Here is a 55,244-nt window from a genome sequence, read left to right as displayed (position 1 = left end):
GGCGAGGCTCTTACGGTCCCGGATCCGGTCCAGGTCCTGGTTCCCGTCCTGGTCAGCAGTTGTTGAGCACGCCCTGGAGCGCGCTCTTCTCTGCGGAGTCCACGGTCAGGTTCCAGTGGTGCTTCACGTGCACCCACATCCGGGCGTACATGCAGCGGTAGGCGGTGCGCGGCGGAAGCCATTCCGCCGGGTCCAGGTCGCTCTTGGCCTGGTTGACGTTGTCGGTGACGGCGATGAGCTGCGGGCGCGTCAGGTCGTTGGCGAAGGACTGCCGCTGGGCGGTCGTCCAGCTGCTCGCGCCGGAGCGCCAGGCCTCGGCGAGCGCCACGACGTGGTCGATGTCGACGTCGGACGCGGCCGACCAGGTGGCGCCGTCGTACTCCGAGTACCAACTGCCGCTGACCGCCGCGCAGCTGGAGTCCTGCTGGACGTTCGTACCGTCGCGCTTGAGGACGACCTCGCGGGTGTTGCAGGCGCCCGACTGGGTGCTCCAGTGCGGGAACAGGTCGCGGCTGTATCCGGTGGACGAGCCCTCGGCGCGTTCGGTCAGCTGGCCGAGGTATGTGCGGGCGGTGGCAGCGCTCACGGGGGTGGGCGGCGACGCCTGGGCGGTGGGGGCCGTGAGCAGGATGCTCGTGCCGGCGAGGGCGGCGGAGGCGGTGAGGACGGCTATTCGCCGGGCGGTTGGGCGGGCGGCTCGAAGGGCGGCTCGACGCGCGTAGACACCTGACATGCGAACTCCTCTGATGTGGGGGGCCTGACCGGACGCCCGTCGCCATCCCGGGCTCGGTCATCGTGGCGGCGCCAGATTGCCGGGGGATGGGCGCCAGGTAACAGCGTGACGACATGAGCACGTCACATCAAGGGTTCTGACATCCCGACACCGTTCCTCCACGGCCCTAGAGTTGAGCGGTGCCCGCCCCGCCAGCGAGACCTCTCGCCGCCGACGCCCAGGTCCTGCTGCCCGCCAACCTCACGCTCGGAGCGGTTCTCGCCGTACTGCTCGCGGTCGCGGTGACCGTCGTCGCCTGCGCCCGCCTCTCCGACGACGGATCACGCGGCCGGGGCCGCGCCGTCGCCGTCGCGGGCCTGCGGGCGGCCGTACAGCTCGCCGCCGTGTCGCTCCTGATCGGCTGGGTCGTACGCTCCGGATGGCTGCTGCTCGCGTTCCTCGCCCTGATGTACGCCGTCGCCGTACGCACCGCAGGACGGCGCATCACCCCCAACGCCACCTGGTGGTGGGCCGCTCTGCCCATCGGCGCGGGCGTCTTCCCCGTCGTCGCCGCCCTCCTGCTCACCGGGCTCGTACCGGCCGACGGCATCGCGCTCGTCCCCGTCACCGGAATCCTCATCGGCGGCGCGCTCACCGCGACGGTGCTGGGCGGGCGGCGGGCGCTCGACGAGCTCGAGACGCGGCACGGGGAGGTGGAGGCGGGCATGGCGCTCGGCCTCCTCGACCGCGACGCCAGGCTGGAGATCGCCCGCCCCGCCGCCTCCGACGCGCTGCTGCCCGGCCTCGACCAGACCAGGACGGTGGGCCTGGTCACACTGCCGGGCGCCTTCGTCGGCATGCTGCTGGGCGGCGCCTCGCCGCTGCTCGCCGGGGTGGTGCAGCTGTTCGTACTGGTCGCGCTGCTCGCGGTGCAGGCGGTCGCGGTCGCGGCGGTGCTGGAACTGGTGGCGCGGGGGCGGGTGCACCGGGAGGAGGGGGACAAGGAGGGGGACAAAGGGGAGGCTTCCCGGGACCAAGGACCCTGACCGGGGCCCGGACCCGGTCGCGTACCCTGTTCGGAGCAGAAGGGGAGTAGCTCTTCGCCGGACCGTCGACATACTGCTGAGCACGCCTCAGCCGGCGCCCGGAGGCGGAATCTGGTACGTCCGCCAGCGAGACCTTCGGCCGCAGTGTTGTTGTCTTTTACGACGCTGCCGTGCCGAAGCGACCCCTGATTCACGCAGGTTTCTCTCGGTGCGGGCAGCCCGACCGATTGAGGAACCCAACCCCCCATGATCAGTTTCACCATCATGGCGATCACCTTCGGCACCGTCTTCCTCGCCGAACTCCCCGACAAGACCGCCCTGGCCGGCCTCATGCTCGGCACCCGCTACCGCGCGTCGTACGTCTTCGCGGGCGTCGCCGCCGCCTTCGCCGTGCACGTGGCCCTCGCCATCGCGGCGGGCAGCGTGCTGACCCTGCTGCCGCACCGGCTGGTGCAGGCGGTCGTCGGTGTGCTCTTCCTCGCGGGCGCGCTGGTGCTGCTCTTCAAGAAGGACGAGGGCGAGGAGGAGATCAAGGCCCCCGCCGACCAGTCCTTCTGGAAGGTCTCGGGCGCGGGTTTCATGCTGATCCTGGTCGCGGAATTCGGCGACCTCACGCAGATCATGACGGCCACCCTCGCGGCCCGCTACGACAATCCGGTGTCCGTGGGCATCGGCGCGGTGCTCGCCCTGTGGGCGGTCGCGGGAATCGGCATTGTGGGCGGCCGGACGCTGATGAAGTACGTGCCCCTGAGCCTGATCACGAAGGTGGCGGCGGCGCTGATGCTGGCGCTGGCGGCGTTCAGCTTGTATGAGGCGGTTGCCGGCTGACGCCGGACGGGGCCTTACCTGGTCAGGCGGTGATGTGCAGCCGCACCGTGCCGTCGGCCAGGGCCTCGATCCGTACCTGCGTGAGGTCGTCCTCACGTGCATTGTCGGGGCGTGAACGGCCGCGCGCGGCCACACGCCCACGACGCGCATCCCGGTCCGGGAGCAGCACGGCCATGGTGGCGTACCGTTCCTGAGCAGTGAGCAGGAGTGAGTCCGCCCACTGGCGCGCTCCGAACGGTCTTGGGCGCACTGGTCGCCCGCTTTCGCATCCGGGTGGCGACACGGATCGTGTCCGTGGTCCTCTCCCGAATGGGCGGGGTCCCTCACGATCTGGCCAGGTGAACCCGGCCAGAGGCGACGGGGAGGCCCTGAACCATCTCTCTGGTGGAGCAGGGGCCCCGCACGCTGGCACCGTGTTCGGCGTCCCAGATCGCACTCGCGACGCTACCGCACCGTGCGCCAGGTCTTACAAGCTGTTGGCCCGTTAACCACTCAATCGAGCTAACGCACACTCATTCACCCACCCTCGCAAAGTAGTTCCCAACCCTGGCGGCCATCTATGACCGGGCCGCTTCCGGGGCCAGGCCGTGCGCGGCGGCCCAGCGACGCCAGACCCGCTCCACGACCGCGTCGGAATTGACGAGCGTGCCGTCCATGTCCAGCAGGAGCGCGTTGGCGTTCAGAACGGTGGTGGCTGCCGGCATCGGCGTACTCCAGAGCGCGGAAGAAAGAAACAAGCGGCCCCGCCCGCCGGTCAGGGAAAACGAGCGGAGGCCACTTTGTTTCCCCACGATACAAAACGAAACGGGAGAACGCCAGCCCGCCCCCTTCACGGCATCGGCAAAGCCTCCGCGACGGCCGGCGGAGAGGGCTTGGGCCTGCGCGGTTCGCGTACGCCGGAGGGCGGCGGTCCGCCGTCGGGACCGTTCCAGGTGCCGGCGGTACGGCGGCGGAGCAGCCGAAAGATCAGGAGTAAGGGAAGGAGCGGAAGAAGCGGCAGGGCCAGCAGCAGCCAGTTCTTGTTCATCCTTCGACATTCCGCCTCGGGCGGCGCGAACGCCATAGCCCGTCAGGACCCGTCAGGACCCGTCAGGACCGGTCAGGCCCCGTCTGACGGCCCGTCTCAGGGCTCCTGCGTCTCCGCCTCCAGCGCACGGCGGGTGTTGGGGCCGTAGGTGCCCTCGGGGTCGCCCTGGATGTTGTGCGACGACTGGTAGGCACGCAGAGCCTGCTCCACACGGTCGTTGAACCGGCCGTTGTCGGGGCCGTTGTAGAACTGGGCCTGCGCCAGCCTGTCCTGCAGTTCCACCACCTCGGGCCCCCGGTCGCCCCTGCTCAGCACAGGGCCGCCGGTGGCGGGCTGCTCGGGTGCCTGCTCCACCGTGTCCGCGGTGGCCTCCGCCGTGGGGGCTGCCGCCGACGAGGCCGCCGTGGTCGGCGCCGACGAGCCGGGCAGGGCGGCCGGGGGCGCGTCACCCGACCGCGACGCCGAGGCCGACGCCGCGGATCCCGACGTGGAGGCGGATGCCGAGGGGGCCGGCGCGAAGGACGCGGTGCCGGACTCGGTCGCGGACGCCGTCGATGCGGTCGCCTCGGGGGCGCCGCTCGGTGCCGGCGGGCTGGTCGCCAGGTCCGGCAGCGCGAATTCCTGCTCGTCGCTCCCCGAGAACAGGCCGCCGGCGAACGCCGCGGTGCCCACCACCGCGACGACGGCCGCACCCACAGCGAGCCACACAGCCGGGCCCTTGCGCTGCTCCCGGCGGCGTGCGGCACGCCCCTGACCGGAGCCCAATGCGTACACGGCGTCGGTGTTGCCCGCGTCGTCCGCGTCGTCCGCGTCGTCCGCGTCGTCAGGGTCTGCGTACTGCGAGTACTGCGAGCCCTCCTGCCAACTGCCCGGCTCCGGCCGATCGTGCTCCGGGTAGGGAGGGAGCGCGCCCCCCTGCGCCTCCGGCGGCCCGTGCAGCGTCACGTACGGACGTATCCGGAGCGGACTGAAATCCTCCGCCGTCGGCGCGCCGCACCCGCACCCGGGTCTGCCGTCGTCGGACGCGACACCCCGGTCCGTACCGCACTCGGGACATGTGTGTCCGTTCACCGTGGGTCCCCTCCCTCGAACTGCCAGCGATTATGCAGACCGGCCGACCCGATGCCCAGCGGGGTCCCCCGCCCGGCAGGCCATTCGGCAGGCCATATCGCCCCACAACGATCAGGATGGAAGAGGTGTACGACTCCCAGGGGACCCGAGGAGTAGTTCATGGCCCAGCAACCGAGCGGCGCCCCCGCCGCGGCCCCGGCCGCCGGCCCCGGCCCAGACACCGGAGACAGCCGGCGGACCGTTCTCGTAGCCATCGGAGCGCTGCTGCTCGGCATGCTGCTCGCCGCGCTCGACCAGACCATCGTCTCGACCGCCCTGCCGACGATCGTCAGCGAACTCGGCGGCATGGAACACCTGTCCTGGGTCGTCACGGCATACATGCTCGCCGCGACCGCCGCCACGCCCCTGTGGGGCAAGCTCGGTGACCAGTACGGCCGCAAAAAGCTGTTCCAGGCCGCGATCGTCATCTTCCTGATCGGCTCCGCGCTGTGCGGCGTAGCGCAGGACATGTCCCAGCTCATTGCCTTCCGCGGTGTCCAGGGACTGGGCGGCGGCGGCCTGATGGTGCTGTCCATGGCGATCGTCGGTGACCTCGTGCCGCCGCGCGAACGCGGAAAGTACCAGGGGCTGTTCGGGGCGGTCTTCGGCACGACGAGCGTCCTCGGGCCCCTCCTCGGCGGGCTCTTCACCGAACACCTCAGCTGGCGCTGGGTCTTCTACATCAACCTCCCCATCGGCGTCGTCGCACTCCTCGTGATCGCCGCCGTGCTGCACATCCCGGTCGGCTCCTCCCGCCACACCATCGACTACCTCGGCACCGCCCTGATCGCCTCGGTCGCCGTCTGCCTGGTCCTCGTCGCCTCCCTCGGCGGCATCACCTGGGCCTGGGGTTCGCCGCAGATCATCGGGCTCGCGGTTCTCAGCGCCGTACTGCTCCTCTGGTTCATCCGCGTGGAACGCAAAGCCGTCGAGCCGGTCCTGCCCCTGAAGCTCTTCAAGCTCAGGACGTTCACGCTCGTCGCGGTCATCAGCTTCATCGTCGGCTTCGCGATGTTCGGCGCGATGGTCTACCTCCCGACGTTCCTCCAGGTCGTCCAGGGCGTCACCCCCACCATGTCCGGCGTGCACATGCTGCCGATGGTGCTCGGCATGCTGCTCACCTCGACCGCGTCCGGCCAGATCGTCAGCCGCACGGGCCGCTGGAAGGTCTTCCCCATCGCCGGTACGGGCATCACCGCCCTCGGCCTGCTCCTCCTGCACCAGTTGACCGAGACCACCGGCGCCTGGGAAATGAGCGCCTTCTTCTTCGTCTTCGGCGCCGGACTCGGCCTGGTCATGCAGGTGCTGGTGCTCGTCGCGCAGAACGCCGTGAGGTACGAAGACCTCGGCGTTGCCACCTCCGGCGCGACCTTCTTCCGCTCCATCGGCGCGTCCTTCGGTGTCGCGGTCTTCGGCACCATCTTCACCAACCGGCTGATCGACAAGCTCGACAACGCCCTCACCGGCCAGCCGCTGCCACCCGGCGTTGGCCCCGATGGGATCGCCGCCGACCCCCGCGACATAGCCCTGCTGCCGCCGGGGCTGCGCCCCTCGGTGCTGCACGCGTACTCGACGTCCATCACCGACGTCTTCCTGTACGCCGCGCCGGTCGTCCTCGTCGGCTTCGTGGTCGCCTGGTTCCTGCGGGAGGACAAGCTGCGCCGGTCGGTGACGGCGCCCGACGCGGGCCAGACGCTGGCGTCCAACCCCGTCGAGCGTTCGTCGTACGACGAATGTGTCCGCGCCCTCTCGGTCCTCGCCACGCGGGAAGGGCGCCGCAGGATCTACGAACAGATCACCGCCAGGGCGGGCTACGACCTGCTGCCCGCGGCGAGCTGGCTGCTGCTGCGCATCAAACGCGCGGGCGCCGTCGAACCCGCCCGGCTCGCCGACGTCACTCCCGTTCCGCTGCGGGTCATCACGGACGCGTCCCGGCAGGTGGAGGAGCGCGGGTTCGCCCGGCGCGAGGGCCTGCAACTGGTGCTGACGGAGAAGGGAACGGCGGTCGCGGCGAAGCTCGCCCAGGCGCGCGAGGAGTCCCTGGCGGAACTGCTCGGCGACTGGTGGGGGCCGGACCGGCCGACCGATCTGATCCAGCTGGTCCAGGAGTTGAGCGCCGAGGTCAGCGGCTCCGACCAGGACCGCCCGTACAGTCCGGGGCCCACGCCCGACCACCATCTGTGAAGGCCGTGCGAAGGGCCGTGCGGCTCACAGCGACTTGGCGAACCAGTGCTCGGCGTACGGGCCCTGGTTGAACGCCGGGACCTCGACGTACCCGTGCCTGGCGTACAACGCGCGTGCCTCTACCAGGTCGTTGCGGGTGTCCAGCCGGATGCGCTTGATCCCGAGTTCGCGGGCCGCCGTCTCGATCGCGGCCAGCAGCAGCCCGCCGCCACCGCTGCCGCGAAAGGCGGGGCGTACGTACACCCGCGTCAGCTCGGCGGTGTCAGCGGTGTTGGGGTCCACCACGCGCAGCCCGGCGCAGGCGGCGGCCTTGGCGTCGTACCGGCCTACGACGAACTCGCCTGTGGGGGCAACGAGCCGCTCAACGCCGTCGTCGGTGAGCCCCTCGTCGATCTCCCGCGTCGTCGCCGGGCGACCCCAATAACGGCTGGCCACCTCGTCGTAGTAGTCGCGGCGCAGGGCCGTCGACTCGGGGGTGTCGTAGCGCTCGGGGGTCACGTTCCAGGCCATGGTCATGTCTGTACCGGTACGCCGGACCGTTTGGCCAGCGAATTACTGGCTACCCGCAGCGGGACAAGCCGTTGCAGGACCAACTACCGAGAAGCGAGTACCGACAACCGAGAACCGGGAAGGCAGTCATGTCCACAGTCTGGATCATCGTTCTGACAGCGGTGGTCGTCATTCTCCTGGCCGCCGTGTTCCTCGTCGCCGGACCGGGCAGGCGAGGTGGCGGGCGCGGACTGAAGAAGCGGTTCGGTCCCGAGTACGACAGGGTCGTCGCCCACCACGACGGCGACACGAAGGCGGCCGAGCGCGAGCTCGACGAGCGCGTCAAGCGGCACGGGTCACTCGAACTGCGGCCGCTGACCCCCGAGACGCGCACGCGGTACGTCGACCGCTGGGCGGCGATCCAGGAGCAGTTCGTCGACTCCCCGCAGCACGCCGTCGTCGAGGCGGACCGGTTGCTGGCACGGCTCGCGGCCGACCGGGGCTTCCCGGCCGACCAGCAGTACGACGAGCAGGTCTCCGCGCTCTCCGTGCACCACGCGGACAAGGTGCAGGGCTATCGCCGGGTGCATCGCGCGGCGAACACCGACAGCAGTACGGAGCAGATGCGCGAGGCCATGCTGGAAGCGCGTGAGCTCTTCGAGACGCTGGTCAGCGCCAAGCCGGCGGACAGCGGCAGGCACCGTCCGCAGCGCGCCGACGACCGCCACGGCCGTACGCACGCCCCGTGGTCGCTGGGCAGGGGCCACCACCCGAAGGGGAGTGGCGCGTAATGACGTACGACGCCAATCCGGGCACCGGGGCGACCACCTCCGCGAGCCCTTCCGAGGCCCCGCTGATCCCCCAGGGCGAGCGCGACAAGCTGGCCCTGCGCCTCCAGCAGGCCGTCAACACCTTCGTGGACGGCCCCCTGCGCGCGGTCGAGGAGGCCGACAGTGTCTTCGAGGAGGCCGCCCGCTGCCTGACCGACGCCGTGGCCGAACGGCGCGGCTTGCTCCGCTCGGCCTGGGCGGGCAAGGACCGGGAGACCGAGGCCGAGACGGAGGAACTGCGGGTCGCCCTGCGTACGTACCGCGAGGCGACGGAGCGCCTGTTGCGGATGTGACGCAGGCCGGAGGGAAGCTGATCAGCCGTTCTTCGGAGCGGCCTGCTGGACCACCTCGAACGACCACAGTGTGGAGCCGGAGGCGGCGGGCTTGGGACGCTCGCCGCCTTCACCCGCGCCCGGACCCTGGTGAGCGGCCTTCATCGACCCCTCCATCCACGCCTGGAACGACGCCTCGTCGGCCCACCGTGTGTAGACGAGGTACTGCTCGGTCCCCTCGACGGGCCGCAGCAGCTCGAACCACTCGAAGCCGTCGGAGTTCTCCACGGACCCGGCCCGCGCCGAGAACCGCTTCTCCAGCACCTCACGCTGCTCGGCCGGCACAGTCAGCACGTTGATCTTCACGATACTCATGCGCCCATCCTGCCGTACGCCACCCGCACTTCCCGGACTCGCACTTCCCGGACTCGCGCCCCAATGGCGGAACGGGGATCGTGGAAAGCAAGGCCCTTTGGGCAAAACCGGATGGCAGTCAGGCGAATCGGGGGTTGCCTGCGTCTTCTGTACGGTCAGTGCGAGGCTCTACGCACCGGGCACGTGGGTGCGGGGACAGGCGGGGAGGGTCGGGCGCGACGTGGCGAATGTGGAGCGGGGCGGACCGGGCGGCGCGATCGGAGCGATCGGCGCCGGAAACAGGGTCGCGGCGGCGCGGATAGCCCTCTGGGCCGTTGTGGCGGCCCTGGCCGGGCGGCAGGTCACGATGCTGCTGCGTACGCCGCCGGGCGAGCGCCTCACCGACCTGGAGACCTGGATCGGCGACCAGGGCGTACTGCACGTCGCCGGCTCCCTCTACGACGGCGGCCGCTTCACCGGCACCCCCTTCGCCGGCCTGGTCCTGAAGCCGCTGGCCCGCTCGGCCGAGGAGAGCCTCGGCGTGGCCTGGACCTTCGGGACGCTGCTGCTCGTCGCCGTACTGGGCATGGTCGTCGCCCGCGCACTGCCGGGGCCCGTCTCCCGGCGAACCGCGCTGCTCGCCGCGCCCGTAGCCATCAGCCTGCTGATGGTGTCGCTGCCCGTGCGCAATACGTTCCACCTCGGCCAGACCAGCATCATCCCCGTCCTCTTCGTTCTCCTCGGCTGCTTCCAGGCGCGCGGTGAACGCAGCTCCGGCGTCCTCATCGGCATCGCCGCGGCCCTTCAGCCCACCGTGCTGCTGTTCGCGCCGCTGCTGTGGCTGACGGGGCGCAGACACGCCGCGCTCACCACGGGCGCGACGTTCGCCGGCGGGTCGGCCCTGGCGTGGGCGGCGCTGCCGCAGGACTCATGGACGTACTGGGTGCACCATGTGGCCGGCGCAGGGCTCGGCGCGCGGCCCGACAGCCTCGCCAACCAGTCCATGCACGGCGCCCTGCTCCGGCTCGGCCTCGAAGGTCCGCTGGAGATCGTCCTTTTCCTGCTGCTGGGCGCGGCCGTCGTCGTACTCGGACTGCGGCGCGCCGTCCGCTACGCCAAGGACGGCCAGCTGCTCCTCGCCGTCGCCCTGACCGGCTGCGTCGCGGTCGCCGTGTCGCCGACGGCCTGGCAGCACCAGCTGCTGTGGGTGCTGCTCGCGGTGGTCGGCCGGGTCGGAAAGCGGTCGTCGGACCGCAGGGTGTGGCCCGCGGCCGTCGTCCTGGTGATGACGCTGCCCGGCACGATGCTGCTGCCCAACGTCGCGCCGCTCATTCCGGTCCGCGACAACGCCCTTCTGGTGGCGGCGCTCGCGGCGGCCTGCGCGGTGCCCTTCGTGTCGCGCACCTCGCCGTACTGGCTCCGGCCCCTTCCCACCGACTACGCGAAGCCGGCAGCGGGCCGCTGGAGACGGGTGCCGCTGCTGCCGTTCTGGCGCCGGGTCCTCACCCGCCCCAACCTGCTCCTCGAACTCCTGCTGATCCGCGCCGGCTACTCCGCCTACTCCGAGGTGCGCACCGCCGCGGCGGGCGGGCGCACCGCCGCCGAGGAAAACGCGCGGCAGATCGTCTCGGCGGAGGAGTTCCTGTACATCGACATCGAGCGCTGGATCAACCACGCGGTGGCGGAACTCGACCCGCTGGAAGCCTTCTTCAACTTCTACTACTCCTCGTTCCACTTCTTCGTACCGCTGACGATCCTCGCTCTGCTGTACGTCCGCCGCCCCGCCGACTACCGCTGGGCCCGCAGCTCGCTCGGCTTCGCGACCGTGCTCGCGCTGGCCGGCTTCTGGCTCTATCCGCTGGCCCCGCCGCGCCTGATGCCGGGCCTCGGCTACATCGACACGGTCCACGGCCCGCAGGACCTCGCGAGCCCCGAGTACGGCGCGCTGACGGCCCTCACGAACCAGTACGCGGCGATGCCCTCACTCCACTTCGGCTGGTCGCTGTGGTGCGGCCTGGTGGTCGTCCTGATCGCGCCGAAGCTGTGGATGAAGCTGGTCGGCATGCTCCACCCCTTCTTCACCGTCTGCGCGATCGTCGCCACCGCCAACCACTGGGTGCTGGACGCGGTCGGCGGGGCGGCGGTGGTCGCCGCGGGCTTCGGTCTGACGTACGTCCTGGCCGGCCCGCGCAAGCTCCTTCAGCCCGCGTCGGCCGCCGAACGCGAACCGTCGCTCCCCAGCGCCGATATGTGCGACGGCAGGGAAATCCCGGCGGGCAGCGCCGGATCGGGCTCCGGTACGCCGAAGTAGGTGCCCATCGGCACGACCCCTGCCCACAGCCCCAGCTCCCCGTCGGGCCCGTCGCCGTCCTCGGGAGGCCCGGACGCCACCTTTACCGACGCCTCGTCCAGCGGCAGCGCGAGCCCTGCTGGAGCGCCTGCCCGACGTCATGCTCGCGGTCGACCCGCAGGAGCTGGCCTGGCGCCCCTCCATCTGGATGCGCGGCCTGACCACCCTGCCGGTGTCCTTCACCCCGGCGTCCCACTGAGCGTCCGCGAGGTGCTGCCGGCGTCGAGCGGGTGCAGGGCGTCCTGCCGCGCTCGTCCCAGGTCCGGCGCTGTCGCGCCAGTGGAGCATGCCGGTGGTGAAGGCGTCGCCAGCCCCGACGGCGTCCGCGACGGTCATGGCCGGGGCGGCCCGGCGCACTGTATTGGCGGGATCCGCCGTCGACGCGGCGGAACACCTCGCCCCACCTCTGTGACTCAGCAGGCGATGCCCTGAGAGCGCAGCCACTCACACTGGGTCTCACCGGAAGTCTTGCCACCGTCGTACGCGCGCGGGTCCTTGTAACCGGGGCCGACGGGCTCGTGCGGCTCAAAGACGCCGTCGCCGTCCAAGTCACCGCCGTTGGGATCGATCTTCCCACTGGGGTTACGGCAAGCTGATCGGTCGGCCGGATCCGTCGTGCACACCTTCCGGCTGTCCGTGGAGGAGTCGGCGGCCTTGCGTTCGGCGGCCTTCTTGGCCTCCGCGTCCTGTGCCGTGACCTGCGCTTCCAGCGCGTCAGTGAGCGAGGAGCTGAACTGCACGGACACGACGGCCGGTTGCCCCGCCGGGGGCTCGGCGGAGCCGCACGCCGACAGCGTGAACGGCAGGCCCGTGGCCAGGAGGACTGAGCCGGCGAGGACAGCAGCCCGGCGGCGGATGCGGAACGTTACAGCCATATTGAGCCCAATGAGCGATTGGCGCTGTTGGTCCGCTTAACACTACGGCGACGTCCGAGAGCAGGTCAACGCATTGTCAGCGGATCCCCCGATGGTTGACACGCGAGTAACATGCGCGCAAAATCGCCGCACCGCACGACATTGTCGAACGGTGTTCAGGCCGAGACCCGTATCGTGCCCGCTCTCGTCTCCACCGCAGCCACCCTCTGTGGTTCCGCTTCCCTTTCGCCTCAGAAGGACACTCCCGTGTCGAGACTGCGCTCGATCCTGACCGCCGCCGCTCTCGCGGTCACCGCAACCGTTGCCTGCCCCCTTCCGTCCGCCGTCGGCGACACCACCGATGTCTCTCCGCCCGGCGCCAATGACTGGTCCTGCAAGCCCGGCGCCGAGCACCCGGAGCCGGTCGTTCTCGTGCACGGCACGTTCGAGACGATGGCCAAGAACTGGCCGACGCTCAGCCCCAGGCTGAAGAGCGAGGGGTACTGCGTCTTCGCGCTGAACTACGGCGGCAACGCCATGCGACCCATCGCCGAGTCGGCAAAGGAACTGGATTCCTTCGTCGGCGCGGTGCTCGGGGCGACCGGCGCACGCAAGGTCGACCTTGTCGGCCACAGTCAGGGCGGAATGATGCCCCGCTACTACACCAAGAACCTCGGCGGCGCGACGAAGGTCGACGACCTGGTCGGGATAGTTCCGTCCAACCACGGGACAGAGACCGTGCTCGTACGGCCTGCCGGTCTCGAGAACACGGCGTGCCCGGCATGCGACGAACAACAGGCGGGCTCGGAGTTCCTGACCGGCCTGAACGCCAAGGACGAGACGCCGGCGGGCCCTCACTACACCGTCGTCACCACCAGGTACGACGAGGTCGTCACGCCCTACACCAGCGCCTTCCTGGACGGATCGGCCCGCGAGGTCACCAACGTCACTCTCCAGGACGCGTGCCCGCTGAACGCCATCGAGCACGATCAGGCGCCCAACGACCCGGTGGTCCACCAGTGGGTTTTGCACGCGCTGGAGCGCACAGGACCGGCCGACCCGGCCTTCAAGCCCTCCTGCGTCGCCTGACGTCTCCCCGGCGCCCCCAAGGCAGCGCCCCTGACCACGCCGGAGACCCCCTTGACCACCATCGGGTCCACCGGCGCGGGGAAGGGCGGCCCATCAGCCGACGGGCGTAAAGGCCACCGGCACAGCCTGCGGCCCCCGGGTGAACACGCCCTGCTCGACGATCTCGGCGCCGTCCGCCAGCCGGATGTCGGGCATCGCGTCGAGCAGCTGGTTCACGCCGGTCTGCACCTCGGCCCGCGCCAGCAGAGCGCCGACGCAGAAGTGCCGTCCCAGGGCGAAGGCCAGGTGATCGGCGGCGGCTGAGAAGGCGTTCGTCGCAGTGAGGTCCCGCCGGCAGATATCGAATGAATCCGCATCGGCGTACCGGCTCTCGTCACGGTTGGCGGAGCCAATCAGGCACGTGACCGTGGCGCCGGCCGGGATCGTGCCGCCGCTGAGCGTCACGTCCGCCGCCGTCTGACGCGTGATCATCTGTACGGGCGGAGTGAAGCGCAGCGTCTCGGCGAAGGCCCGGTCGATGAGCGTGCGGTCCTTCTGTACGGCGGCCAACTGCTCAGGGTGCGCCAGCAGATTCGCGAACAGCGCGGCAATCGCCTTGTCGGTGGTCTCGCCCCCGGCGGCGAGCAGCAGGCTGCAGAACGCCTTGATGTCCTCGTCACTCATCCGTACGCCGTCGACCTCGGCCGCGCACAGGGTGGACAGCAGGTCGGTGCCCGGCGCCTTCCGGCACTCCTGGATGACAGGGATCATGTACTCGGCGAATTCCACGCGCGTACGCTCGCCCGCCGCCGCCACTTCGGGGTCACCGGCCAGATTGCCGAGGAAGGCGATCACGGTGGTGTACCAGTGGTGGAACTTCGCGTGATCACCCTTGTCGAGACCGAGCATGTCGGCGATGACGTTCACGGGGAAGCGGGTCGCGAACGCCTCGACGAGGTCGACGGTGCCCCGGCCCCGGAAGGTGTCAATGAGCTCGCGGGCATTGCGCTCGATGACCGGCAGGAACATCTCCTGGAGGTCCTTGCCCCGAAACGCGGGAGCCACCAGCGCACGGCGCACGGCGTGTTCGCGCCCGCTGAGCTGAAGGATGGTCTTCCCGTGCACGGGCTCGATCTGCCAGTCGTAGTTGTCGGTGGTGAACACCGACTCCTTGTCCTTGAAGGCCCGTTCGACGTCCTCGTACCGGGATATGACGTAACTCTGCATCGCCTCGTGCCAGAACAGCGGCGCGGATCCCGCATCACCTTGTAGGCGGCGTACGGATTCGCGGCGAACTCGGGCGAAAGCAGGTCGGGGACGTGCTGGGCCGTCGGCATTGGGCGGATGCTCCCTCGATCGGTAACGGGCAGACCACCCAACGTCATTGATCATTCACCAGTACGGACAGCCCAGGCCCACGTCGGCGACCGTACGCCGGATGAACGGGCGGCGGGGTCCATGGCGGGGGGAGAGACGGTCCCCCGCCGCCCGAAGGTGCGGGTCAGTCGCGGCTGACCTGGAGTTCCTTGATGCCGTTCAGCCACGCGGACCGCAGCCGGCGGGGGGCGCCGGCGAGCTTGAGATCAGGCAAGGCGTCCGCGATCGCGTTGAAGATCAGGTTGATCTCCAGCACAGCCAGCGACTTACCGAGGCAGAAGTGCGGGCCCCCGCCGCCGAATCCGAGGTGCGGGTTCGGATCCCGCGTGATGTCGAACTGCTGCGGGGCGTCGAAGACTTCGGGATCGTTGTTGGCGGAGGAGTAGAAGAGCCCCACCCGGTCGCCCTTCTTGATCTGCTGCCCGCCCAGTTCGACATCTGCCGTCGCCGTCCGCTGGAACGAGACCACCGGCGTAGCCCAACGCACAATCTCCTCGGCGGCCGTCTCGGGACGGTCCCTCTTGTAGAGCTCCCACTGCTCGGGATGCGTAAGAAAGGCATGCATACCGTGGCTGATCGCGTTGCGGGTCGTCTCATTCCCCGCGACCGCCAGAAGGATCACGAAGAAGCCGAACTCGTCCGAGCCCAGATTCCCTTCGCCCTCCGCCGCGACGAGCTGCGACACGATGTCCTTGGCCGGACATTCCTTGCGGGCGGCGGCGAGGTTCATCGCGTACGTGACGATCTCCATGGCCGCCTCGGTGCCGACTTCCTCGGTGATGGCGTACTCGGGATCGTCGTACGCCGCCATCTTGTTTGACCAGTCGAAAATCTTCGTCCGGTCCTCCTGCGGTACGCCGATGAGCTCGGCGATGGCCTGGAGAGGAAGCTCGACGGCGATGTTGGTGACGAAGTCGAAGGTGTTGTCGTCGGCAGCGCCGGCAATCGCGGTCTCGACAATAGAGCGGGCGCGGTTGCGCAACGCCTCCTCAAGGGAGCGGATCGCACGAGGAGTGAAGCCGCGCTGGACGATCTGGCGGACGCGGGTGTGCTCGGGCGGGTCCATGTTGAGCATGATCAGCTTCTGGACCTCGATCTGGTCGCGGCTGATCGACTCGTTGAAGCGGATGACGGCGGTGTTGGTGTTCGAGGAGAAGAGCTCCGGGTGCGTGGAGACGTACTTGACGTCGGCGTGGCGTGTGACGGCCCAATAGCCCTCGTCGTCGAAACCGGAGATGCCGGGGGGTTGCGCGCACCACCACACCGGGGCGGTCTGCCGCATCTGCGCGAACTCCGGATGCGGTACGCGGGCTTGGAGCAGGTCGGGGTCGGTGAAGTCGAACCCTTCGGGCAGCGCGGGGCAGTGCATCGGCAGCTCCAATGTCTGACGACCCATCAGAAGTTGAGTTGCCGGGAATGTAGTAACGAGTTCTATAAGAGGCAAGGCTCCCGGCGCCATCTGTTGCGTGTGGAGTGCGTGCACAACGCGTGCAAGACCCTTGCGCTGCCGGGGCGGCACTCATAAGACTACTCAGATAACTAGAACGCGTACTAGTTGCGCAGCTGCCGTGGGGGCGCCGGGGGGACGTCCTGCGGACAAGGAGAGGACGAGCTCATGGCCGCGGAACCCGTCATCGTCGAAGCTGTACGCACCCCCATCGGCAAGCGCGGAGGCGCGCTCGCCAACCTCCACCCCGCCTATCTCCTGGGCGAGACCTACCGCGAACTTCTCGGCCGTACCGCCATCCATGCCGACTGCGTCGAGCAGATCGTCGGCGGTACGGTCACCCACGCCGGCGAGCAGTCCATGAACCCGGCGCGCAACGCGTGGCTGGCGGTCGGTCTGCCGTACGAGACGGCTGCGACGACGGTCGACTGCCAGTGCGGCTCGTCCCAGCAGGCCAGCCACATGGTCGCCAACATGATCGCCGCTGGGGTCATCGATGTGGGCATCAGCTGCGGAGTCGAAGCCATGTCGCGGGTGCCGCTCGGCTCCGGGTCCAAGTACGGGCCGGGAAAGCCGTGGCCGGACGAGTGGAACGTAGACCTGCCCAATCAGTTCGAGGCGGCCGAGCGGATAGCGCGCAAGCGCGGCCTGACGCGTGAACGGGTCGACTCGCTGGGCCTGCTGTCCCAGGAGCGGGCGGCCACCGCCTGGGCCGAGGAGCGTTTCAAGCGGGAGACCTTCGCCGTGCAGGTGCCGACGACCGAGGAGGAGCAGGCGGCCGGGCAGGGCATGTGGCGGCTCGTCGACCGGGACGAGGGGCTGCGGGATACGTCGATGGAGGCGCTGGCCCGGCTCAAGCCGGTCATGCCGACCGCCGTGCACACGGCCGGGAACTCCTCGCAGATATCCGACGGCGCGAGCGCGATCATGTGGGCGTCCAAGCGGATGGCGCGCGCACTCAAGCTCAAGCCGCGCGCGCGGATTGTCGCCCAGGCGCTGGTCGGATCGGACCCGCACTTCCACCTCGACGGACCGATCGACGCGACGCGGGCGGTGCTCGGCAAGGCGGGGATGTCGCTCAAGGACATCGACCTCGTCGAGATCAACGAGGCCTTCGGCTCAGTGGTGCTGAGCTGGGCTCAGGTCTTCGAGCAGGACCTGGAGAAGGTGAACGTAAACGGCGGGGCGATCGCGCTCGGCCACCCGGTGGGCGCGACGGGCGCCCGGCTGATCGCCACGGCGCTGCACGAACTGGAGCGCCGGGACAAGGAGTTCGCGCTCATCACGATGTGCGCGGGCGGCGCGCTGGCGACCGGGACCATCATCCAGCGGCTGTAGCCTCGACGGGCGTACAGCGCCAAGCAGGTGCGGACTGAGGGCCGGGTGGATCAGTGGATCAGTACCAGCCGTTGGACTGCCAGAAGCTCCAGGCGTCGCACGGGCTGCCGTAGCGCTCGTTCATGTAGTCCAGGCCCCACTCGATCTGGGTGGCCGGGTTGGTCTTCCAGTCCGCGCCCGCGGAGGACATCTTGGAGGCGGGCAGGGCCTGGACCAGGCCGTACGCGCCGGACGAGGCGTTGCTGGCCTGCGGGTTCCAGCCGCTCTCGTGCTCGACGATCTTGTCGAAGCACGCGTACTGGGCGGCGTCCGGGATCATCTGCTTGGCCACGGTCTGCGGGCTCGCGGCAGCGGCCTCGGCCTCGGAGACGCCGCCACCCATGACCACCACACCCATTGAGCCGAGCAGCACGGCAGCGCCGGCGGCGACGGACTTGGGGCGAGCGATGAGGCGGTTGATGATCGAGAACGACACGCGGATGCCTAACGTCGGGTACGGGGGATGTCGCGGGTGGGCCGGTGGCGACCGGCGTGCTGCGCCCGGCGACTGCTCCAATGAAGCAGCCCCGCAGCCGTGCCGCAATCGCCCCTCTTACTAGCAGAACTGGTAAATCGGGCATGACGACCTGGTGTGCGCTAGTGGCGATCTGTGCAGGTCAGCGCATTGGAGGAGCGGTCTGCGGCGGATCTGGAGGGCTACTATCCCGCCTAGTCGAGGACCAAGGTCCTGTGGGCCCTCTCACCGCTCGGTCAGCGTTGCGGGCCCTCGAATGTGACGTGGGCCTCGAAGGCCGCGCGGCGCGTGGCCCGGCGCAGTGCCTTGAGGAGGGTGCCGCCGATGGTGAGGGTCAGTACGACGGTGAGCGTGGCCCGGCCCAGGTCCCAGCCGAGCGATGTGGTGAGGCAGAACACGACGAAGCGGGCCAGGTTCTCGTGGAGAGGCTCGCCGCCCTGGAAGGAGACGCTGGATGTGCCTTCGCTGTAGTAAGGCCAGCCCTGCAGGTTCATGACGACGCCGTAGAGGACGGCGGCGACACAGGCGTACGCCGCCAGCATCGCCAGTTCCATACGGCCGCGCAGGCGCTCCGCGCCCGGCAGCAGGCCCGCGCCCATCGTGAACCAGCCCAGGGATAGCATCTGGAACGGCATCCACGGCCCGACGCCACCCGTGAGCAGCGCGGACGCGAACATCGTCACCGAGCCGAGTACGAAGCCGAAGCCGGGACCCAGGACGCGCCCGCTCAGCATCATCAGAAAGAACATCGGCTCCAGGCCGGCCGTCCCCGCTCCCAGCGGGCGAAGCGCCGCGCCGACGGCGGCCAGTACGCCCAGCATCGCGACGGCCTTCGCGTCGAGCCCGGAGTCGGCGATCGTCGCGACGACGACGGCGACGAGGAGGGGGAGGAGAGCGGCGAGGAGCCAGGGGGCGTCCTGGGAGTGGTCGCGGGCGAGCCCGGAGGTGGGGGCGGCGAGCAGTGGCCAGCCGAAGGCGATTACCCCGATCGCGCTGATGAGGAGGAGTGCGGCGACGGAGCGGGGCCCGAGACGTACGGGCCGGGTGGCCTTTGGGGGCTTCGTGGTGGTCATGCCGTGGTCCCGTTCCCGGCCAGCGCGTCGCGTACCTGCGTGACGGTCAGCCACTGCTGCGGCGCGAGGATCTTCGCGACCTGCGGGGCGAAGGCGGGGGAGGAGACGACGGCCTCGGCCGTCGGGCCGTCCGCGACCACCTCGCCGTCGGCGAGGATCACGACACGGTGGGCCAGTTCCGCGGCGAGCTCGACGTCGTGGGTTGCGAGGATGATCGCGTGCCCTTGGGTGGCCAGGTCGCGCAGCAGACCTACCAGGCGGGCCTTCGCCGCGTAGTCCAGGCCGCGGGTCGGCTCGTCGAGGAGGAGGAGTGGGGGGCGTCCGGTGAGTACGAGGGCCAGGGCGAGGGCGAGGCGCTGGCCCTCGGACAGGTCGCGGGGGTGCGTGTCGTCCTGGATGCCGGGCAGTAGCTCGGCGACCAGGGACCGGCAGGTGCCGGGGTCGGCGCCGGCGTCGCTGTCGGCCGCCGCGCACTCGGCGGCGACGGTATCGGCGTAGAGCAGATCCCGCGGCTCCTGCGGGACGAGGCCGACCTCGCGGACCATGTCGCGGGGGCGGGTGAGGTGGGGGGTGCGGCCGCCGACGGTGATGGTGCCGGTGGTGGGCTCGATCATGCCGACGAGGGCGGAGAGGAGGGTGGACTTGCCGGCGCCGTTGCGGCCCATGAGGGCGATGGTTTCGCCGCGGGACACGGTGAGCGTGACGCGGCGCAGGGCCTCGATGCGGGCGCGGCGGATGCCGAGGTTGGTGACGGTGGCTACGGTGCGGGCGCCGGTGCCGGTGGCTTCGGCGGAGGGCGGCTCGGGGCGGCGGCGCACCAGGCGAGCGAGCTTTTCCCCTACCCGCCCCTTCCCGAAACTGGGGGCTCCGCCCCCAGACCCCCGGTCCTCAAACGCCGGACGGGCTGGATGGTGCCGGGCAGCGGGCTTGCTCGGCTCGTGGTCCCCAGGACGCCCTTCGGCCGTGTCCTCAAACGCCGGACCGGTTGGATGCGCGCGCCCAGCGGCACGGTCCCGCTCAGCGGGCATATCCAGCCCCTCCGGCGTTTGAGGAGCGGGGTCTGGGGCGGAGCCCTCCACGCGGCGGAGCCGCAAAGTGTCACAGCGGGAAGGGGCGGGGTAGGGGAGAGAACCCGGCTCCGCCTCCGCCAGCCGCGCCCGCAGGGTCGTGGCGCGGCGGCGGGCGTCCCGTACCGAGAGGGGGAGCGGGGTCCAGCCCGCCAGGCGGCCCAGCGCCACCACCGGCGGGTGAACCGGGGACACCGCCATGACGGCGCCGGGTTCACCCATCACCGGCGCCTCGCCCGGCCCCGCCAGCAAGATCACCTGGTCCGCGTACTGCACCACCCGCTCCAGGCGGTGCTCGGCCAGCAGCACGGTCGTACCCAGGTCGTGGACCAGGCGTTGCAGCACCGCCAGCACCTCCTCCGCCGCCGCAGGGTCCAGCGCCGACGTCGGCTCGTCCAGGACCAGCACCTTCGGATGCGGCGTCAGCACCGAGCCGATCGCGACCCGCTGCTGCTGCCCGCCGGAGAGCGTGGCGATCGGGCGGTCGCGGAGCTCCGCGAGGCCGAGCAGGTCCAGCGTCTCCTCCACCCGGCGGCGCATCACGTCCGGCGCGAGGCCGAGCGATTCCATGCCGTACGCCAGCTCGTCCTCGACCGTGTCGGTGACGAAGTGGGCCAGCGGGTCCTGGCCCACCGTCCCCACCACGTCGGCGAGTTCGCGCGGCTTGTGGGTCCTGGTGTCGCGGCCGTCGACCGTCACGCGGCCGCGCAGCGTGCCGCCCGTGAAGTGCGGGACCAGGCCGGAGACCGTGCCGAGCAGCGTCGACTTGCCGACCCCCGACGGGCCGACCAGCAGCACCAGCTCGCCCTCCGGAACGGTGAGGTCGACGCCCTGGATCGCGGGCGACGCGGCATCGTCGTAGCTGACCGACACATTCTCGAACCGGATCACTGGGGAGTCGCTTTCACTGCGGGAGGAGGTACGGAAGGTGCCGGAGGTACGGAAGGGGCCGGCGGTACGGGAGCCACGAACGCCGGTAGCAAGCCGATCAGTACGGACCCCGCCGGCCACAGCGGGAACTCGGGCGCCACGAGCGGGACGACACCGGGGTGCAGAGCCACCGGGTCGTACGCCGCCGCCCAGATCATCAGCGCCGCCACGGCCGCCCCCGACCCCGCCACCAGCCACGCCCGTATGCCCCACTCATCGGGCCGGTAGCAGGTACGGACGCTGCGCCGGCCGCCGAGGCGCAGTCCCGCCAGCGCGGCGACGAGCCCCGCGGCCATGACCGGCAGACCGTACGTCGCACCTTCGGCGGCCAGCAGCCCGTACGACCCGGCGCACACCCCCAGCAGACCGCCCAGCGTCAGCGCGGTCGTCGTGTGGCGTACGGCGGGCGGGACTTGGGCGGTGCGGCCGTAGCCGCGCGCGTCCATCGACGCGGCCACCGCCACCGACCGCTCCAGCGCGCCCTCCAGAACCGGCAGCCCGATCTGGAGCACTGCTCCCACCCCACCCGTCGGCCGGCCGCGCAGGCGGCGCGCGGTGCGCAGCCGCACCACGTCGGCCACCATGTTCGGCGCGAACGTCATCGCCACGACGACGGCGACCCCCACCTCGTACAGCGCGCCCGGCAGCGACTTGAGCAGCCGGGCCGGATTGGCGAGCGCGTTCGCGGCGCCGACGCAGATGAGGAGCGTGGCCAGCTTCGCCCCGTCGTACAGGGCGAAGACGAGCTGCTCCGCCGTCACACGCCCACCGATCCGCACGCCCTGCGCCCAGTCGGGCAGGGGTACTTCGGGGAGCGTGAAGAGGGTGTGGCTGCCGGGGATCGGTGAGCCGAGGAACGTCGAGAAGACGAGGCGGATGCCGATGACGAGCAGGCCGAGCTTGACGAAGGCCCCGTACGAACGCGCCCACGGCGCATCCGTCCGCCGCGCGGCCACCACGTACCCGGCCACCCCCACCAGCATCCCGAGCAGCAGCGGATTGGTGGTCCGGGACGCGGCGGTGGCCAGGCCGAGCGCCCACAGCCACCAGGCCCCGGCATGCAGGGCGTTGCTGCGGCTGGCTTGAGGCGCACGGAGCGTCATGGAGAGGGAGGTCATCCGCGGCGGCGGCGCGCCTGCCACACGCCTGCGGCGCCGAGCGCGAGTACGGCGGCGAGGCCGACGAGCAGTCCGGCGGACGGTCCGCTGTCGTTGCCATCCCTGTCGCTGTCGCTGTCCGTGGGCTTACGTGTGGCGGGAGCGTCGTCGCGGCCTGCCACCTGGTCACCGCAGCCCGTCTTCGGGTACCCGGAGATCGCGCAGAGCAGCGCCGTGCTGTCGTAGCGCAGCGGCTTCGCCACCGAGGCGAGCGCGTCCGCCGCCGTCGCGTCCGCAGCCGTCCGCGCGCAGGCGGTGCGCAGCGCGGGCGGCTGCTCGCCGTCCGGGGCGTCGGCCGCCGTACCGGGGTCGATGACGACGGCGATCCGCTTGGCACCGTCCTTGGCGGGCGTCTCGTCGTCGCAGATGGCGTCGAAGGAGTCGGCCGCGTGGCGCGGCTTCGCGGAGTCCTGCGAGTCCTCGCTCACCGAGAACCGGAAGCCGATCACGTCACCGTCGGCGGGCCGGGCGGTGGCGGGCCCCTGGGTGGCGTACGTCCACTCACCGCCGTCGCTCTCCCAGAACGACCAGTAGCGGTAACCCGACGACGCGAACTGGGCGGATGCCACCTGGGCGGACGCGGCCTGCGCCGACCCCGCCGCCGCCCCGCCCAGCACCGCGAGCGCGGCGCCGAGCGTGAGGACGGCGGCCGTCAGCCGCCTACGCACTCCCGCAACTGTCACAGCTGCTGGTTCTTCTTCTTGCGGCCGCTGAACAGGATGCCGGCGCCGACGCTGGCGATGAAGATGACCGCCACGATCCACCACGTGCCGAAGGCACCGCCGTCGTCGCTGTCCTTCTTCTCCTCGTCGGCCGACTCGGCGGCCTCGGGCGCCGGGCCGGTCGCGTTGAGCGCCTTCACGAGGTCGGCGCCGCCGAAGCTCTTCGGGTCGGTGCCGGTCGCGTTCGCGGCGAGGACCAGCTGGGCGTACGCGGCGGGCCCGTTCTCCTTGGCCCAGGCCGCGGAGTTCTCCTCCAGCCACTCCAGCGGCTTCTTCGCCTGCTCGGCGCCGCCCTGCGCGGCCAGCGCCACGACGGCGTCCGCCGTGTTGCCGAAGTCGGGCTGCGGCTTCGCGTCCTCGGCGCCGGGCATGGGGGCCGTGTCGAGGTGCCCGGTCTTGGCGAGTACGCCGGTGAGGTACGTGGCGCCGTTCGCGGCGGCCTGCGGGGGCGCCAGCTTGCCCTTAGCGCACTTGACGGGCTTCTGGCCGGGCTTTTCGCCGCCCTTCTTGCCCTTCGCGTCCAGCCCCTGGCCGAGCCCGCCCAGTACACCCGCCGCCGTAGCGTCGGCGTTGGGCGCAAGCTTGCCGGACTTGTCCGGCTGGTAGGCGAACGCACCGCCGCCCGTCTTCGCGTCGCACGGGATCGAGAAGGTGACGAGCGCGTCGTACGGCGACTTGCCCTCCTGCGACTTCACCTCGGCCGGCTTCTCGCCCGCCGCGGCCAGTGCGCCGATCACGATCGAGGTGGAGTTGGAGTCGCTCGCGCCGCCCGGGTTGTAGCTCCAGCCGCCGTCCTGGTTCTGCACGGACTTCAGCCAGCTGACGCCCTTCTTCACCGCGGCGTCCTGCCCACCGAGCGCCTTCAGCGCCTGCACGGCGGCGGCGGTCGCGTTGCTGTCCATCATGGTCTTCGACGTGCACGGCTCGGCGGCGTCGGCGCGGAAGGACGGGAAGCCGCCGCTGTCGCACTGCTGGCCTACCAGCCAGTTCACGGCCTTCGCGGCGGGCTTGACGCCCACCGTGTCCTGGGCGAGGAGGGCCAGCGACTGCCGCCAGACACCGTCGTACGTCGGGTCCTTCTCGCCGTAGAGCCCCGAGGGGACAATGGGCGTGGGGGACGGTGCGGCGACGGCGGCGGTCGTGGTCGTGGCCACCGTCGTGGTCGCGGTCGCGCAGAGTACGGCGGAAGCTGCGAGCACGGTGGCTGCGCTGCGGCGAAGGGTCATGACGGGCGGGGGCCTCTCCTGCTGAGGAGCCGGGCCCGGGCACGCGGAAACCACGCACCAGGCTCCGGCTCCGTATACCTCGACGGTGCCGAGCCAGTAGTCATGCCGGACCGGGCGTTCCGACTCACCGCCCACGAGGGGCGGCTCACGGCTGCGGGTCAGTGCCGGATTCGCACCGGCTTCCCCCAGAACGGCATGCTGACGACTCGCACACTGTACCGGCCCGTAACAGGCCGCCCCGGGGGGGCGGTCGGTCCGCGAAACGGACCGGTCTGTACGCCGTACTTCAAACGGCGACGTACGTCACCGGGTCCCCGCCCGGCACCGCCTCCGCGTGCCCCAGCTTCACCAGGCGGCGCAGGTGGGCCTCCGCCTCCGACACCGCGATGTTCCTCGACCCGTACGGGATCTCCGCCCAGGGGCGGTTCCACTCCATGCGCTCGGCGAGCTGCCAGGGGGTGAGGGGCGTGGCGAGCAGGGCGCGCAGGCCGGTGAGGCGGTCCTCGTGGTGGTCGAGGAGTTCCTGTACGCGGGCGGGGGCGTCGGTGAACGCGTGCTGGTGGGCCGGGAGCACCTCGGCGGGGGCCAGGCGGGCGATGCGTTCGAGGGAGTCGAGGTAGTCGCCCAGGGGATCGGTGACCGTGGTGTCGTCCGGGTCCTCGTACAGGCCGATGTGCGGGGTGATGCCGGGCAGCAGGTGGTCGCCGGAGAAAAGCCGGCCGTTGCCGGGGAGGTCGGCCGGGTGGGCTTCCTCCAGGTGGAGGCAGACGTGGCCGGGGGTGTGCCCCGGCGTCCAGACCGCGCGCAGGCGGCGGCCGGTGAGCGGGAGCAGGTCGCCGGGGACGATCTCGCGGTCGGGGAGGGCGGCCCTGAGGCCGGGGAGGGTGCGCATGCGGCCCGAGTCGCGGGCGGCGCGGAGCGGGGCGAGGTGGTCGTCGGGGGCGCCGGCGGCGGTGAGCTTGGCGGTGATGTAGTCCAGCCAGGTGCCGGGCTCCGCGCCGCGGGTCCGGCGTACGACCTCCGTGTCGGCGGCGTGCATGGCGATCCACGCACCGGACGCGTCGCGCACCTGGCCGGACAGGCCGTGGTGGTCGGGGTGGTGGTGGGTGATGACCACGCCGTGGATGTCGGTGACGGACGTACCGAGCGCGGCGAGACCGGCGACCAGCCTGTCCCACGACGCCGGGTCGTCCCACCCCGTGTCGATCAGTACCGGTCCGTCGTCGGTGTCGAGCACGTGAACCAGGGTGTGGCCGAGCGGGTTGTCCGGAATGGGGACCTTGAGGGACCACACGCCACCGCCGTGGTCGGTCACCTGCGACATGGATCCCCGATTCCTCAGTCGTTCCCCGCCGGCCCCGGTGCTCGGGCGGCCAAGACTAGAACTCGTTCCAATAGTCGCCCAAGTCGACTTCTTTGCAAAGGGGTTCTGCCCGCACCGGGTCATGGACTCCCCCGACTGGAACTGGTATCAGTTCTGATGCACCGTCAGATATTCGGACGCCCACGCAGCGTCGCGGGCCCCGGGCCCTGGGAGGCAGAAGTCATGACCGAGCTTGTGGAGCACCGGAAGCTTTACATCGGTGGCGAGTTGACCGATCCGCTGGGGACCGAGTTCATCGAGGTCGTCTCGCCGCACACCGAACAGGTCATCGGCCGCGTGCCGCACGCGTCCCGCGCCGACGTCGACCGCGCGGTCGCGGCGGCGCGCACGGCGTTCGGCGAAGGGCCCTGGCCCCGGATGACGCTCGACGAGCGGATCGCCGTCGTCACGCGGATCAAGGACGCGATCGCCGTACGGCACGAGGAGATCGCCCGCAGCATCACCTCCGAGAACGGAACGCCGTACACCGCGAGCGTCATGATGCAGGCGCTGGCCGCGATGATGGTCTGGGACGCCACGATCACCGTCGCGCGCGACTTCCCGCACGAGGAGCGGCGGACCGGCGTGCTCGGGTCGATTCTCGTACGTCGCGAACCGGCCGGGGTGGTCGCGGCCGTCGTGCCGTGGAACGTCCCGCAGTTCACGGCGGCGGCCAAGCTCGCGCCCGCGCTGCTGGCGGGGTGCACGGCCGTACTCAAGGTGTCGCCCGAGACGCCGCTCGACGCGTACATCCTGGCCGAGATCGCCACCGAGGCCGGGCTGCCGGAGGGCGTCCTGTCGATCATCCCGGCCGACCGGGAGGTCAGCGAGTACCTGGTCGGGCATCCCGGCGTCGACAAGGTGTCGTTCACCGGCTCGGTCGCGGCGGGCAGGCGCGTCATGGAGGTCGCCTCGCGCAATCTCACCCGCGTGACACTGGAGCTGGGCGGCAAGTCGGCGGCCGTGATCCTCCCCGACGCGGATCTGGCCACGACCGTCGCGGGGATCGTCCCCTTCGCCTGGATGCTCAACGGGCAGGCCTGTGTGGCCCAGACCCGCATCCTCGCCCCGAGCTCGCGCTACGACGAGTTCGCCGAGGCGTTCGCCGCGGCGGCCGGTGCGCTCAAGGTCGGCGACCCGCTCGACCCGGCCACCGAGGTCGGCCCCCTCGTCGCCAGGCGTCAGCAGCAGCGCTCCCTGGACTACATCAGGATCGGGCAGGAGGAGGGCGCGAAGATCCTCACGGGCGGCGGGCGTCCGGCGGGCATGGAGCGGGGCTGGTACGTCGAGCCGACGCTCTTCGGCGGGGTCGACAACTCGATGCGGATCGCCCGCGAGGAGATCTTCGGGCCGGTCATCTGCCTGCTGCCGTACGACGACGAGCGCGAGGCGGTGCGGATCGCCAACGACTCCGAGTACGGGCTGAGCGGCAGCGTCTGGACCGCCGACACAGACCACGGCATCGACATCGCGCGCCGGGTCAGGACCGGAACGTACTCCGTGAACACCTTCAGCATCGACATGCTCGGGCCCTTCGGTGGCTACAAGAACTCCGGTCTGGGGCGGGAGTTCGGGCCCGAGGGATATGGCGAATACCTGGAGCACAAGATGATCCACCTCCCCGCCGGCCACGGGGAGGCGTGATGGGGGACCGCTGGCACGTCGAGGTCGACCGGGCGGTGTGCATCGGCTCCGGCATGTGCCTGAACCACGCGCCGGGCGCCTTCACCCTCGACGCCGCCCGCCAGTCGCACCCGGCGGCCCCGGACCTCGACGCGAACGAGAAGGTGCTGGCGGCGGCGGAGGGCTGCCCGGTCGAGGCGATCGCGATCACGCTGGTGGGCAGCGGGGAGGTGGTCTTCCCGCCGGAGGAGTGACGGGCCGGGACGGGCTGGGCTGGGCTGGGCGGGCGGACCCGCGTTCTCTCGAACGCGTGCGAACGGTTCTTTACCTATGAGTACCGCACTGTCACGACGTGACAGCTGTGACTGTTCTTCCCCCGCGGCTGCGTGGAAATCTCGATGTCACCGCAGCCGAGGGGGGACCCATGGACAACCGGTACGAGGTTTTCTGCCTCGCCGACGGACAGTTCTACGAGACTCCGGACCGGCCGTCCCCGGGCCGCGAGGGGCAGGCGTCGTCGATGCCTCTCTTCGAGGCCGCCCAGCGCGAACTCCCCCACGGATGGCGCCGGTTCGTCTCCGGTGACTGGATGCACATCAACCCGGTCGATGCCGAGGGCGCGCCGCTGCCCGGCCGGCCGGCGCAGGGCTGGAAGATCCACGTTTCGGCCTGTCTCGACAACGCGGAGAAGACGGCGGCCAAGGTGTGGGACTTCTGCGTCCCGCGCGCCGTCCCGTTCAAGTTCGTACCGGGTCCGCAGCCGCTCCACCTGCGCAATTCCAAGTACGCCGGGCGCGGCTCCAGCGGCAAGTTCGCCACGCTCTATCCCGCCGACGAGGCTGAACTGCACCTCATACTCCGGGAGCTGGGCGATCTGCTCGACGGGGAGCCCGGACCGTACATCCTCACCGATCTGCGCTGGGGCAACGGCCCGCTGTACGTCCGCTACGGCGGATTCGCGCACCGTTACTGCGTCGACGCCACCGGCGCCCTGGTCCCGGCGATCGAGAACCCGGAAGGCACTCTCGTCCCGGACCTGCGTGAGCCGGCCTTCCACGTGCCCGAGTGGGTGGAGCTTCCGGCGTTCCTGGAGCCGCACCTCGCGGCCCGCAACGCGACCACCATCAACGACCTGCCGTATCGCATCGAGAGCGCCCTGCATTTCTCCAACGGCGGCGGGGTCTACCTCGGCGAGGACCTGCGCAGCGGTGAGAAAGTGGTCCTCAAGGAGGCGCGGCCGCATGCCGGGCTCGCCGCCGACCGGGCCGACGCCGTAACGCGCCTGGAGCGGGAGCGGGCCGCGCTGGAACGGCTGTCCGGGCTCGGCGTCGCCCCCGAGGCCCGCGACTGGTTCATGCTCGGTGACCACAGCTTCCTGGTGATGGACCACCTGCCCGGGCGGACGCTCAACTCCTTCTTCGCACAGCGCCACCCGCTGCTCGAACCCGAGCCGGACCCGGCCGCCGTCGCGGACTACACCCGCTGGGCGCTGCGTATCCACCGCGCCGTCGAGGAGGCGGTCGCCGCCGTCCACAGCCGCGGGGTCGTCTTCAACGACCTGCACATGTTCAACATCATGGTCGGGCCGGACGAGGAGTCCGTACGCCTGCTGGACTTCGAGGCCGCCGCGCACGTCGACGAGAACCACCGCCAGGCCATTGCGCACCCCGGCTTCATCGCGCCCCGCGAACGCACCGGGTTCGACGTGGACCTCTACGCCCTCGCCTGTCTGCGGCTGGCCCTTTTCCTGCCGATGACGACCCTGCTGGTCGTCGACCGCGACAAGGCGCACCATCTGGCGCAGATCGTGGCGCGCCAGTTCCCGGACGTACCGCAGAAGTTCCTGGACGCGGCGACCGAGGTGATCTGCGGTACGGACCGGGCCGGCCGGGCCCCGGCCGAGCCGTACGTGCCGGCGGAGCCGGCCGACTGGCCGCGCAGCCGTGACTCGATCGCCGCGGGCATCCTGGCCTCGGCCAGCCCCGGACGCGACGACCGGATCTTCCCCGGCGACATCGCCCAGTTCGCGGACGGGGGCGGACTCGGCATCGCCCACGGCGCCGCCGGGGTGCTCCACGCGTTCGGCCAGGCCGGTCTGCCACGGTACGAGCAGGGCGAGGAATGGCTGCTGCGGCAGACCGCCCCGCCGCCGCTCGGCACACCGCTCGGCCTCTACGACGGACTGACGGGCGTCGCCCACGTCCTCGACGGCCTCGGCCACCGCGAACGCGCACTGGAACTCGTCCAGCGGGTGCTGGACGAGAAGTGGCAGCGACTGGTTCCCGGGCTGTACGGGGGGCTCGCCGGTATCGGTCTCGTACTCGCCGAGCTCTCCCGCACCTCCGGGGAAACGTCCCTCCGTGAGCAGGCGCTGACAGCGGCCCAACTGCTCGCCGACCAGCAGCAGTCAAAACCCGGCAAGCGCGCCGGGCTGCTCCACGGCGCCACCGGATCCGCCCTGCTCTTCCTGCGGCTGTACGAGGACACGGGCGCCCCGCAGCTCCTCGACCTGGCCGCCGACGCGCTGCGCGCCGACCTCGCGCGCTGTGTCCGCAACAGCGCGGGCACGCTGCTCGTCGACGAGGGGACGCGCACCATGCCCTACCTCGGGGCCGGGTCCGTCGGCATGGGCATGGTGATCGACGACTTTCTCGCGCACCGCGAGGACGAGGAGTTCGAGGCGGCGCGAGCCGGCATCGTGCGGGCCGCCCGGTCGCGCTACTACGCCCAGCCCGGGCTGTTCAACGGGCGGGCCGGCATGGTCCTCCACCTGGCGAGGACCACCGCACCGGAGGCCGCCCCCGGCCACCTTGCGGCTCAGCTCGACGGCCTCGGCTGGTACGCCCTGCCCTACGAAGGCCGACTCGCCTTCCCCGGCGACCAGATGATGCGCCTTTCCATGGACCTCGGCACCGGCGGCGCCGGCGTACTCCTCGCCCTGGCGGCGGCACACGGCACCGGCGCGCACCTGCCCTTCCTCCCGCCGCTCCGGCGGCCCTAGAACCGGTCCGGTTCCGACCCGGAGCCGTACCGCACCAAGAAACCCCGTCCCCACGGGAACGGACAACCGAAGGGAACCACCATGGCACTCCTCGACCTTCAGAGCCTGGAGACCCCCGAGACCGACGGCGGCGGCGACCAGAGCAGCCTGAGCCTGCTGGCGTGCGACAAGCACAGCTCCAACAGCTTCCTGCTGTGTCTGTGACGTCGGCACACATCTCCGAGGTGCTCTGACGAGGTGCTCTGACGGAGATACGGCCCCGGGCGGCACCGCCTGCCTCCTGGGGCCGTAAAGCTCCCCGTACGACAAGGAGGGAATCGAGCGCGCATGGACGAGAGGCGTGACCAACACCGCCTGGCCGACCGGCTGCTGCGCGACTCCCTCCGGCACAGCGCGCTCCCCGGTGCGGCGATCCTGGTCCTCAGCACAGCGGGCGCCGCGGCCGGCCTGGCACTGCCCGCCCTGCTCGGCCACACCCTCGACCTGCTGCTCTCGGGGCGTCCCGCCACCGCCTGGCTCACCGCCTGCGCGGCCCTCACCTGCCTGCTCGTGGTCCTCGACGCACTCGACGGCCTGCTGACCGGCACCACCAACGCCCGCTCCACGGCATGGTTCCGCCGGCGTCTGCTCGGACACGTGCTGGCCGCCGGGCCGCGCTGCACGGACCGGGTCCCGCCCGGCGACATCGTGGCCCGGCTGGTCGGCAACGCGGCCCACGCGGGCGGCGCCCCGGCCGCGCTCGCGGGCACGGTCGCCGCCGTCGTGACACCCGTCGGCGGGCTGGTCGCCCTCGCGATCGTCGACCTGTGGACGGCCGGGGCCTTCCTCGTCGGCATGCCGCTGCTCTTCCTCCTGCTGAAAGCCTTCGTCCGGGAGTCCGGCGACAGCGTCGCGCGCTACCAGGAGAGCCAGGGCGAGATCGCCGCACGGCTTGTGGAGGCGGTGGGCGGCGCCCGTACGATCGCGGCCGCGGGTACGGCCCGGCGCGAACAGGCCCGCATCCTGGAACCGCTGGCGGGCCTCAGCGCCCAGGGTTACCGGATGTGGCGGGTCCAGGGGCGTTCCACCGCGCAGGCCGCCGTGGTCGTGCCCCTGCTCCAGATCGCCGTACTCGCGGTGGCCGGAACTCGCCTGGCGGCGGGCGAGCTCTCGTTGGGCGGACTGCTTGCCGCGGCTCGGTACGCCGCGCTCGCGACCGGAATCGGCATGCTGGTCGGGCGGCTGAACGGCCTGGTGCGCAGCCGGGGTGCGGCACGCCGCCTCGCCGGCCTGCTCGCCGTACCGGCCACCGCGTACGGCGACGCGCGACTCCCGGCCGGGGAAGGGGCCCTGGAACTGCGCGGCATCACGGTCGTCCACGGTGACCGAACCATCCTGGACGGCCTTGACGTCACCGTCCCCGGCGGCACCTCGCTCGCCCTCGTCGGCCGCTCCGGATCCGGCAAGTCCACCCTCGCCACGGTCGCGGGCCGCCTCGCCGACCCCGACGCGGGAACGGTCACGCTCGACGGCGTCCCGCTGAGCGAGCTGCCCCACGACGTCCTGCGCCGCGCGGTCGGGTACGCCTTCGAGCGGCCCGCGCTGCTGGGCGGCACGATGGGCGGGACCATCGCCTTCGGCGGGTACGAACCGGACGCGCCGGCCGTACGGAAGGCGGCCTCGGCCGCCTGCGCCGACACCTTCGTACGCCGCCTGCCGCACGGCTACGACACCCCGTGCGCGCAGGCTCCGCTCTCGGGCGGCGAGGCCCAGCGCCTGGGCCTGGCAAGGGCGTTCGCGCACCCGGGGCGGCTGCTGATCCTCGACGACGCGACCTCCAGCCTCGACACGGTCACCGAGCTGCGGATCGGCGAGGCCCTCACCCGTGACGCGGGGGCCGGCACCCGTCTGCTCATCGCGCACCGGGCCTCGACGGCGGCCCGCGCCGACCAGGTCGCCTGGCTCCACGAGGGTCGCATCCGCGCGGTGGGCCCGCACACGCGGCTCTGGCAACTGGACGACTACCGGGCGGTCTTCGCCGACGGAACGGACGAGCCGGACGATGACGACTGACGCCCCGACCGACGACGCCACGACTGACGCCCCCCGGCTGCGCGCTGAAGGCCTGCGCTTCCTGAGCCGGCGGCGGCCCGTGCTGTTCGCGCTGGCGGGCTGGTCGCTGCTCGAAGCCGCGCAGACGTTCCTCTTCGGGTACGCCCTCGCCCGCGCCCTCGACCACGGGTTCCTCGCGGCCCGGCCGGTCACCGGGCTCGGCTGGCTGGCGGTCGCCGCGGTGGCCGTCGCGGCCGGAGCGTACGGCACCGGGCGGGTGTTCCGGGCCGTGTCCGCGCTGGTGGAGCCGCTGCGCGACGGTCTGGTACGCCGAGTCGTCGCCGGCGCGCTGCGGGACGCCGACCATGCGGCGGTGTCCCGGCTCACGCATCAGGTGGAGATCGCCAGGGACACCTTCGCCGGGCTGGTGATGGTCTCCCGGTCGTTCGTCTTCACGGCGGCCGGGGCGCTGGCGGGTCTCGCCTCACTGGCGCCGGTCCTGCTGCTCGTCGTGGTGCCGCCGCTCATCCTGGGGCTCGGCCTGTTCCTGGTGACGCTGCGGCCGATGGCCCGCCGCCAGGAGACGTTCCTCGCCGCCGACGAGGCGGTCGCGCAGAGCCTGGACGCGACGGCGGCCGGGCTGCGGGACATCACCGCGGCGGGCGCGGAGACGCGGACGGCAGCCGACGCGGACGCCCGGTTCGCCGCCGAGTTCCGCGCCGCGCACACCCTGGCCCGCTGGGGCGTGCTGCGGGTGCTGGCGGTTGCGGTCGGCGGACGGCTCCCTGTCGTCCTGCTGCTGGTCACCGCCCCCTGGCTGCTCGGCCGGGGGGTGACGCCCGGCGACCTGGTGGGGGCCCTCACGTACCTGATGTACGCCCTGCTGCCCGCCCTCCAGAGCCTGATGCAGGCCCTCGGCACAGCGGGCTCCCGCCTGACGGTAGTCCTCCGCCGCCTCACGGCCCCGGGGCACGACCCGTCTGCGCCTTCGCGCTCTTCGAACGCCGGACGCGCCCGTCCCTTCCAGCCCGTCCGGCGTATGAGGACCGGGGTCCGGGGCGGAGCCCCAGGTCGGGAAGGGGCGGGGTGGGGAGAAGGTCCGGCTCGCCCCACCACCCACGAGCGCGCCGGGGGCGAGCGGGCGCCCGGCCTGCGCCCGCCTGCGGCTTCCGTCCCGGGGACGACGCCATGCGGGGACGCCGCAGTGGAGCTGCGCGGAGTGACCTTCGCGTACGGGCCGCATGCCGAGCCGGTGTTCGACGGGCTCGACCTCACCGTCCCCGCCGGTTGCCGTCTCACCGTCGTCGGCCCCAGCGGCATCGGCAAGTCCACCCTGACCGCCCTCGTCGCGGGTCTGCTCGTCCCCGACCGTGGCGAGGTGCTGCTGTGCGGCGAACCGGTGCACCGCGGCACGCACCGCCGGGTCCTGGTGCCGCAGGAGGCGTACGTCTTCTCCGGCAGCCTGCGTGACAACCTGACCTATCTGTGCCCGGACCCGCCGCCCGATGCCGCCGTGCTCGCCTCGGTCCGCGCCGTCGGGGCGTACGAGCTGCTCCTGCGGCTCGGCGGCCCGGACGCCGCTGTGGTCCCCTCCGGACTCTCGGCGGGGGAGCGGCAGTTGATCGCCCTGGCCCGCGCGCACCTGGCACCCGTGCCTGTCGTCCTGCTCGACGAGGCGACCTGTCATCTGGATCCCGCCGCCGAGGCCCGCGCCGAGCGGGCCTTCGCCGAGCGCCCGGACACCACGCTGGTCGTCGTCGCCCACCGGATCAGCTCCGCCCGACGCGCCGACCGCGTGCTCGTGATGGACGGCACGCAGGCGGTGTGTGGCAGTCATGAGGAGCTGATCCGGCGCTCCGCGCTCTACCGCGATCTGGCAGGCGGCTGGTCAGAGCCAGCCGGCGCACTGGGAGATGCGAATGGCGTCCACCCGGTTGCGGGCCCCGGTCTTGCGGGTGATGGCGGCCATGTAGTTGCGCACAGTCCCGTTGGTCAGATGCAGGCTGTCGGCGATCTCAGTGACGCCGGCCCCCTCGGCGGCGAGTGACAGCACGCTCAGCTCACGCGTGGTGAGCGGGCTCCGGGCTGCTTCCAGGAACTCGTACGCGAGGGAGTCGTCGACGAAACGTTTCCCCGACGCCACCAGCCGTATCCCCTCAAGGAGCCGGCCCGTGGGGGCCTCCTTGCTGACGTACCCGAGAGCCCGGGCCTCGTACGCGCGGCGCAGCAGTCCCGGCTTGCCGGCGGGGACGAGGGTCAGCAGCGAGCAGCCGGGATACGTGTCACGGGCGGCCGACGCCTCAACGGCGGCGTCGAGGGCCGAGGATCCCGGCCCCTCCGCGTCGACGACGCACACACGGGGCTCCAACGACCGTGCCGCGGCCGGGGCTTCCACCGATGTGCTGGTGGATATGTCGATGTCGTGCTCCTTTTCGAGCAGTGCGGCCAGTCCCGACCGCATCAGACAGATGTCGTGCACGAGAAGAACGCGAATCATGCGGGTCACTACCTGCTCCCCTGGGTCCCGCTGTGCTGCACTGCATGGACATGGCACGTCGCCCATTAGTACCCGGGACAGCCGGTGCGAAGGGCACGGATTTGAGCCATTGGGGAGCGTGAGAGGGGCACATCGAGCGCACTGCGGGCGCACGTGCGCCTGTTACCTGGGGTAATCCGGGTCTGTCAGATCGATCAGGCGGCACACGGTCTCGATGTCGATCTTCACCTGGGCGATCGACGCCCGGCCTGAAAGCCACGTGATCAGCGCCGAGTGCCAGGTGTGCTCGATGACCCTGACCGCCGACAGCTGCTCCGGGGTCGGCGCCCCCTTCACGTCCATCGCGTCCAGGATGATCGCCGTCGTCTGTCGGGAGACCGTGTCCACCTCGGGGCTGACGCTGCGGTCCGCGAAGGTCAGGGCCCGTACCATCGCGTCCGCCAGCTGAGGCTCTCGCTGAAGGGCCCGGAAGGCGCGCATCAGGGTCTCGGCGACCCGCTCGGACGCGCTCTCGCCGGCCGGCGGCCTCTTGCGGAGCGTGGTGTGCATGTGCTGGAGCTGGTCCTGCATGGTGGCGACCAGCAGGTGGACCTTGGAAGGGAAGTAGCGGTACAGCGTGCCCAGGGCGACTCCGGCGGCCTCGGCGACTTCGCGCATCTGTACCGCGTCGAAGCCGCCCCGGCTGGCCAACTGCGCGCTGGCGTGCAGGATCCGGCGGCGGCGAGCCTCCTGGCGTTCCGTCAGAGGCGGCGACGAGAGGTTGACTGGGTTGACTTCCGCTGTCATGCGTCCCATTCCATGGCATTTGTCCGTACGCCGGGCGTGGGGGACCGGGCCCCCCGGGTGGCACAGCATGGCAGGGCACCTGCCGTGGCGCGAATCACCTGATCCGGCCGCTTACGGTTGCGCTACCTGCCGGTAGATTCAGAGCTCGTCGGATGCGTGTTGAGCGATCGATACTGAAACTTGTTCTAGGTTAACGCCAGCGGCTACGCTCCGGTGAAAGAGCAGTGATGAAGGGGGCCGGGAGTGACCGCTGAGGCCATAGAGGCGAGCCCCCACGCGGGGGACCCCGTCCAGGGCGACCGCCCGCTGCGCATCGCGCTCCTGACGTACAAGGGCAACCCGTTCTGCGGCGGCCAGGGCGTCTACATACGTCACCTCTCGCGCGAGCTCGCACGCCTCGGCCACAGCGTCGAAGTCCTCGGCTCCCAGCCCTACCCCGTACTCGACGAGGGCGTGCCGCTCACCGAACTGGCCAGCCTCGACCTGTACCGCAGCCCCGACCCCTTCCGGACTCCGAAGCGCGACGAATACCGTGACTGGATCGACGCCCTCGAAGTCGCGACGATGTGGACCGGCGGCTTCCCCGAGCCCCTCACCTTCTCGCTCCGCGCCAGGCGCCACCTGGCCGCCCGCCGAGGCGAGTTCGACGTCATCCACGACAACCAGACACTCGGCTACGGCCTGCTCGGCGACCTCGGCGCCCCCCTGGTCACCACCATCCACCACCCCATCACCGTCGACCGGCAGCTCGACCTCGACGCCGCGACCAGCCGCCGCAAGCGCGCCTCCGTACGCCGCTGGTACGGCTTCACTCGCATGCAGAAGCGCGTCGCACGCCGCCTGCCCTCCGTGCTCACCGTGTCCGGGTCCTCCGAGCAGGAGATCGTCGAGCACCTCGGGGTACGCCAGGACCGTATCCGCGTCGTGCACATCGGCGCGGACACCGGCCTGTGGTCGCCCGACCCGTCCGTCGCCGAGATCCCGGGGCGGATCGTGACGACGTCCAGCGCGGACGTACCGCTCAAGGGCCTTGTCCACCTCGTCGAGGCGCTCGCCAAGCTCCGCACCGAGCAGCCCGACGCGCACCTCGTAGTCGTCGGCAAGCGCGCCGAGGACGGCCCGGTCGCCCAGGCCATAGAGCGGTACGGGCTCCAGGGCGCCGTCGAGTTCGTCAAGGGCATAAGCGACCAGGAGCTCGTCGACCTCGTGCGCAGCGCCCAGATCTCCTGTGTCCCCTCCCTGTACGAAGGCTTCTCGCTGCCCGCCGCCGAGGCGATGGCCACCGGCACCCCGCTCGTCGCCACCACCGGCGGCGCCATCCCCGAGGTCGCGGGAACGGACGGCGAGACCTGCCTCGCCGTACCGCCGGGCGACGCGGGCGCGCTGGCCGCCGCTCTCGGCCGGCTGCTGGGCGACCCCGAACTGCGCCGGCGGCTGGGCGCGGCCGGGCGTAACCGCGTGCTGGACCGCTTCACCTGGGCCAAGGCGGCCCAGGGCACCGCGGACCTCTACCGCGAGCGGCTCGCCGCCCATGGTGCGGTGGGCCGGGGAGCCCGGTCGGTGAGAGTGCGTTGACGCGGACCCCGCACAACCCCGGCCGCCCCGGGGCCTCAGCCATACGCGCCCGGCGGACCGGCGCCGTAACCCACCCCCACCCGGAAGGGCAGACCCCGTGCTGACCGTGGACTTCTCCCGCTTCCCGCTCGCCGCGGGCGATCGCGTACTCGACCTGGGCTGCGGCGCCGGCCGGCACGCCTTCGAGTGCTACCGGCGCGGCGCCCAGGTCGTGGCCCTCGACCAGAACGGCGAGGAGATCCGCGAGGTCGCCAAGTGGTTCGCCGCCATGAAGGAGGCCGGTGAGGCCCCGGCGGGCGCTACCGCCACCGCCATGGAGGGCGACGCGCTCAACCTCCCCTTCCCCGACGCCTCCTTCGACGTCGTGATCATCTCCGAGGTCATGGAGCACATCCCCGACGACAAGGGGGTGCTGGCCGAGATGGTCCGCGTACTGAAGCCGGGCGGGCGCATCGCGGTCACCGTGCCGCGCTACGGGCCCGAGAAGATCTGCTGGGCGCTGAGCGACGCGTACCACGAGGTCGAGGGCGGGCACATCCGCATCTACAAGGCCGACGAGCTGCTCGGCAAGATGCGCGAGGCCGGCCTGAAGCCGTACGGCACGCACCACGCGCACGCGCTGCACTCGCCGTACTGGTGGCTGAAGTGCGCGTTCGGAGTGGGCAGGGACGGCAAGGACGCAGCGCTCCCGGTCCGGGCGTACCACAAGCTCCTGGTCTGGGACATCATGAAGAAGCCCGCCGCGACGCGGATAGCCGAGCAGTTGCTGAACCCGGTGGTCGGCAAGAGCTTCGTGGCGTACGCGACCAAGCCGCACCTGCCGGCGTCAGCGGTAGCGGCGGCCGCCAAGTGACTGTTTTCGGGCGCGGCCCTGAACGTACGGAACACCTTGTCCTGCCCGGTGTTCTGACCGCCGAAGAGGCCGCCGAGACCGTGGCCGGCATCCTCGCCGCACAGCGCGAGGACGGCGCCATCCCGTGGTTTCGCGGTCACCACCTCGACCCGTGGGACCACACCGAGGCCGCCATGGCGCTCGACGCGGCCGGCGAACACGACGCCGCCGCCCGCGCCTACGAGTGGCTGGCGAGGCACCAGAACGCGGACGGCTCCTGGTACGCGGCGTACGACGACGGGGACGCGGAGCGCGTCACCGACCGGGGCCGCGAGACCAACTTCTGCGCGTACATCGCTGTCGGCGTCTGGCACCACTACGTCGCCACCGGCGACGACGCGTTCATCGACCGCATGTGGCCGGCCGTCTACGCGGCTACGGAGTTCGTACTCGGGCTCCAGCAGCCCGGCGGCCAGATCGGCTGGAAGCGGGAGGACGACGGTACGCCCGTCAAGGACGCGCTGCTGACGGGTAGTTCCTCCATCCACCAGGCACTGCGCTGCGCGCTCGCGGTCGCCGAGCAGCGCGAAGAGCCGCAGCCGGACTGGGAGCTGGCGGTGGGCGCGCTGCGCCATGCCATCCAGCACCACCCCGAGCGGTTCCTCGACAAGAGCCGCTACTCGATGGACTGGTACTACCCGATCCTCACGAGCGCGATCACGGGAGTGGACGCCAAGGCCCGTATCGAGGCGGACTGGGACCGGTTCGTCGTTCCGGGGCAGGGCGTCCGCTGCATCGTCCCCAACCCGTGGGTGACCGGCGGCGAAAGCTGTGAACTCGCGCTCGCCCTGTGGGTGATGGGGGAGTCGGACCGGGCGCTGGAGATCCTTCAGTCGGTCCAGCACCTGCGGGCGCCGGGCGGCATGTACTGGACGGGGTACGTCTTCGAGGGCAACCGGGCCGTATGGCCCGAGGAGCTCACCACCTGGACGGCGGGCTCGCTGCTGCTGGCGGTGGCCGCCCTGGGGGGAGACGAGGCGACCACCGCTGTCTTCAGCGGCGAACGGCTGCCGCTGGGCCTGGACCCGGACTGCTGCTAGCCGGCGACTTCGCTCAGTGGCGGCGCAGGACGTTCGCCAGCGCGTGCCCGGCGAAGAGGTACACGATCGCCGCGAGGCCGTAACCGGCCACGACGCGCGCCCACGCCTCGTCGAAGGTGAACAGGTCCCACGACCAGCCGGCCAGCCAGCGGGCGGCGTCCTGGAGGAAGTTCACCAGGTCGTTCGCCCGGTTCGCGTCGAGCAGGTACATCAGGATCCAGAGGCCGATGATTCCGGCCATGATGTCGGCGATGACGATGATGATCGTCGCCGCCTGGTTGCTTCCGCTGCGCTGACTCGGGGACATGCCGAACGTGTTGCCGCTTTGCGCCGCCTGAAACGTAGAGTGCGCGCATGACTGATCTGGGGCACGCCCGCTACTGCGACGAAATCGTCCGGCAGACAGACTCGTTGAGGGCCGCGCTGGTCGGCGCGGACCTGAGCACAAAAGTGCCGACCTGCGCCGAGTGGACCTTGGGCCACCTCGCGCGGCACGTGGGTGGCGCGCACCGCCGGGTCGAGACGATCGTACGGACGAAGGCTTCCGCGGACGTCTCCGAGAACGAGGTCCCCGACTTCGTCGGCCCCGGCGACGGGGAACCAGCCGCCCTGGACGCGTGGTTGGCGCAGGGCGCGCAGAAGGCCGCCGATACGCTGCGGGCGGCCGGGCCGAAGGCCAAGGTGTGGTCCTGGAGCGCGGACCGCAGCGCTGCCTTCTGGGCGCGCCGTATGACCCACGAGACGGTGATCCACCGCGCGGACGCGGCGATCGCCGCCGGCATCACCTTCGACGTGGCCCACGATGTCGCGGCGGACGCCATCGACGAGTGGCTGGGGATCGTCGCCTGGTCGCAGTCCACCGGCGCCGACGAGGAGGCGAACGAGCTGCGCGGAGTGGGCCGCTCCATCCACCTCCACGCGACGGACGCGGCCGACGCGCTCGACGCGGAGTGGCTGATCGAGTTCGGCGAGGACGGCTTCACCTGGCGCCACGGCCACGAGCGGGCCACGGTGGCCCTGCGCGGCCCGCTCGCCGACGTACTCCAGGTCTTCTACCGGCGGCTGCCCGCCGACAGCGACCGGGTGGAGGTGCTGGGCGACGCGGAGCTGCTGGACTTCTGGCTGGCGCGGGCGTCCTTCGGCTGAGCCGACCGCTGTGCGGCGTGCGGTACGAAGGCCAGGGACATGGCGTCGGCGTCGATGGACACGTCCAGCTGTGCGTCGAGGGCGGAGGCCAGCTGCCGCAACAGAGGCAGCGTCGGTGCGGCGCCACCGCCCTCGATCTGCTCGACCTCGGCCTCGGTGAGACCGGCCCTCCGGGACACCGAGCGCGACGCGGAAGTCGTACACCGCCTGACCGAGGGCGATCGAGGCGCCCGCTTCGATGTACGCGGGGTCGACGCGGTGCTCATCCGGATCTTCCACTGGGTGTGGTAGCCGCCGCTCATCCTTGCTCCTCGAATGTCCGCGTGCCGTTCGACGAAGCGGTAGTGCTCTCTCGGAAGGGACCCGAGCCAGGCCCGCACCTCCGGTTCGATCTCGATTTCGTACCGCGGTTCCATGCGGCGAACCCAGGCGAGCCGGCCGACGTGGCGGGGCGGAAACCCGTACGGCTCACTCGATCGTGAGAGCGCAGACCTTCAGCCGTTCAGGTCGGCCAGTACGCGCAAGGTGTGCATGTCCGGTGCCGTTACCAGGAGGTCGGTGACCGGGCCCTTGCGCCAGAGCTTCAGGCGTTCCGCGATGCGCTCGCGCGGGCCGACCAGGGAGATCTCGTCGGCGAACGCGTCGGGGACCGCCAGGACCGCCTCCTCCTTGCGGCCCGCGAGGAACAGCTCCTGGACGCGGCGCGCCTCCGCCTCGAAGCCCATGCGGGCCATCAGGTCGGCGTGGAAGTTGCGGGCCGCGTGGCCCATGCCGCCGATGTAGAAGCCGAGCATCGCCTTGACCGGCAGCAGGCCTTCCGTGACGTCGTCGCAGACCTGCGCCCGGGCCATCGGCGCGATCATGAAGTCGGAGGGGAGGGCGGCAAGCGACGCCGCGTACACGTCGGTGCGCATCGGTGACCAGTAGAGCGGTAGCCATCCGTCGGCGATACGGGTCGTCTGGGCGATGTTCTTGGGGCCCTCCGCGCCGAGGAGGATGGGAAGGCCGGCCCGGAGCGGATGCGTGATCGGCTTGAGCGCCTTGCCGGTGCCGGTGGCGTCCGCGCCCCGGTAGGGGAGCGGGTGGAACCGGCCGTCCAGCTCAACGGGGGCTTCGCGCCTGAGCACTTGGCGGATTACGTCGACGTACTCACGGGTCGCTGTCAGCGGGCCGGCGGGGAACGGCCGCCCGTACCAGCCCTCGACGACCTGTGGCCCCGAAAGCCCTAGCCCGAGCATCATCCGGCCACCGGAGAGGTGGTCGAGGGTGAGGGCGTGCATGGCCGTGGCGGTGGGTGTGCGGGCGGCCATCTGCGCGACGGCGGTGCCGAGCCTGATGCGGGAGGTGTGCGCCGCGATCCAGGTGAGCGGGGTGAAGGCGTCGGAGCCCCACGCCTCGGCGGTCCACACGGAGTCGTAGCCGAGGCGCTCGGCCTCGCGGGCCAGGTCGAGATGGGCGGGAGCGGGGCCGCGGCCCCAGTAGCCGAGAGCGAGTCCGAGGCGCATCGCTGATCCCGTCTGACGGTCCGTCAGGACATGGTGACCGGGCGACTGTACGACAACGGCCCCCCACCCGGAAGGGGCGAGGGGCCGTCGTGTCGGGCTACGGGCTCGTCAGCCGCGCTGGATGCCGGTGGTGTCCTGAAGGACACCGCGGCGGCCGTCCTGCGTCTGGGCGACCAGACCGGGACCGCGCTGCTCCACGGCCAGGTACCAGGTGCCGGGCGCGAGCTCGGCGATCGGCGTCGGCGAACCGTCCTCGGCGTACAGCGGACGGGCCACCGGAACCGCGAACCAGAACGGCGCGAAGTCGGCGGCGGCAGCGGGCGCCGCGGCCTGCTGTGCCTGCGCGGCCGGGGCCGCCTGCTGCTGCGCGGCCTGGGGCTGGTCCTGGTGCGGCTGGGGCTGCGCACCGTACGGCTGCGGCTGGCCCGGCTGACCGCCGTAGGGCGGCTGCTGGGCGCCGGGGTAGCCGTAGCCACCGGGGCCCGGCTGACCGGGCTGGCCACCGTACGGCTGCGCGACCTGCGGCTTCGGGGCGCCCATGAGCGGGCCCTTGAGCGCCGGGACGAGCGGGGCGGCGACGGCGCCGGCGGCGAGGATCAGCACCGCGAGCAGGCCGAGGATCTGGCCGGGGCCGGAGTTGCTGCCGTCGATGATCGTCCAGAAGGCGGTCCAGGCCGCGAAGACGGCGAACGCGACGCCGAACTGGCCGAGGTCGAGACCGGCGATCTTGCGCTGCTGCGGCATCGAGCGGGACACCACGATGAGCGCCGCCGCGATGACGCCGGCGAGGTAGATGCTCATCAGAAGGCCCAGGCTGTCCCAGGCGTTGAAGGAGTCGAGGGAGGCCGGAGGGCAGAACTCGCCCGAGCAAGCCGGCTTGTCGTACGACTTGAAATCGAGGAACGAGGCGATGAACAGCACCACCGCTGCTCCGATCACCACGCCGTCGCCTCGAGTGAGGGAGCGGATGTTCACTTTGAAGGTCCTTAGTGGGTCGACTCGTCGGGGCGGCACAGTGTGAAGCTCGGGGGCGGCTCCCCATCGTACGGATGAATGTATCGTCCCCCCCGGGCAGGGTCGGCCGCCCGGTATCAGCCTTACCTCTTGAGGTAACTGCCGATGCCGTCGGCGATCCCCTGCGCCGCCTTCTGGCGCCAGCCCTCGTTCGTCAGCAGGGCCGCGTCCTTCGGATCACGCATATTGCCGCATTCGATGAACACCTTGGGCACAGTCGACAGATTGAGGCCGCCGAGGTCCTTGCGTACGTCCAACGCCGTACCGTCGCCCACGTAGTTGGACGGAGCGCTGCCGGTCGCCTGGACGAACTTGCCCGCGATGCGCGTGCCGAGTTCGCGCGAAGGGCCGACGATTTTCGCGGTGTCCGCGGCGCCGCCCTTCACCAGGGCGGGCAGGATGATGTGGAAGCCGCGGTTGCCGACCGCCGAGCCGTCGGCGTGGACGGAGACGACGGCGTCGGCCTTCGCCTCGTTGCCGATACGGGCCCGCTCGTCCACGCAGGGTCCGTACGGGCGGTCCTCGTTCTGCACAAGCTTCACCGTCGCCCCCTGCTGTTCGAGGAGGGCGCGCAGGCGGCGCGAGACGTCCAGGGTGAACGATGCCTCGGTGTAGCCGCCGTTGGTTGAGGTGCCGGTGGTGTCGCACTCCTTGCGGTGCGTGCCGACATTGACGAGTTTGTTGATTTCGCGTGTATGGCGGAAATTGCCCGGATTGTGGCCGGGGTCGACCACCACGACCTTGCCGGCGAGCGGGCCGGTCGCGTCCGGCTTCTTGTCTTTCTCGTCCTTCTTGGCTCCGGAAGGCGAGGGTGAGGCGGGGGGCCGGGAGGCGGCCGACGCGGGCGGCGGCGTCGTGGGTCCCGACGGCTTCGCGTCGGTGGGCGGCGACGCGGACCGGCTCTGGCCCGGCAGCGGCACCACCTTCGGCGGCTCGCCGTCACCGGGGCCGCTCATCGCCTGCCACACGAGCCAGCCCGCGAGGGCGGTCGGGACGAGCGCGGCGACCGCGACGGTGACATTCCCGCGGCCGAGGCGGCGAGGAGGGGTGGGGGGAGTGGGGGAAGCGGGGGGCTGGCTGTCGTACGACACCCGGCGATGCTATCCGGGCCTTTCAGATCCCCGGCGAAACGCGGCGCAGGACGCGCAGCGAGTCGGTTACCGAGATTTCGGTGAAGGCACCGGACGCGAGGGCGCGCTGATGCACGCGGTACGGGGCCTGGCCGCCGTCCGCCGGGTCCGGGAAGACGTCGTGGATGACGAGCAGGCCGCCGACGGCGACGTGCGGGGCCCAGCCCTCGTAGTCGCCGTTGGCATGCTCGTCGGTGTGCCCGCCGTCGATGAAGACGAGACCGGCCTCGCCGCCCCACACGGCCGCGACCTGCGGCGAACGCCCGACGATCGCGACCACGTGCTCTTCGAGGCCCGCCTTGTGCAGCGTGCGGCGGAAGGTGGGCAGTGTGTCCATCAGGCCGACCTCCGGGTCCACGACCGTCGGGTCGTGGTACTCCCAGCCCGGCTGCTGCTCCTCGCTGCCCCGGTGGTGGTCGACGGTCACGACGACCGTGCCGGCCTCGCGGGCGGCGTCGGCCAGCAGGATCGTGGAGCGCCCGCAGTACGTACCCACCTCCACCAGCGGCAGCCCGAGCGCCCCGGCCTCGGCGGCGGCGGCGTACAGGGCGAGCCCTTCGCGTACTGGCATGAAGCCCTTGGCGGCCTCGAACGCGGCGAGCGTCTCGGGCTTGGGCGCAGCGGCGGCGGCCATGGGGTTCCTCCGGTCATGCGTGTACGCGTCCGTGTACGTACTGGGCGGTCACATAGTAGGCGGGGCCGAGCCGGGCTTCGCGTCGCACTCGAACCAGACCGTCTTGCCCCCGGGCAGCGGCACCGTGCCCCAGCGGTCGGTCACGGCGTCGACCAGGAGCAGCCCCCGCCCGCCCTCGGCGAGCTCGTCGCCTCCGCCGCCCCTCGTGTGCGCCGGGCGGGGGCACCCGTCTGTGACCTCCACTCGGAGTCCGCCCGGTCGGCGGAGGATGAGGAGGTTGCAGTGCCGGCCGGGCACATGGCGTACGACATTGGCGACGAGCTCGGTGAGGGCAAGCTCGGCGGCGTCGGCCAGCTCGGCCATGTCCCAGCGGGCCAGAAACGTCCGCACGATGCGCCGCATGTGCCGTGCCGAGTGCTCACCGACGGTGAAGGCCATGCGGTAGCCGGCGTCAATTTGCGCTGGTGGGTGGTCGGTTGTGTGATTCATGCCACCAGGATGCGACGGCGCGATTACGCTCGGCTACTGACCGAAAGGAACGCCTCACGGCGTTGAACTTGGGGGTGGCCTCCGCATGGTCAACATCCGCGATCTCGATCCCAGCGCATCGCCGCTGGACTACTACGGCTCAGAACTGCGCCGCCTGAGAGAGGCCGCAGGACTCAAGCAGGGCCAGCTCGGCGACATCGTCTTCTGTACGGGCTCGCTGATCGGCCAGGTCGAAACGGCACGCAAGGTGCCGACCCGCGACTTCTCGGAACGGATGGACGCGGCGCTGGGGACGGGCGGGACGTTTTCGCGGTTGGCGGGGCTGGTGCTGCGGAGTCAGTTGCCGCACTGGTTCCAGCCGTATGCGGAGATGGAGGCGAAGGCGGCGTACATCTCCACGTACCAGGCGCAGCTGGTGTACGGCTTGCTTCAGACGGAGGCGTACGCGCGGGCGGTGCTGGGAGTACGGACCTGCGAGAACCTCGATGCCCGTACGGCCGCCCGAATGGAGCGGCAGCGCATACTGGACCGCGACAATCCGCCACTGATGTGGGTGGTGCTGAGCGAGGCCGTCCTGCATCAGGAGATCGGCGGCGCGGAGGTCATGCGAAACCAACTGGCCCACTTGTTGGGGCTGCGCGGGCGGGAGTGGGTGAAGGTGCAGATCCTGCCTTTCGAGGTGGGCTCCCATGTGGGACTGGACGGTACGTTCAACCTGCTGCGGTTCGAGGACGACCCGGACCTTGTCTATACCGAGGACTTTGTCCAGGGCCATATGACGGCCAATCCTCAGGCTCTCAGGGAGGGTTCGCTCCGTTACGATCACTTGCAGGCCGCCGCGCTCTCTGTGGAGGACTCGTCGGCACTGATCGCCCGCGTAATGGAGGAGCGTTATGGACACCATCCAGGACCTGACGGGCGCGCGGTGGCGTAAGTCCTCGTACAGCGGGACCACCGGCGGTGACTGCGTCGAGTGCGCCCCCCTCGGCGCCGCCGCCTGGCGCAAGGCTTCGTACAGCGGCGGCACCGGCGGGGACTGCGTCGAGATCGCCGCCCAGCCCTGCCGTATCGCCGTGCGCGACTCCAAGAACCCCGGGGGCGCCGCCTTCACCGTCGCGCCCTCCGCCTTCGCGGCCTTCGTGGCGGCGGCGGTCGACGGCGCGGTCTAGGAAGACGATCGCGAGGGGCTTTCTGGTCGGGGGCGTCCGCCTCCGGCCCTCCGCATCGGCGTAGGCAGCGTCAGCCCGAGCGCGATCTGACCTTCCGTCAGATTGAAACGTGTTCTAGTCTGCCGCGCATGGGTATCGGAATCACGCAAGAGCACCGCGACCTGGCGGACTCCGTACGCCGCTGGCTCGCGCGGGCCGTGCCGCCCGAGGCCGTGCGGAAGCTGCTCGACGGGACACTCGACGGGGCAGGGCAGGGGCGGCGGCCCGCGTACTGGGACGGGGCCGCAGAGCAGGGGCTGCACGGGATTCATCTGCCCGAGGAGGACGGCGGCGGGGGAGGCACGCTGCTCGACCTCGCCGTCGTACTGGAAGAAACCGGCCGCGCCGCGCTCCCGGGGCCGTATCTGCCGAGCGTGCTCGCCTCCGAGGTGCTGCGGCGGGGCGGGCAGGGTGGGCTCGTCGCGGAACTGGCGGCAGGCGCGCGCACGGGCGCCGTCGCGCTCGACGCGGGGACGCTCACCGCCACGCCGGTCGACGGCGGTTACCGGATCGACGGGACCGCCCCGCCGGTCCTGGGCGGCGCGCAGGCAGACGTACTCGTGCTCGCCGCCGGAAGCGCGTGGTTCGCCGTGGACGCCGGGGACCTGGTGGTCCGTACGCACGAGAGCGCCGATCCGACCCGGCCCACTGCCGAAGTCACCGCGCAGGCAGTCGTCGTCCCCGAGGGCCGCCTGCTCGCCTTCGACGACGCGGCCGACACCGTCCGCGACCTCGCTGCCGTGCTGTACGCCGCCGACGCCTGCGGGACCGCCGCCTGGGCGCTGCACACCGCCACCGAACACGCCAAGGTGCGCGAGCAGTTCGGGCGGCCCATCGGGCAGTTCCAGGCGGTCAAGCACCTCTGCGCCGACATGCTCGTACGCCTCGAACAGGCGCGGGCGCTGGTGTGGGATGCGGCGCGGGCCGCCGCCGACGCCGCGGCGTGCGAGCCGGGCGTACGTACGCTCACCGCCGCGCTCGCCGCAGCCACCGCCCTCGACGCCGCGTACTCCTGCGCCAAGGACTGCGTCCAGATCCTGGGCGGCATCGGCTTCACCTGGGAGCACGACGCCCACCTCTACCTGCGCCGGGCGCTCGTGGCGCGGCAACTGCTCGGGCCGGGCGACGCGCACCGGCTGCGCGCCGCACGTCTCGCTGCGGCCGGCGCGCGTCGCGAGCTCTGGCTGGAGCTGCCGGCGGAAGCGGGCGCCTACCGGCAGCAGGCGCGTGAGGCAATCGAGGGCGCGCGCGGCCTCGACCCGGGCGCCGCCCGCCGCGCCCTCGCGCCGACGGGGTACGCCGCCCCGCACCTCCCGCCGCCGTACGGGCTGGGGGCAGGGCCCGTACAGCAGCTCGCCGTACAGCAGGAGATGCGCGAGGCGGGGGTGAAGGTGAGCGATCTCGGGATCGCGACCTGGGTGGTGCCCTCGCTGATCGCGTACGGGACGCCCGAGCAGCAGGAGCGGTACCTCGGGCCGACGCTGCGGGGGGAGATGCTGTGGTGCCAGCTGTTCTCGGAGCCGGAGGCAGGGTCGGATCTCGCATCGCTGCGGACGCGGGCGGAGAAGACGGCCGAAGGCTGGCGCGTCAACGGGCAGAAGGTATGGACGAGCGCGGCGCAGTGGGCGGATTACGGGATCCTGCTCGCGCGTACGGACCCGGAGGCGCCGAAGCACAAGGGGCTGACGTACTTCCTCGTCGACATGAAAGCGGCGGCCGAAGGCATCGACATCCGGCCACTGAAGGAGATCACCGGCGACTCGCTCTTCAACGAGGTCTACTTCGACGACGTACTGCTGCCGGACGACGCGGTGGTCGGGGAGGTGGGCGGCGGCTGGCAGGTCGCCCGTAACACCCTGGGCAACGAGCGGGTCCATATGGCCGACCAGGTCGCCTTCGACACCGGACTGGAGGCGTTGATCGCGGGATCCGGCCAGCTCGACGACGCTTACCGGGCGCGCATCGGGGCGCTCGCCGCCGAGGCGCACGCCCTGGCCTGCATCGGGCTGCGGACGGCGACGCAGCAGGTGTCGGGTCTTGAGCCGGGCGCGGGAGCGAGCGTACGCAAACTCGTCCAGACCCCGCACCAGCAGAAGGTCGCCGAACTCGCCCTCGAACTGCTCGGCCCGCAGGGCGCCGTGCGGGAAGGGGCGGGAGAGCGGGCCGTGCACGGCTTCCTGATGTCGCGCTGTCTGACGATCGCGGGCGGTACGACCCAGGTTCAGCTCAATGTCGTGGCCGAGCGGATTCTCGGCCTGCCGCGTGACTGAAGGGGAGAGGGAGACCTGCTGATGAAGGCTTACATCGTCGGTGTCGGGATGACGAAGTTCGAGAAGCCCGAGAGCCGTGACTGGCGGTACTGGGACATGGCGAAGGAGGCCGGCACCAAGGCGCTGGACGACGCCGGGATCCCGTACGGGAAAGTCCAGCAGGTCTCCGTCGGCTACTGCTTCCAGGCCTCGACGGCCGGGCAGCGGGCGGCGTACGAACTCGGTCTGACCGGCGTCCCCGTCTACAACGTCAACAACAACTGCGCCACTGGTTCCACGGCGCTCATGATGGCGCGGCAGTTCGTCGAGGGCGGCATCAGCGACTGCGTGCTGGCGCTGGGCTTCGAAAAGATGAAGCGGGGCGCGCTGGGGGGTGGCTCGGACGGTGGGGACTTCGCGACTTCCCCCGTCGCCCGGCACTACGGCGTCATGGCCGCCGCCCACGGCTTCGAGATGACCCCGCCCACCGCCCAGATCTTCGGCAACGCGGCGCGGGAGCACATGGAGCGGTACGGCACGACACAGGCGCAGCTCGCCGCGGTCGCCGCCAAGAACCACCGGCACTCGGCGGACAACCCCAACGCCCAGTTCCAGGACGTGTGGACGGTCGACGAGATCCTCGCCGCGAAGACCATCCACCGGCCGCTGACCAAGCTCCAGTGCTCGCCGACGTCCGACGGCGCGGCAGCAGCTGTCGTGGTCTCCGAGCGCTTCCTCGTCCAGCACGGCCTGCACGGCAGGGCCGTCGAGATCGTCGCCCAGGCGATGACGACGGACACCGGGGAATCCTTCGCCTCCGGATCCTGTATCGACGTCGTGGGCAAGCCGATGTCGCGGGCGGCGGCCCTTCAGGTGTACGAGGCGTCCGGGCTCGGCATCGAGGACGTCGACGTCGTCGAGCTGCACGACTGCTTCTCCGTCAATGAGCTGCTGACGTACGAGGCGCTTGGCATGTGCGGGGAGGGCGAGTCCGGGAAGCTGGTGGAGAGCGGGGCGACGACGTACGGGGGACGGTGGGTCGTCAATCCGTCGGGCGGACTGATCTCCAAGGGCCACCCACTGGGCGCGACCGGGCTGGCGCAGGCGGCGGAACTGACGTGGCAGTTGAGGGGCGAGGCGGGGGTGCGACAGGTGGCGGGAGCGCGGGTCGGGCTGGCGCACAACATCGGGCTCGGCGGCGCGGCGGTGGTGACGATGCTGCGGGCGGCATGAGGTTGCCGCGCGTGGCCAAAACCCGTCGTCTAAGGTAACGCGCGACAGGGGCGGGACAGTGGCATGGCGGGACAGTGGCATGGGGGTAACGGCGATGGTGCGCCGACGTCTGAGGTTCGCGGCGGTACTCGCGGTGGTGGTGCTGGCGCTGACCGGCTTCCAGACATCGACCGCGGGCAAGAGCAAGGGCAAGAGCAGGGGTGGCAGCAGTAGCAGCGGTGATGGAGGCGGCTGCTCCAACTCCGGGAAGAGCAACGGTGATTACGACGACTCCGGCGATGACCAGTCGTCGTCCGGTGGCTCGTACACCAGCGAGCCGACGCCCACGCCCACGTCGACCTCTGCCGTCGATGTCGTCATCACCGAGTGCGTCGACGCCAAGGAGCGCGAGCTCAACGGCAAGCGCAAGGGCAGGGGCAAGGGGAAAGTGAAGGCGTCGCCGGGTTACGGCGATCCCGAAACGACCGCGACCGTACGCATCACCTCGCGCGAGGCCGAGGAGCGCACGTACCAGGTGTCCGTCGAATTCGTGTCCGCGCGCGGCAGGGTGGTTTCCTCGGGGTACTCGGACGTTACCGTCGAGGCCGGCGGGACCGAGCGCTTCGATGTCGCCATGCTCAAACCGGAGCGCGCGAGGCTGGTCGAGGAGTGCAGGGTGAGCGAGATCAGTCCGGTGGACTGAGGCGTTCGCCGGAACCCGGATGTACGGGGCAGACCAATGCTGCGACCATGACGCCCATGGTCCAAGCCTCCTCTTCCTCCTCCTCGGACTCCGAAACCCGAATACCGGCCGCCCGTAAGGCATCCCGCACCTGGGTGGTCGTACTCGCCGCCTGCGCGGGCCAGTTCCTCGTCGTCCTCGACGTGTCCGTCGTGAACGTCGCGCTGCCGTCGATGCGCGCCGACCTCGGGCTGAGCGCGATCGGTCTGCAATGGGTGGTCAACGCCTACGCGATCGCCTTCGCCGGCTTCATGCTCCTCGGCGGCCGCGCGGCGGACCTCTTCGGTCGAAAGCGGACCTTCCTGACCGGACTCGGCCTCTTCACCGCCGCCTCCCTGGCCGGCGGGCTCGCCCAGGACGACTGGCACCTGCTGGCCGCCCGCGCGGCCCAGGGCCTCGGCGCGGCCGTACTGGCGCCCGCGACGCTCACCATCCTCACCTCCGCCGTTCCCGAAGGCCCCGCCAGAACGCGGGCCATCGGAACGTGGTCGGCGGTCGGCGCGGGCGGCGGAGCCGCGGGCGGGCTCGTCGGCGGCCTGCTGACGGACGCGCTGTCCTGGCGCTGGGTGCTGCTGATCAATGTGCCGGTCGGCGCGCTGGTTCTCGCGGGCGCCGCCCTGTGGCTCGTCGAGAGCCAGGCCAGGGACGGGCGGCGGCTCGACCTCCCCGGCGCACTGCTGGTCACCGCCGGGCTCGCGACTCTCGCGTACGGGATTGTGCAGACCGAGGCGGAAGGCTGGGCGGCGGCGGCCACCCTGGTGCCGCTGGCGGCGGGACTCTTGCTCCTCGGCGCCTTCGTGGCGGTGGAGGCGCGGACCAGGGCGCCGCTGATGCCGTTGAAGTTCTTCCGGGTGCGGGCGGTATCGGCCGCGAACGCGGCGATGTTCGTGAACGGCTCCGCGATGTTCTGCATGTGGTTCTTCATGACCCTGTACGCCCAGAACGTCCTGGGCTACACCCCGCTCGGCGCCGGGCTCGCCCTCGTCCCCAGCTCCCTGAGCATCGTCATCGGCTCCAAGCTGGCCCCGCGCTTCATGGCCAGGTTCGGTGCGCGCCGCGTCGCGATCAGCGGCGCCCTGGTGGCGGCCGCCGGCATGGCGTGGCAGTCCACGCTGAGCGCCGAAGGGACGTACCTCACGGCCATCCTCGGCCCGGGCGTCGTGATGATGGTCGGCGCCGGCCTCGCGTCGACCCCACTGGCCTCGCTCGCCACATCGAGCGGCGAACCGGGCGACGCCGGGCTCCTGTCCGGCCTCATCAACACCTCGCGCACGATGGGCGGCGCGCTGGGTCTCGCGGTGCTGTCGACAGTCGCGGCGTCCAGGACGGGTGGCGAGCTGAGCGCGGAGGCACTGACGGCCGGGTACGCCCTGGCGTTCCGGGTGGGGGCCGGGGCGCTGCTCGCGGGGGTGGTGCTGATGCTGGTCTGGCTGCCGCGCCCCCGTAAAAAGCAGGCGTAGCGCGAGGAAGTCAGAGCCACCCCTGCTGCCTCGCCGCCCGTACCGCCGCCCTGCGGTTGCGGGTGCCGGTCTTGCCGATCGCCGACGACAGGTAGTTCCGTACGGTCGACTCCGCTCACCAGGAAGCCGGAGCGAGTGGAAGGACCGGGGCGGCCCCGTCGTCCCCTGCCGTTGTCGTTTTCATACGGACGACGTTACGGAGACGGCGCCCGCCGACGGCAGATGCGCTTGTACGGACTCGGCCGGGACAAATGTCCTGGCACCGAGCTGTCAGTAATCTGACGCAGCGTCAGCGAGCTGTCTTCACAACTGCCGGGTGGTGCGTTATACATAGGCCCCATCGGCCTAGAACGCGTTCTAGAAGTGGCGGTCGGCGGCCGGTCCCGTACGACCTCGGTGCGACCGACGGTGCGGACGGCCGCACCGAGGTCTTCCATCCATCAAGGAGCAGCATCCCCATGCCCATCGATGCGGCAAAGGCCGTCGCAGCCGAACCCCGCAGCGCCGAGATCGCCTGGGACCACAAGGACGTCCAGCTCTACCACCTCGGCCTCGGCGCCGGTACGCCCGCCACCGACCCCGACGAGCTGCGCTACACCCTCGAATCCCGGCTGCACGTCCTGCCCAGCTTCGCCACCGTCGCGGGCGCCGGCATGGCCGTGGTCGGCGGACTGTCGGCGCCCGGCATCGACGTAAATCTCGCCCACGTCCTGCACGGCGGCCAGCGCATCGAGCTGCACCGCCCGATCCCCGTCAAGGGCAAGGCGGTACAGACGTCCAAGGTCCAGGCGGTGTACGACAAGGGCAAGGCGGCGGTGCTCGTGCTGCGCTCCGAGACCGCCGACGACGAAGGGCCGCTGTGGACCAGCGACGCCCAGATCTTCGTACGCGGCGAAGGCGGCTTCGGCGGCGAGCGCGGCCCCTCCGCCCGCACCGAGCAGCCCACGGGCGCGCCGGACGCGGAAGTCGAGCGGCAGGTGCGCGAGGACCAGGCACTGCTCTACCGCCTCTCCGGCGACTGGAATCCGCTGCACGCCGACCCCGAATTCGCGAAGCTCGCCGGTTTCGACCGACCGATCCTGCACGGCCTGTGCTCGTACGGCATGACGCTCAAGGCCGTCGTCGACACCGTGCTCGGCGGAGACGTCGCGCGCGTGAGCTCGTACAGCACCCGCTTCGCCGGGGTCGTCTTCCCCGGCGAGACCCTGCGCCTGCGGATGTGGAAGTCGCCGGGGCGCGTCCAGGTGTCGGTCACGGCCGTCGAGAGGGACGACGCGCCGGTACTGGCCGACACCACCGTCGTACACACCTGACCTGAACGTCGTGAAGGGAGCCGTACCGTGCGCGCAGCCGTACTGCACGAGATAGGGCAGGACAAGCTCGAAGTCCTCGACGACGTCGAGGCGGTGGGCTTCGGGCCCGGCAAGGTCAAGCTCCGCGTCCGGGCCACCGGACTCTGCCACTCCGACCTCTCCGCGATGAGCGGCGTACTGCCGCAGCCCGCCCCCTTCATCCCGGGGCACGAGGGCGCGGGCGAGGTCATCGACGTCGGTGACGGAGTCACGGGCCTCAGTCAGGGGGACCGGGTCCTCGTCTGCTGGCTGCCCGCGTGCGGCGCCTGCCCGTCCTGCAAGCGCGGCCAGGCGCACCTGTGCCTCGCCGGCCTCATGAACGCCGGCACGCCCAACTTCAAGCGCCCCGGCGGTGACGTCTTCGGCTTCGCCGGGACCGGCACCTTCACCGAGGAGGTCGTGGTCGACGCGGGCTGCGCCGTCCCGATCCCCGACGACCTGCCGTACGAGATCGCCGCCCTCATCGGCTGCGGAGTGACGACGGGGCTCGGCGCGGCCATCAACACGGCGCAGGTGGAGGCCGGTTCGTCGGTCGCCGTCATCGGGTGTGGTGGCGTCGGGATTTCGGCGATCCAGGGCGCGCGCGTCCAGGGCGCGGCGCAGATCATCGCCGTCGACCCGGTCGCGTCGCGGCGGGAGGCGGCGCTGAGGTTCGGCGCGACGGAGGCCGTGTCGCCGGACGAGTTCGCCGACGCCAAGCAGCGCGTTACGGCGGGGGAGGGCTTCGACTACGTCTTCGAGGTCGTCGGCAAGGCGGCCACGGCCCGCACGGCGTACGAGACGACGCGGCGCGGCGGGACGCTGTGCGTCGTCGGCGCGGGGGCCATGGACGACTTCTTCCAGGTCAACATGTTCGAGCTGTTCTTCGACGAGAAGCGGATACTGCCGTCGATGTACGGGGGTGGCGACGTGCTGCGTTCGTACGAGCGGGCCATCGCCCTGTGGCGCGCGGGCCGGATCGATCTGGCCGGCCTGATCACCCACCGGGTGCGGCTGGACGGGATCAACGACGCGCTGGACCAGATGCGTACGGGCGAGGCCCTGCGCACGTGCATCGAGATCTGAGGGGGGCTTGGATGTCTTCGATGTCACTGCCACTCGACGGCCTGTCCGCGATCGTCACGGGCGCGGGCCGTGGCCTCGGCCGCGCGGAGGCGCTGGAACTGGCCCGGCTCGGCGCGAGCGTCGTCGTCAACGACTACGGGCAGCCCGGGCGCGACGGCTCGGGCGAGGCGTCGGCGGCCCCGGCCGAGGAGGTCGCCGCGGAGATCCGGGCGGCGGGCGGGCAGGCCGTGGCCCACCTCGGCGACGTGTCGGACCATGAACAGGCGGGCGCGCTGGTCCAGTTGGCCGTCGATACGTACGGAAAGCTGGACATCCTGGTCAACAACGCGGGGATTCTCCGCGACCGGATGGTCTTCTCGATGACCGAGGACGAGTGGGACTCGGTTATCCGCGTCCACCTCAAGGGCCACTTCAACACCACGCACTTCGCGGCGGCGCACTGGCGCGCGCGGTCCAAGACGGCGGGCGGCCCGGTCTACGGCCGGATCGTCAACACGTCGTCGGAGGCGTACCTGGCGGGGTCGGCCGGGCAGCCGAACTACGCGGCGGCGAAGGGCGGGATCGTCGGGCTGACGACGTCAACGGCGCTGGCGCTGGGGAAGTACGGCGTTACGGCGAACGCGATCTGTCCGCGTGCGCGTACGCGGATGACGCAGGACGTGTTCGCCGGCTTCGCGGAGCCGGCGGGGGGTGAGCTGGACGCGCTGGCTCCGGAGCATGTGTCGCCGCTGGTCGGTTACTTGGCGTCACCGGCCGCGGGACGGGTCAACGGTCAGCTGCTCGTCGTGCACGGGGGCATGGTCGCGGTCATGGAACGGCCGAAGGTGGCGGCCAAGTTCGATACGGCGAAGGAGGTTTTCTCGTACGAGGAGCTGGCGGAACAGTTGTCGCCGCACTTCGCGGGTCGCCCGCCGAACGAGACGTTCGCGGCGGCGGAGGTGCTGGGTCTGAAGCGGAGGTGAGCGGGGACGCCTGCGGCGGGCTTCTTCCCCACCCCACCCCGCCCCTTCCCCGCCTGCCCCTTCACGAACTGGGGGCAGGCCCCCAGACCCCCGGACCGCACAGACGCCCTGCGGGCGCGTCCTCAATCGCCGGACGGGCTCCTATGGAGCCCCTCCGGCGAAAAGGCCCCTACGCCCGCCGGTGGCGGCCGTGCGCCGGAGTGCTGGAATCCTCTTTCGCGGCCGCACCCCCGCGGTGCCTACCGGAGCGGTGGCCGGCGTCGGCCCGTTCGGCGGCCGAAGGCTGCGGCCGC

General features: G+C 71.2%; 51 protein-coding genes, 3 pseudogenes and 1 riboswitch. Of the genes and pseudogenes, 27 read left to right on the top strand and 27 right to left on the bottom strand.

The genetic code is table 11. The annotated features are described in order from the left end of the window. Positions 1-52 precede the first annotated feature (52 nt). Positions 53-733 carry an HNH endonuclease family protein gene (locus J7E89_RS04945; RefSeq protein WP_214968789.1) on the bottom strand — a complete coding sequence of 227 codons (681 nt, stop codon included), beginning with the start codon at positions 731-733 and terminating at the stop codon, positions 53-55. Between the two features lie 179 nt (positions 734-912). Here J7E89_RS04945 and J7E89_RS04940 point away from each other — a divergent pair, with 179 nt between their 5' ends. Next, a complete protein-coding gene (locus tag J7E89_RS04940) occupies positions 913-1,758 on the top strand; it encodes an ABC transporter permease (protein ID WP_214968787.1) in 846 nt (281 codons plus the stop codon). 246 nt (positions 1,759-2,004) lie between these two features. Then, positions 2,005-2,586 carry a TMEM165/GDT1 family protein gene (locus tag J7E89_RS04935; protein ID WP_214968785.1) on the top strand — a complete coding sequence of 194 codons (582 nt, stop codon included), beginning with the start codon at positions 2,005-2,007 and terminating at the stop codon, positions 2,584-2,586. A 22-nt stretch (positions 2,587-2,608) separates the two neighbouring features. Here J7E89_RS04935 and J7E89_RS04930 read toward each other — a convergent pair whose 3' ends face one another. The 4 genes from J7E89_RS04930 to J7E89_RS04915 form a co-directional block, all read right to left on the bottom strand. Continuing rightward, complete coding sequence (locus J7E89_RS04930; RefSeq protein WP_214968783.1) at positions 2,609-2,761, bottom strand: hypothetical protein; 153 nt, start codon at positions 2,759-2,761, stop codon at positions 2,609-2,611. 382 nt (positions 2,762-3,143) lie between these two features. After that, positions 3,144-3,290 carry a hypothetical protein gene (locus tag J7E89_RS04925; protein ID WP_374196783.1) on the bottom strand — a complete coding sequence of 49 codons (147 nt, stop codon included), beginning with the start codon at positions 3,288-3,290 and terminating at the stop codon, positions 3,144-3,146. A 125-nt stretch (positions 3,291-3,415) separates the two neighbouring features. After that, positions 3,416-3,613 carry a hypothetical protein gene (locus tag J7E89_RS04920; protein ID WP_214968781.1) on the bottom strand — a complete coding sequence of 66 codons (198 nt, stop codon included), beginning with the start codon at positions 3,611-3,613 and terminating at the stop codon, positions 3,416-3,418. A gap of 96 nt (positions 3,614-3,709) precedes the next feature. Further along, positions 3,710-4,684: a peptidoglycan-binding protein gene (locus J7E89_RS04915; RefSeq protein ID WP_214968779.1), complete on the bottom strand. Its 975-nt coding sequence runs from the start codon at positions 4,682-4,684 to the stop codon at positions 3,710-3,712. 159 nt (positions 4,685-4,843) lie between these two features. Here J7E89_RS04915 and J7E89_RS04910 point away from each other — a divergent pair, with 159 nt between their 5' ends. Next, positions 4,844-6,907 (top strand): MDR family MFS transporter, encoded by a 2,064-nt coding sequence (locus tag J7E89_RS04910; RefSeq protein ID WP_214968777.1) that lies wholly within the window; start codon positions 4,844-4,846, stop codon positions 6,905-6,907. 24 nt (positions 6,908-6,931) lie between these two features. On the opposite strand, the gene J7E89_RS04905 is transcribed toward J7E89_RS04910, so the two are convergent. Beyond that, positions 6,932-7,417, bottom strand: a complete 486-nt coding sequence (locus J7E89_RS04905; RefSeq protein WP_214968775.1) for a GNAT family N-acetyltransferase — start codon at positions 7,415-7,417, stop codon at positions 6,932-6,934. Between the two features lie 128 nt (positions 7,418-7,545). Between J7E89_RS04905 and J7E89_RS04900 the strand changes: the two genes are divergently transcribed. Continuing rightward, the gene (locus J7E89_RS04900; protein ID WP_214968772.1) at positions 7,546-8,187 is read left to right on the top strand and encodes a hypothetical protein; all 642 of its coding nucleotides are present in this window, start codon (positions 7,546-7,548) and stop codon (positions 8,185-8,187) included. After that, positions 8,187-8,519: a hypothetical protein gene (locus J7E89_RS04895; RefSeq protein ID WP_214968768.1), complete on the top strand. Its 333-nt coding sequence runs from the start codon at positions 8,187-8,189 to the stop codon at positions 8,517-8,519. The genes J7E89_RS04900 and J7E89_RS04895 overlap by 1 nt, the downstream gene beginning before the upstream one ends. Before the next feature lie 21 nt (positions 8,520-8,540). On the opposite strand, the gene J7E89_RS04890 is transcribed toward J7E89_RS04895, so the two are convergent. Beyond that, positions 8,541-8,873 (bottom strand): antibiotic biosynthesis monooxygenase, encoded by a 333-nt coding sequence (locus J7E89_RS04890; protein ID WP_214968766.1) that lies wholly within the window; start codon positions 8,871-8,873, stop codon positions 8,541-8,543. A 220-nt stretch (positions 8,874-9,093) separates the two neighbouring features. Here J7E89_RS04890 and J7E89_RS04885 point away from each other — a divergent pair, with 220 nt between their 5' ends. Then, on the top strand, positions 9,094-11,163 hold the full coding sequence (locus tag J7E89_RS04885) for a bifunctional glycosyltransferase 87/phosphatase PAP2 family protein (RefSeq protein WP_374196782.1): 2,070 nt from the start codon (positions 9,094-9,096) through the stop codon (positions 11,161-11,163). A gap of 452 nt (positions 11,164-11,615) precedes the next feature. Here J7E89_RS04885 and J7E89_RS04875 read toward each other — a convergent pair whose 3' ends face one another. Next, positions 11,616-12,077 carry a hypothetical protein gene (locus J7E89_RS04875; RefSeq protein ID WP_214968762.1) on the bottom strand — a complete coding sequence of 154 codons (462 nt, stop codon included), beginning with the start codon at positions 12,075-12,077 and terminating at the stop codon, positions 11,616-11,618. A gap of 246 nt (positions 12,078-12,323) precedes the next feature. On the opposite strand from J7E89_RS04875, the gene J7E89_RS04870 reads away from it, so the two are divergent. Then, positions 12,324-13,145 carry an alpha/beta fold hydrolase gene (locus tag J7E89_RS04870; RefSeq protein ID WP_308315331.1) on the top strand — a complete coding sequence of 274 codons (822 nt, stop codon included), beginning with the start codon at positions 12,324-12,326 and terminating at the stop codon, positions 13,143-13,145. A 93-nt stretch (positions 13,146-13,238) separates the two neighbouring features. On the opposite strand, the pseudogene J7E89_RS04865 reads toward J7E89_RS04870, so the two are convergent. Together J7E89_RS04865 and J7E89_RS04860 are read right to left on the bottom strand one after the other, a co-directional pair. Then, positions 13,239-14,461, bottom strand: a pseudogene (locus J7E89_RS04865) (cytochrome P450). A 164-nt stretch (positions 14,462-14,625) separates the two neighbouring features. Continuing rightward, positions 14,626-15,870 carry a cytochrome P450 gene (locus J7E89_RS04860; protein ID WP_214968851.1) on the bottom strand — a complete coding sequence of 415 codons (1,245 nt, stop codon included), beginning with the start codon at positions 15,868-15,870 and terminating at the stop codon, positions 14,626-14,628. A gap of 246 nt (positions 15,871-16,116) precedes the next feature. On the opposite strand from J7E89_RS04860, the gene J7E89_RS04855 reads away from it, so the two are divergent. After that, complete coding sequence (locus J7E89_RS04855; RefSeq protein ID WP_214968756.1) at positions 16,117-17,286, top strand: steroid 3-ketoacyl-CoA thiolase; 1,170 nt, start codon at positions 16,117-16,119, stop codon at positions 17,284-17,286. A 58-nt stretch (positions 17,287-17,344) separates the two neighbouring features. Here J7E89_RS04855 and J7E89_RS04850 read toward each other — a convergent pair whose 3' ends face one another. The 7 genes from J7E89_RS04850 to J7E89_RS04820 all read right to left on the bottom strand — a co-directional run bounded on the left by J7E89_RS04850 (position 17,345) and on the right by J7E89_RS04820 (position 25,299). After that, positions 17,345-17,761, bottom strand: coding sequence for a transglycosylase SLT domain-containing protein (locus tag J7E89_RS04850; RefSeq protein WP_214968754.1), 417 nt, complete (start codon positions 17,759-17,761; stop codon positions 17,345-17,347). Positions 17,762-18,036: 275 nt separating this feature from the next. Continuing rightward, positions 18,037-18,873 (bottom strand): ECF transporter S component, encoded by an 837-nt coding sequence (locus J7E89_RS04845; protein WP_214968751.1) that lies wholly within the window; start codon positions 18,871-18,873, stop codon positions 18,037-18,039. Next, a complete protein-coding gene (locus J7E89_RS04840) occupies positions 18,870-20,831 on the bottom strand; it encodes an ABC transporter ATP-binding protein (RefSeq protein WP_214968749.1) in 1,962 nt (653 codons plus the stop codon). The genes J7E89_RS04845 and J7E89_RS04840 overlap by 4 nt, the downstream gene beginning before the upstream one ends. After that, positions 20,828-21,973: an energy-coupling factor transporter transmembrane component T gene (locus J7E89_RS04835; RefSeq protein WP_251060102.1), complete on the bottom strand. Its 1,146-nt coding sequence runs from the start codon at positions 21,971-21,973 to the stop codon at positions 20,828-20,830. Before J7E89_RS04835 ends, J7E89_RS04840 begins: the two co-directional genes overlap by 4 nt. 11 nt (positions 21,974-21,984) lie before the next feature. After that, positions 21,985-22,695, bottom strand: coding sequence for an SCO2322 family protein (locus J7E89_RS04830; protein WP_214968746.1), 711 nt, complete (start codon positions 22,693-22,695; stop codon positions 21,985-21,987). An 11-nt stretch (positions 22,696-22,706) separates the two neighbouring features. Further along, complete coding sequence (locus tag J7E89_RS04825; protein WP_214968745.1) at positions 22,707-23,975, bottom strand: prenyltransferase/squalene oxidase repeat-containing protein; 1,269 nt, start codon at positions 23,973-23,975, stop codon at positions 22,707-22,709. Positions 23,976-24,066: 91 nt separating this feature from the next. Beyond that, a riboswitch (cobalamin riboswitch) is annotated at positions 24,067-24,206 on the bottom strand. A gap of 55 nt (positions 24,207-24,261) precedes the next feature. Further along, positions 24,262-25,299: an MBL fold metallo-hydrolase gene (locus J7E89_RS04820; RefSeq protein ID WP_214968743.1), complete on the bottom strand. Its 1,038-nt coding sequence runs from the start codon at positions 25,297-25,299 to the stop codon at positions 24,262-24,264. Positions 25,300-25,521: 222 nt separating this feature from the next. Here J7E89_RS04820 and J7E89_RS04815 point away from each other — a divergent pair, with 222 nt between their 5' ends. The 6 genes from J7E89_RS04815 (at position 25,522) to J7E89_RS04790 (ending at position 34,040) form a co-directional block, all read left to right on the top strand. Next, complete coding sequence (locus tag J7E89_RS04815; RefSeq protein WP_214968741.1) at positions 25,522-26,982, top strand: aldehyde dehydrogenase; 1,461 nt, start codon at positions 25,522-25,524, stop codon at positions 26,980-26,982. Then, positions 26,982-27,215 carry a ferredoxin gene (locus tag J7E89_RS04810; RefSeq protein ID WP_214968739.1) on the top strand — a complete coding sequence of 78 codons (234 nt, stop codon included), beginning with the start codon at positions 26,982-26,984 and terminating at the stop codon, positions 27,213-27,215. The genes J7E89_RS04815 and J7E89_RS04810 overlap by 1 nt, the downstream gene beginning before the upstream one ends. A gap of 170 nt (positions 27,216-27,385) precedes the next feature. After that, on the top strand, positions 27,386-29,962 hold the full coding sequence (gene lanKC, locus J7E89_RS04805) for a class III lanthionine synthetase LanKC (RefSeq protein WP_214968737.1): 2,577 nt from the start codon (positions 27,386-27,388) through the stop codon (positions 29,960-29,962). 81 nt (positions 29,963-30,043) lie between these two features. Next, positions 30,044-30,166 carry a SapB/AmfS family lanthipeptide gene (locus J7E89_RS04800; protein ID WP_214968735.1) on the top strand — a complete coding sequence of 41 codons (123 nt, stop codon included), beginning with the start codon at positions 30,044-30,046 and terminating at the stop codon, positions 30,164-30,166. Positions 30,167-30,289: 123 nt separating this feature from the next. Further along, positions 30,290-32,014: an ABC transporter ATP-binding protein gene (locus J7E89_RS04795; protein ID WP_214968733.1), complete on the top strand. Its 1,725-nt coding sequence runs from the start codon at positions 30,290-30,292 to the stop codon at positions 32,012-32,014. Further along, complete coding sequence (locus J7E89_RS04790) at positions 32,004-34,040, top strand: ABC transporter ATP-binding protein (protein ID WP_214968730.1); 2,037 nt, start codon at positions 32,004-32,006, stop codon at positions 34,038-34,040. Before J7E89_RS04795 ends, J7E89_RS04790 begins: the two co-directional genes overlap by 11 nt. On the opposite strand, the pseudogene J7E89_RS40570 reads toward J7E89_RS04790, so the two are convergent. Next, positions 33,966-34,454: pseudogene (locus tag J7E89_RS40570) on the bottom strand (LuxR C-terminal-related transcriptional regulator); the annotation flags it as partial. The gene J7E89_RS04790 and the pseudogene J7E89_RS40570 sit on opposite strands and share 75 nt — an antisense overlap. 198 nt (positions 34,455-34,652) lie before the next feature. Continuing rightward, entirely contained in the window at positions 34,653-35,276 is a 624-nt protein-coding gene (locus tag J7E89_RS04785) for a TetR family transcriptional regulator (protein ID WP_214968728.1), read from the bottom strand. Positions 35,277-35,519: 243 nt separating this feature from the next. Here J7E89_RS04785 and J7E89_RS04780 point away from each other — a divergent pair, with 243 nt between their 5' ends. The 3 genes from J7E89_RS04780 (at position 35,520) to J7E89_RS04770 (ending at position 38,783) form a co-directional block, all read left to right on the top strand. Beyond that, the gene (locus J7E89_RS04780; RefSeq protein ID WP_214968726.1) at positions 35,520-36,851 is read left to right on the top strand and encodes a glycosyltransferase family 4 protein; all 1,332 of its coding nucleotides are present in this window, start codon (positions 35,520-35,522) and stop codon (positions 36,849-36,851) included. Between the two features lie 97 nt (positions 36,852-36,948). After that, positions 36,949-37,704, top strand: a complete 756-nt coding sequence (locus J7E89_RS04775; protein WP_214968723.1) for a class I SAM-dependent methyltransferase — start codon at positions 36,949-36,951, stop codon at positions 37,702-37,704. Continuing rightward, entirely contained in the window at positions 37,701-38,783 is a 1,083-nt protein-coding gene (locus J7E89_RS04770; RefSeq protein ID WP_214968721.1) for a prenyltransferase, read from the top strand. The genes J7E89_RS04775 and J7E89_RS04770 overlap by 4 nt, the downstream gene beginning before the upstream one ends. A 13-nt stretch (positions 38,784-38,796) precedes the next feature. On the opposite strand, the gene J7E89_RS04765 is transcribed toward J7E89_RS04770, so the two are convergent. Continuing rightward, a complete protein-coding gene (locus J7E89_RS04765; RefSeq protein ID WP_214968720.1) occupies positions 38,797-39,090 on the bottom strand; it encodes a hypothetical protein in 294 nt (97 codons plus the stop codon). Positions 39,091-39,137: 47 nt separating this feature from the next. Between J7E89_RS04765 and J7E89_RS04760 the strand changes: the two genes are divergently transcribed. Continuing rightward, a complete protein-coding gene (locus tag J7E89_RS04760) occupies positions 39,138-39,929 on the top strand; it encodes a maleylpyruvate isomerase family mycothiol-dependent enzyme (RefSeq protein ID WP_214968718.1) in 792 nt (263 codons plus the stop codon). Here J7E89_RS04760 and J7E89_RS04755 read toward each other — a convergent pair. The 6 genes from J7E89_RS04755 to J7E89_RS04730 all read right to left on the bottom strand — a co-directional run bounded on the left by J7E89_RS04755 (position 39,836) and on the right by J7E89_RS04730 (position 44,701). Then, on the bottom strand, positions 39,836-40,345 hold the full coding sequence (locus tag J7E89_RS04755; protein ID WP_214968716.1) for a hypothetical protein: 510 nt from the start codon (positions 40,343-40,345) through the stop codon (positions 39,836-39,838). The two genes, J7E89_RS04760 and J7E89_RS04755, sit on opposite strands and share 94 nt — an antisense overlap. A 78-nt stretch (positions 40,346-40,423) precedes the next feature. Next, positions 40,424-41,434 carry an LLM class F420-dependent oxidoreductase gene (locus tag J7E89_RS04750; RefSeq protein WP_214968714.1) on the bottom strand — a complete coding sequence of 337 codons (1,011 nt, stop codon included), beginning with the start codon at positions 41,432-41,434 and terminating at the stop codon, positions 40,424-40,426. A 108-nt stretch (positions 41,435-41,542) separates the two neighbouring features. Further along, complete coding sequence (locus tag J7E89_RS04745) at positions 41,543-42,409, bottom strand: DUF5336 domain-containing protein (protein WP_214968712.1); 867 nt, start codon at positions 42,407-42,409, stop codon at positions 41,543-41,545. A gap of 122 nt (positions 42,410-42,531) precedes the next feature. Continuing rightward, positions 42,532-43,539: an N-acetylmuramoyl-L-alanine amidase gene (locus J7E89_RS04740; RefSeq protein WP_308315330.1), complete on the bottom strand. Its 1,008-nt coding sequence runs from the start codon at positions 43,537-43,539 to the stop codon at positions 42,532-42,534. Between the two features lie 22 nt (positions 43,540-43,561). Continuing rightward, positions 43,562-44,212: a class I SAM-dependent methyltransferase gene (locus tag J7E89_RS04735; protein WP_214968710.1), complete on the bottom strand. Its 651-nt coding sequence runs from the start codon at positions 44,210-44,212 to the stop codon at positions 43,562-43,564. Positions 44,213-44,260: 48 nt separating this feature from the next. Further along, positions 44,261-44,701, bottom strand: coding sequence for an ATP-binding protein (locus J7E89_RS04730; protein ID WP_251060101.1), 441 nt, complete (start codon positions 44,699-44,701; stop codon positions 44,261-44,263). Positions 44,702-44,786: 85 nt separating this feature from the next. On the opposite strand from J7E89_RS04730, the gene J7E89_RS04725 reads away from it, so the two are divergent. The 6 genes from J7E89_RS04725 to J7E89_RS04700 all read left to right on the top strand — a co-directional run bounded on the left by J7E89_RS04725 (position 44,787) and on the right by J7E89_RS04700 (position 51,572). Next, positions 44,787-45,635 carry a helix-turn-helix transcriptional regulator gene (locus J7E89_RS04725; RefSeq protein WP_214968707.1) on the top strand — a complete coding sequence of 283 codons (849 nt, stop codon included), beginning with the start codon at positions 44,787-44,789 and terminating at the stop codon, positions 45,633-45,635. Beyond that, positions 45,595-45,870 carry a DUF397 domain-containing protein gene (locus J7E89_RS04720; RefSeq protein ID WP_214968705.1) on the top strand — a complete coding sequence of 92 codons (276 nt, stop codon included), beginning with the start codon at positions 45,595-45,597 and terminating at the stop codon, positions 45,868-45,870. Before J7E89_RS04725 ends, J7E89_RS04720 begins: the two co-directional genes overlap by 41 nt. A gap of 128 nt (positions 45,871-45,998) precedes the next feature. Next, positions 45,999-48,179, top strand: coding sequence for an acyl-CoA dehydrogenase (locus tag J7E89_RS04715; RefSeq protein WP_214968703.1), 2,181 nt, complete (start codon positions 45,999-46,001; stop codon positions 48,177-48,179). Between the two features lie 21 nt (positions 48,180-48,200). Further along, positions 48,201-49,391: a lipid-transfer protein gene (locus tag J7E89_RS04710; RefSeq protein WP_214968701.1), complete on the top strand. Its 1,191-nt coding sequence runs from the start codon at positions 48,201-48,203 to the stop codon at positions 49,389-49,391. A 94-nt stretch (positions 49,392-49,485) separates the two neighbouring features. Then, positions 49,486-50,073 carry a hypothetical protein gene (locus tag J7E89_RS04705; RefSeq protein ID WP_214968698.1) on the top strand — a complete coding sequence of 196 codons (588 nt, stop codon included), beginning with the start codon at positions 49,486-49,488 and terminating at the stop codon, positions 50,071-50,073. A 47-nt stretch (positions 50,074-50,120) separates the two neighbouring features. Further along, a complete protein-coding gene (locus tag J7E89_RS04700) occupies positions 50,121-51,572 on the top strand; it encodes an MFS transporter (protein WP_214968696.1) in 1,452 nt (483 codons plus the stop codon). A 10-nt stretch (positions 51,573-51,582) separates the two neighbouring features. Here the strand turns inward: J7E89_RS04700 and J7E89_RS04695 are convergent. Beyond that, positions 51,583-51,687: pseudogene (locus J7E89_RS04695) on the bottom strand (DNA-binding response regulator); the annotation flags it as partial. Positions 51,688-52,030: 343 nt separating this feature from the next. Between J7E89_RS04695 and J7E89_RS04690 the strand changes: the two are divergent. From J7E89_RS04690 to J7E89_RS04680, 3 genes are read left to right on the top strand one after another with little or no spacing between them, the layout of a single operon-like run. After that, positions 52,031-52,885, top strand: coding sequence for a MaoC/PaaZ C-terminal domain-containing protein (locus tag J7E89_RS04690; RefSeq protein ID WP_214968694.1), 855 nt, complete (start codon positions 52,031-52,033; stop codon positions 52,883-52,885). A gap of 27 nt (positions 52,886-52,912) precedes the next feature. Then, positions 52,913-53,989 carry a Zn-dependent alcohol dehydrogenase gene (locus J7E89_RS04685; RefSeq protein ID WP_214968691.1) on the top strand — a complete coding sequence of 359 codons (1,077 nt, stop codon included), beginning with the start codon at positions 52,913-52,915 and terminating at the stop codon, positions 53,987-53,989. Positions 53,990-54,009: 20 nt separating this feature from the next. Beyond that, positions 54,010-54,951 (top strand): 3-oxoacyl-ACP reductase, encoded by a 942-nt coding sequence (locus J7E89_RS04680; protein WP_214968845.1) that lies wholly within the window; start codon positions 54,010-54,012, stop codon positions 54,949-54,951. Positions 54,952-55,244 lie beyond the last annotated feature (293 nt).

Source organism: Streptomyces sp. ISL-100 (assembly GCF_018614615.1).
GTDB lineage: Bacteria > Actinomycetota > Actinomycetes > Streptomycetales > Streptomycetaceae > Streptomyces.
This window is presented reverse-complemented; position numbering and strand designations above follow the sequence as displayed.

What these genes read in the sequence shown, in the direction of transcription:
- J7E89_RS04945 (WP_214968789.1), bottom strand. Translation starts at nt 733, where the DNA reads ATGTCAGGTGTCTACGCGCGTCGAGCCGCCCTTCGAGCCGCCCGCCCA.
- J7E89_RS04935 (WP_214968785.1), top strand. Translation starts at nt 2,005, where the DNA reads ATGATCAGTTTCACCATCATGGCGATCACCTTCGGCACCGTCTTCCTC.
- J7E89_RS04930 (WP_214968783.1), bottom strand. Translation starts at nt 2,761, where the DNA reads ATGGCCGTGCTGCTCCCGGACCGGGATGCGCGTCGTGGGCGTGTGGCC.
- J7E89_RS04925 (WP_374196783.1), bottom strand. Translation starts at nt 3,290, where the DNA reads ATGCCGGCAGCCACCACCGTTCTGAACGCCAACGCGCTCCTGCTGGAC.
- J7E89_RS04920 (WP_214968781.1), bottom strand. Translation starts at nt 3,613, where the DNA reads ATGAACAAGAACTGGCTGCTGCTGGCCCTGCCGCTTCTTCCGCTCCTT.
- J7E89_RS04910 (WP_214968777.1), top strand. Translation starts at nt 4,844, where the DNA reads ATGGCCCAGCAACCGAGCGGCGCCCCCGCCGCGGCCCCGGCCGCCGGC.
- J7E89_RS04905 (WP_214968775.1), bottom strand. Translation starts at nt 7,417, where the DNA reads ATGGCCTGGAACGTGACCCCCGAGCGCTACGACACCCCCGAGTCGACG.
- J7E89_RS04900 (WP_214968772.1), top strand. Translation starts at nt 7,546, where the DNA reads ATGTCCACAGTCTGGATCATCGTTCTGACAGCGGTGGTCGTCATTCTC.
- J7E89_RS04895 (WP_214968768.1), top strand. Translation starts at nt 8,187, where the DNA reads ATGACGTACGACGCCAATCCGGGCACCGGGGCGACCACCTCCGCGAGC.
- J7E89_RS04890 (WP_214968766.1), bottom strand. Translation starts at nt 8,873, where the DNA reads ATGAGTATCGTGAAGATCAACGTGCTGACTGTGCCGGCCGAGCAGCGT.
- J7E89_RS04875 (WP_214968762.1), bottom strand. Translation starts at nt 12,077, where the DNA reads ATGGCTGTAACGTTCCGCATCCGCCGCCGGGCTGCTGTCCTCGCCGGC.
- J7E89_RS04860 (WP_214968851.1), bottom strand. Translation starts at nt 15,870, where the DNA reads ATGCACTGCCCCGCGCTGCCCGAAGGGTTCGACTTCACCGACCCCGAC.
- J7E89_RS04855 (WP_214968756.1), top strand. Translation starts at nt 16,117, where the DNA reads ATGGCCGCGGAACCCGTCATCGTCGAAGCTGTACGCACCCCCATCGGC.
- J7E89_RS04845 (WP_214968751.1), bottom strand. Translation starts at nt 18,873, where the DNA reads ATGACCACCACGAAGCCCCCAAAGGCCACCCGGCCCGTACGTCTCGGG.
- J7E89_RS04835 (WP_251060102.1), bottom strand. Translation starts at nt 21,973, where the DNA reads ATGACGCTCCGTGCGCCTCAAGCCAGCCGCAGCAACGCCCTGCATGCC.
- J7E89_RS04825 (WP_214968745.1), bottom strand. Translation starts at nt 23,975, where the DNA reads ATGACCCTTCGCCGCAGCGCAGCCACCGTGCTCGCAGCTTCCGCCGTA.
- J7E89_RS04820 (WP_214968743.1), bottom strand. Translation starts at nt 25,299, where the DNA reads ATGTCGCAGGTGACCGACCACGGCGGTGGCGTGTGGTCCCTCAAGGTC.
- J7E89_RS04815 (WP_214968741.1), top strand. Translation starts at nt 25,522, where the DNA reads ATGACCGAGCTTGTGGAGCACCGGAAGCTTTACATCGGTGGCGAGTTG.
- J7E89_RS04810 (WP_214968739.1), top strand. Translation starts at nt 26,982, where the DNA reads ATGGGGGACCGCTGGCACGTCGAGGTCGACCGGGCGGTGTGCATCGGC.
- lanKC (WP_214968737.1), top strand. Translation starts at nt 27,386, where the DNA reads ATGGACAACCGGTACGAGGTTTTCTGCCTCGCCGACGGACAGTTCTAC.
- J7E89_RS04800 (WP_214968735.1), top strand. Translation starts at nt 30,044, where the DNA reads ATGGCACTCCTCGACCTTCAGAGCCTGGAGACCCCCGAGACCGACGGC.
- J7E89_RS04795 (WP_214968733.1), top strand. Translation starts at nt 30,290, where the DNA reads ATGGACGAGAGGCGTGACCAACACCGCCTGGCCGACCGGCTGCTGCGC.
- J7E89_RS04790 (WP_214968730.1), top strand. Translation starts at nt 32,004, where the DNA reads ATGACGACTGACGCCCCGACCGACGACGCCACGACTGACGCCCCCCGG.
- J7E89_RS04785 (WP_214968728.1), bottom strand. Translation starts at nt 35,276, where the DNA reads ATGACAGCGGAAGTCAACCCAGTCAACCTCTCGTCGCCGCCTCTGACG.
- J7E89_RS04765 (WP_214968720.1), bottom strand. Translation starts at nt 39,090, where the DNA reads ATGTCCCCGAGTCAGCGCAGCGGAAGCAACCAGGCGGCGACGATCATC.
- J7E89_RS04760 (WP_214968718.1), top strand. Translation starts at nt 39,138, where the DNA reads ATGACTGATCTGGGGCACGCCCGCTACTGCGACGAAATCGTCCGGCAG.
- J7E89_RS04755 (WP_214968716.1), bottom strand. Translation starts at nt 40,345, where the DNA reads ATGGAACCGCGGTACGAAATCGAGATCGAACCGGAGGTGCGGGCCTGG.
- J7E89_RS04750 (WP_214968714.1), bottom strand. Translation starts at nt 41,434, where the DNA reads ATGCGCCTCGGACTCGCTCTCGGCTACTGGGGCCGCGGCCCCGCTCCC.
- J7E89_RS04735 (WP_214968710.1), bottom strand. Translation starts at nt 44,212, where the DNA reads ATGGCCGCCGCCGCTGCGCCCAAGCCCGAGACGCTCGCCGCGTTCGAG.
- J7E89_RS04730 (WP_251060101.1), bottom strand. Translation starts at nt 44,701, where the DNA reads ATGAATCACACAACCGACCACCCACCAGCGCAAATTGACGCCGGCTAC.
- J7E89_RS04725 (WP_214968707.1), top strand. Translation starts at nt 44,787, where the DNA reads ATGGTCAACATCCGCGATCTCGATCCCAGCGCATCGCCGCTGGACTAC.
- J7E89_RS04720 (WP_214968705.1), top strand. Translation starts at nt 45,595, where the DNA reads ATGGACACCATCCAGGACCTGACGGGCGCGCGGTGGCGTAAGTCCTCG.
- J7E89_RS04715 (WP_214968703.1), top strand. Translation starts at nt 45,999, where the DNA reads ATGGGTATCGGAATCACGCAAGAGCACCGCGACCTGGCGGACTCCGTA.
- J7E89_RS04710 (WP_214968701.1), top strand. Translation starts at nt 48,201, where the DNA reads ATGAAGGCTTACATCGTCGGTGTCGGGATGACGAAGTTCGAGAAGCCC.
- J7E89_RS04705 (WP_214968698.1), top strand. Translation starts at nt 49,486, where the DNA reads ATGGTGCGCCGACGTCTGAGGTTCGCGGCGGTACTCGCGGTGGTGGTG.
- J7E89_RS04700 (WP_214968696.1), top strand. Translation starts at nt 50,121, where the DNA reads ATGACGCCCATGGTCCAAGCCTCCTCTTCCTCCTCCTCGGACTCCGAA.
- J7E89_RS04690 (WP_214968694.1), top strand. Translation starts at nt 52,031, where the DNA reads ATGCCCATCGATGCGGCAAAGGCCGTCGCAGCCGAACCCCGCAGCGCC.
- J7E89_RS04680 (WP_214968845.1), top strand. Translation starts at nt 54,010, where the DNA reads ATGTCACTGCCACTCGACGGCCTGTCCGCGATCGTCACGGGCGCGGGC.